Origin of the sequence: Variovorax cryoconiti, from assembly GCF_051216395.1 — a bacterium.
In the GTDB taxonomy this organism is placed as follows: domain Bacteria; phylum Pseudomonadota; class Gammaproteobacteria; order Burkholderiales; family Burkholderiaceae_C; genus Variovorax.
Map to the genome: position 1 here is coordinate 1 of NZ_JBPJZI010000013.1, position 53,387 is coordinate 53,387.

Sequence of the window (53,387 nt, forward strand, 5' to 3'; positions counted from 1 at the left end):
GATGGTGGCGATGGCGGCGGGCTTCTCGCCGGCCTTGTACTGGGCGTAGGCCTTCTCCAGCTGGGCCTGCTGGGCCAGCGGGGTGCCGGCGGCGCGGCCTTCGAGCTTCTCGTACAGTGGGATGGCCTTGTCGTAGGCGCCGGAGCCGGCCTCGTCCTTGGCTTCGCTGTAGATCTTGTTGGGGCTCCAGTTGGCCGTCTCGTCGACCTTGGTGGTCGAGCAGCCGGCGACGAGCCACGCGGCTGCAGCCAGTGCTGCGGCGGCGCGTCTCACGAGCGGGGGGGTGGCCGCCATCATTCGGTCGCCCGGTAGCCGTACACGCCCTTGCGCGTGACCACGACGAGGGTGTTGCCGGCCAGCACCGGGGCGGTATCGATGGCGCTGCCGTCGGGCGTCGTCCGACCGAGCAAGGCGCCGTCGCTGCGGGAGGCCAGGTGCAGCGTGCCGCTGCGCTCTGCGACGACCAGGGCGTCTCCGTAAATCAGTGGCGCCGACAGTTGCCGGTGCCTGAGCGGGTCCGAGCGCCAGGCAAGCGCGCCATCGGCGCGGCGCCAGGCCACCAGCGTGCCATCGCCTTCGCTGCCGTAGACGGCCTCGACGTCGCCGGCCAGGCCCTCCGCGCCCTGGGCGGTCTTGCGCCACACCAGATCGCCGCGCGCGGCCTGCACGCAACCGACCGTCGCCGCGTAGGCGCGTGCACACACGCTGTCGCCCACGCGGCTCACGCCGCCGGTGAGGTCGATCATGCGTTCCACCTCGGTCACGCCGCGGGTCGTCGCGATGGGCGCTTCCCAGAGCGATGCCCCGTTGGCGGGCTCCAGGCCGACCAGGCGCGCGCCCAGGCTGGTGACGATGGTGTTGCGCACGGCGATGAGCACGCCCGGCTGGTTCAACACCAGGCTGTCGCCGACCCGTGAGCGTGACCAGAGCTGCTGACCGGTCTGCGCGTCCCACGCGCTGATGGTGCGACTCGCCGTGTGCACGAACACCCGGCCACCGGCCACCAGCGGGGGCGTGAAGGCGCGCGCGTCCAGGCGGCCTGTCCATGCCGGTTTGCCGTCCCGCAGCACGGCAAGCTGGTTGTCCTTGGTCACGACCGCGGTGACCGAACCGTCGCTCCCTGCACCCACCTCGACGGGCGCCCCAGCCTGGGCGCGCCAGAGTTCCCGACCGGACCGGCCATCGATCGCCATGACCAGCCCGTCGGCGCCCACGAGCGTGACCTGCTCGCCGTTGGCCGTGGCGCGCAGCGGGAACGCCTTGGCGGGCGGTTGGGCGACCCATGACGGCTGCAGGCGCAGCAATGCGCGGTCCGGCGGCAGTTCTGCCGGCCGCGGGCCGCCAGCGCCCGAGCACGCCGCCAGGAGCATGAACAGGGGCGCAGCCCAGGCTGCGCGCCGCAGGGAGGTGGCAAGGAGCGGGGGCTTCATTCGGTGGGATTCGGACAGGGGTGAAGGGAGCCGCGTCACGGCTCGAGCGGGGGATAGCGGGTCAACGCAGCGGATGGCGCCGGGTCGGGCGTCGCACGCGTCGGGGCGGGCACACCGGGGTGGTCGCGCTGCGCGGCGAGCAGCTGTTCTTCCGACGCTTGCAGCGGCAGCTGCCTCGGGCGCAGCCGGGGCTTGCTCAGGCCGGCGACGAAGTCCTGCTCGCTCGGCATCGCGTCGCCTTCCACACGGGTGAACCGGTCGTCGTCGAAGAACACCGTCATACGCCGACGCTGCGGCGCCAGCGGCTGCCGTTCGATCGTGAACACATAGTCCCAGCGCTGCGCATGGAAGACGTCCGTGAGCAGTGGCGTACCGAGGATCTCCCGCACCTGCTGGCGCGACATGCCGGTGCGCAGTTGCTCGACCTGGTCTTTGCCGACGACGTTGCCCTGGGCGACCTCGACCTTGTAGGGCGCCATCGCCTCCAGCGCGCCCCGCCCGGTCAGGTCCACGGACGTGCAGCCCGCTACGGCACACGCCAGCATCCAGGCCGCCGCATGCGCGGGCGTTGGAAGCCGCCGCGGATCACAGCACATCGTCGGCAATCACCTGGACGATGCGCTGTGCGTTCTCCGTGGCGTCGGGCACGCCGGCTTCGTTGAGCACCGAGACCGTGCTGGCCTCGCCCTGGCTCTTGACCAGGATGCGGTACTTCAGCGGGCTCTCGTCCTTGCCGGCCTTGCCGAAGCTGAGCATCTTGGCGAACAGGCCCGGCTCCTTTTTGTCGGGGTTGGGCGTCACGTAGCGCACGAAGTAGGTGCCGGCGCTGCGGTCGCGGTCTTCCACGGTGAAGCCGGTGCGGTCCAGCGCCAGGCCGACCCGGCGCCAGGCGCGGTCGAAGCCTTCGGGGATCTGCACCACCGGGCGGCCGTCGACGCTCGCGACCTTGCTCACGGTGCTCACGTTGGCGGCGCTGGCGGTCAGGGCCTTCGACTGCTCCTGCGAGACGCCCAGCTTGACCATCAGGCGACGCAGGAACTCGGTCTCGAGCTCGGGGTTGCTCGCCCGCGGCTGCCAGACCGTCTGGTCCTTGGTCGCGTTGTTGGTGTAGACCTCTTCCATGCCGCGGTGGCTGACATAGATCTCGGTGCCGGCGGGCGTGCGCTCGATGCGGGTGCGGAAGCGGTCGAGCTCGCTGGTGGAGTAGGCCGAGTCGATGAACTTCCCGATCGTGCCGCGGACGATGTCCTGCGGCAGCTTGGCACGGTTCTCGGCCCAGTCGGTTTCCATGATGCCCAGGTTGCGCTGCTCGGTGGTCAGCAGGAAGCCGTTCTCCTGCCAGAAGTCGCGCACCGGCTCCCACAGCTGCTCGGCCGCGCGGTTGACCACGATCCAGCGGGTGTTGCCGGCACGCTCGATGCGCACGTCGCCCAGCGTCGAGACGGCTGTCGGGATGCTCGGCGCATCGGCCCTGGCGGCCTGGTAGCTGTTGGCCGACACCGCACCGCCGCGTACGGCGGTGCGGTTGTCACGCGACAGCTGGCTCAGGTCCGGCGGGACCTCCAGCATTGCGCCGGTCGGAGCCTTGCCGGCACTCTTGTAGTCGAGCTTGTCACTTTGCAGAAAGGAGCAGGCCGAGAGGCTGGCGATCAACGCCGCCCCTGCGAAGCGCGGGAGATTCTTCAACGTGGTTCCTTGTCGCCCTGCGCATCGATGGGCCGAGAAAGCCATCGGTGCCCGGACCGTCCGGGCACTTGCGCAAGCGCAGAGCGGCGATGGTCGTGTGCGAATTCGTAGGAATTAGGGAGTCGGTGCCGGACTGCAGCGACACCGCATCGGGCTGACTGTTGAGGCAGGTCAAGGCGCGACAGCGCACGCCTCGATAGCCTGGGGTTTTCCGATTCAAGGAGTGCCCCATGGCCGTACTGCAATGGTCCGAGTCGCTGTCGCTCGAACTGCCCGCAATGGACGAGACGCATCAGGAATTCGTCGCGCTGCTGGCCCGCGTCGAGACGGCCGACGACACGCGTCTGGTGGCGGCGTGGCGTGCGCTGGTCGACCACACGGCAGATCATTTCGGCCGCGAGGACGACTGGATGCGCAGCACCGGCTTCTCGTCGGCCAACTGCCACACCGTGCAGCACCGCGTGGTGCTGGAGGTCATGTGCGAAGGGTTGGTGCAGGGCCTCAAAGGCCAGAACGAGGCGATCCGCCAGATGGCGCGCGAGCTGGCCGTGTGGTTCGTGCAGCACGCGCAGACCATGGACGCCGCCTTGGCACTGCACCTGCGCGGCGTGGGCTTCGATGCCGCCAGCGGCGAGGTGCGCATGCCGCAGGCGCTGCCGGCGGCGCCGGTGCACGGCTGCGGTTCGGCCGCCTGCGCGACCTGACCGGGCGGCAGGCCCGGCTTACAGCCAGTTGCCGCCGCTCGGCATCTGGATCGTCGTCGCCGGGTCGCTGCCGCCGACCAGCGCGCCGATGGCGATGCTCAAGAGCGAGATGAAGATGCTGGCGAAGAAGGCGGTCCAGAAGCCTGACACCCTGAAGCCGCGCACCAGTGCCGACACGAGCAGGATCATCAGCGCGTTGATGACCAGCAGGAAGAGCCCGAAGGTCAGCAACGTCAGCGGCAGCGTGAGCACGATGAGCAGCGGTTTGACCACCGCGTTGGCCAGGCCCAGCAGCAGGGCCGACACGACGAGCGCGCCGGTGCTGTCGAACTTCAGGCCGCGGAACAGGTAGCTCGCGATCCACAGCGAGAGCGCGGTGATGGCCCAGTGGATGAGGAAGGGGGTCAGGTTCTGCAGCATGTGGGGGCGCCGAAAGGGGATGCGATCCATCATATCGACGCCTTGCCGGCGACTGACGCGGCGCGCCGGATCGGCTATGGTCCGGGGCATGTCGCCCCTCCCCACCAACCACTTCAAGCGCGCGCTGGCCGAAGGCCGTGCGCAAATCGGGCTCTGGTGCAGCCTGCCCGACCCCTATGTCTCGGAGATCGTCGCCGGCGCCGGCTACGACTGGCTCATGTTCGACACCGAACACACGCCGACCGACGTGCCGCGCATGCTGCAGCAGCTGCAGGCCGCCGCCTCGGCCGTGCCGGCGGGCGCGACGCCTTCGTCGGCCGTCGTGCGGCCGGCGTGGAACGACACGGTGCTGATCAAGCGCTACCTCGACATCGGCGTGCAGACGCTGCTGCTGCCCTTCGTGCAGAACGCCGACGAGGCCCGCGCCGCGGTGCGCGCGATGCGCTATGCGCCCGAGGGCATCCGCGGCATGGGCGGCTCCACGCGTGCCACCAACTACGGCCGCGTGCAGGGTTACGTGCAGCATGCGCACGAAGAGCTCTGCCTGCTGGTGCAGGTCGAGACGCGCGAGGCGCTCGAGCACCTCGAGGAGATCGCGAATGTCGAGGGCATCGACGGCGTCTTCATCGGCCCGTCCGACCTGTCGGCCAGCATGGGGCACCCGGGCAACCCGAACCACCCCGAGGTGCGCGCGGCCATCGACGGGGCCATCGCCCGCATCCGCGCCTGCGGCAAGGCGCCGGGCATCCTGCTGCTCGACGAGGCGCGTGCGCGCGAATGCCTGGCCCTGGGCGCGCTCTTCGTCGCCGTCGCGATGGACCTGCAGATCCTCGCGCGTGGCGCCGAGGCCGTGGCGGCACGCTTCGGTGCGGGTGGTGGTGCGGCGAAGGCCAGCTACTGACGCTTCGCGACCTCGCTCAGCCCCGCTGACGGCGATGCGGGCGGTGCCGCAGCACGCAGTGCCCGCACCGGCAGCGTGATCAGCACGACGCTGCGCTCGCCGTTCGATCCCTCTGCCTCGACGCGCAGGCCGATGCTGCCGCCATCGCCGTCCAGGTGCGTCAGCGCGACATCGGTGGGAATGCGGCAGCGGTGGTAGCCGGCGATCTGCGGGCCGCACGTGGTGCCCACCGCCGCGACCTCGCGGGCGCCGGGGCGATCGGACCGCGCAGCGACCGCGACGCTCACCTGCCGCAGCGGGTCAGTCGCCATGAAGGTCAGCGCGGCGTGGCCCTGGCCGCTCGGCGTCGGCTCGCCACCGAGGCTGCGCGGCGCGATGTCGAACACGACGAAGGGCGCGTCGTTGGCGAGGTAGTCGATGCGGGCCGGGTCCATGCCCAGCGGCGAAAGCGGGCCGGCCGCGGCGGCGTGCAGCCACGGACAAAGCGCCAGCGTGAGCGCGGTGCGGATGTGCTTCATGGGGCCTCTCCACCGTTCGTCTGCCCCGCAGTGTGGTCCTCGGCGAGCGCCCTGTCTTTGAGGGTGGACCCGGAGACCGCGCCAGTCGGCCGCCTACAGCCGTACGGCGGCCGGGCCCGTCAGCCGCCCGCGCACCCGCCACAGCAGCGTCGCCGCGATCGACATGTTCAGCAGGTTCCACGCGATGCCGTTGATGAAGGCGGCGTGGTAGCTGCCGGTCAGGTCGAACACCTTGCCCGACATCCAGCCGCCCAGCGCCATGCCGAGCAGCGTGCACATCAGCACCGTGCCGACACGCGCCCCGGCCTCGGCAGGCGGGAAGTGCTCCCGCACGATGATGGCGTACGACGGCACGAGGCCACCCTGGAACAGCCCGAACATCGCCGACACGACGAAGAGCGGCACGAGCCCGTCGAAGGGCAGGAACAGCAGCAGTGCCACGCACTGCAGCGCCGAGCCCAGCAGCAGCGTGCGCAGCCCGCCGATGCGGTCGCAGATGGCGCCCGACACCAGCCGGCTGACGATGCCGCAGGCCAGCATGAGCGACAGCATCTGCGCGCCGCGGGCCGCGCCGAAACCGAGGTCGGTGCAATAGGCCACGATGTGCACCTGCGGCATCGCCATCGCCACGCAGCAGGCGACACCGGCCACGCACAGCAGGCCCTGCGCGGTGCCCAGGCTCAGGCCGAAGGGACGCAGGGTGTCGGCCGCGGTCGGCCACCCGGCGACGGGGGCGGCGTTGATCACCACGGCCGGCGGACGCGGGCGCATGAGCAGCGCCAGCCCGAACATCGCGACGCCGCAGAACACGCCCATGCCCAGGTAGGTCTGGCGCCAGCCCACCGTCTCGACGAAGTGCTGCACGATGGGCGGCCACACGGCCCCGGCGATGTAGTTGCCGCTGGCGCAGATCGCCACCGCGATGCCGCGCCGCTTCGCGAACCAGAGCGAGGTGTCGGCCACCAGAGGTGCGAACGCGGCCGAGCTGCCGAGCAGCCCCACCAGCACGGCCTGCGCCGCGATGAAGACGGCGATGTTCGGCGCCAGGCTGCAGGCGACATAGCCCAGCCCGAGGGCGACCGCGCCGCCCAGCAACGGCCACATGACGCCGAAGCGGTCGGCCAGCCGGCCCATCACCACGCCGCCGACACCGAAGCCGATCATCAGCAGCGTGTAGGGCAGCGACGCCTGGGCACGGTCGATGCCGAACTCGGCCTGCACCGCGGGGATGACGACCGACACCACGTACATGCCGCTGCTGCCCACCGTCATGATGAGCAGCGTGACGAGCAGGCGCCAGAGGGCGTAGCGTGAATCGGGCAGATGTGCGTCGTGCGGACGCGGGTCGGATGCAGTGAGGGGCATGCGGTGGTGTCTCGTCATTCGCCATCTCGAGGTGGCATTCATCGGCGTCGGCCTGGCGCCGCGCCTGCGCGCATTGTGGCCGGTGCGACGGCGGTCAGCCGGCCAGCGGCAGCGCGACGGTGCCCGCCAGCGGGACGTCGTCGATGCGCTCGCCGCTCGCGACGATCACCGCGCGGTCGCCTGCCTGCGCCACCTCCGCGAGCGTGCGCCACAGGCAGCGCATCGAGCCGGCGTCCAGGCCCGCGGTCGGTTCGTCGAGCAGCGTCAGCGGCCGGCGCGATGCGAGCGCGGCGGCCAGCCACACCTTGCGCTTGGAGCCGGTCGACAGCATGAACATCTTCTTCGCCAGATGCGGCGCGAGCGAGAAGCCGTCGACCAGCGCCTGCCAGCGCGCCGCGTCGAACGGCACATCGGCCGAGCGCAGCGATGCGGCGCATTCCTCGACGCCCATCGCGTCGAAGGCGTCGGTCGACGGGTCGACGAAGAACACCTGGCGCCGGTAGGCCTCGGCCGCGCCCGGCAACGATGCGCCCGCCAGCGTCAGCCGGCCGCCGGTGGCGGGCAGGGCGCCGGCCAGCACGCGCAGCAGCGTCGACTTGCCGCTGCCGGTGTCACCGTGCAGCAGCGTCACGCCGGCGCCGATGCGGGCCGACCAGTCGGTGGCGATCGGCGGATCACCAGGGTAGGCGAAGCGCAGCTGGTCGATGTGGAGGATCGGGGATGTCGATGCGGGGCTCATGTCCTCGACCCTAACGCAGGCGCGCCTGCGCCCCCAGCCAGTCGGCGAAGGCGGCCACCAGCGGGCGCGGCTCGCCACGGTCCGGCGTGACGAGGTAGTAGTTGCGCTGCCCGGACAGGGGCCGCGCGCAGGCCACCACCAGCTCGCCCCGCGCGATCTCGTCGTCGACCAGCATGGTGGGCATCAGCGCGACGCCCAGGCCGTGGGCTGCGGCGGTGGCCAGCATCGAGAACAGCTCGTAGCGCGGCCCGGTGCGGGCGCGCGGTGCATCGACCTGCTGCGCATCGAACCACTGGCGCCAGCCGTCGGGCCGGGTGCTCTGCTGCAGCAGCGGCATCTGCGCGATGGCGGCCGGCGCCACCGGCTTGCCGCGTGGCAGCAGGCGCGGGCTGCAGACCGGCACCACGTCCTCGGGCATCAGCAGCAGCGCGCGCGTGCCGGCCCAGTTGGCCACCTGCGCCGGCGTGCCGGCGTAGAGCGCGGCGTCGAACTCGCCGTCGGCGAAGAGGAAGGGGCGGGTGCGCGTCTCGATGTGCACCACCGCGTCGGGCTGCAGCTGCGCGAAGCCGGGCAGACGCGGCAGCAGCCAGCGGGTGGCGAAGGTGGGCACCGCCGCCAGCGCGAGCGAGCCGCCGCTGCCCTGGTCGGCCATGGCGTCGAGCGTGTCGCGCTCCATCGATTCGAGCCGCAGCGCGGTCTGGCGCGCATAACGCGTGCCGCTGGGCGTCAGTGCCACGCCGTGCCGCGTGCGGCGGAACAGCGCCACGCCGAGGAAGGCCTCGAGCGCGCCGATCTGCCGCGATACCGCGCTCTGCGTGAGCGACAGCTCCTGCGCGGCGCGCGTGTAGCTTTCGTGACGGGCGGCGGCGTCGAAGCAAACCAGCGCTTGCAAAGGGGGGATTTTTCGCCGCATACGAGGCCTCAGACATTCTCGAAAGTCATATCTGGCTGAGTATTGCTCGTTTGCGCCGACCCCGCGCGGCCGCTAGGATCGTCCGATCCTTTTTCCCCCGATTCCTCTCTTTTTCGGAGACAGCACATGGCCGCCAAAGCGCAATTCCACTGGGACGATCCCCTCCTTCTCGACCAGCAACTGACCGAAGAAGAACGCATGATCCGCGACGCGGCCAATGCCTACTGCCAGGAGCGCCTGCTGCCGCGCGTGGTCGAGGGCTTCCGTTCCGGCGAAACCGACCCGGCCATCTTCCGTGAGATGGGCGAACTCGGCCTGCTGGGCCCGACCATCCCCGAGCAGTACGGCGGCCCTGGCCTCAACTACGTGGCCTACGGCCTGATCGCGCGCGAAGTCGAGCGCGTCGATTCGGGCTACCGCTCGATGGCCAGCGTGCAGAGCTCGCTGGTGATGGTGCCGATCAACGAGTTCGGCACTGAAGCGCAGAAGCAGAAGTACCTGCCCAAGCTCGCCACCGGCGAATGGATCGGCTGCTTCGGCCTGACCGAACCCGACCACGGCTCCGACCCGGGCAGCATGGTCACGCGTGCCAAGAAGGTGCCGGGCGGCTATGCGATCAGCGGCGCCAAGATGTGGATCAGCAACTCGCCGATCGCCGACGTGTTCGTGGTGTGGGCCAAGGAAGTCAGCGAATCCGGCACGGTCGGCCCGATCCGCGGCTTCGTGCTCGAGAAAGGCATGAAGGGTCTCAGCGCCCCGGCCATCCACAGCAAGGTCGGCCTGCGCGCCAGCATCACCGGCGAGATCGTGATGGACAGCGTGTTCTGCCCCGAAGAGAACGCGTTTCCCGACGTGCAGGGCCTGAAGGGCCCCTTCACCTGCCTCAACAGCGCGCGCTACGGCATCTCCTGGGGCGCACTGGGTGCGGCAGAAGACTGCATGCACCGCGCCCGCCAGTACACGCTGGACCGCAAGCAGTTCGGCCGCCCGCTCGCGGCCAACCAGCTGATCCAGAAGAAGCTGGCCGACATGCAGACCGAGATCGCCCTGGGCCTGCAGGGCAGCCTGCGCCTGGGCCGCATGAAGGACGAGGGCACGGCGTCGGTCGAGATCACCTCCATCCTCAAGCGCAACAACTGCGGCAAGGCCCTGGACATCGCCCGTCTGGCGCGCGACATGATGGGCGGCAACGGCATCAGCGATGAATTCGGCGTGGCGCGCCACCTGGTGAACCTGGAAGTGGTGAACACCTACGAGGGCACGCACGACATCCATGCGCTGATCCTCGGCCGCGCGATCACCGGCATCGCTGCCTTCGCGAACTGAGCATGAGCATCCCGTCGAAGGAGGGCGCGCTCGCCGGCCTGAAGGTGCTCGACCTGTCCCGCGTGCTTGCGGGCCCGTGGTGCACGCAGATCCTCGCGGACCTGGGCGCCGACGTCGTGAAGATCGAGCGCCCCGGCGTGGGCGACGACACGCGCGGCTGGGGCCCGCCCTTTTTGAAGGACGCGGACGGCCAGAACACGAACCAGTCGACCTACTTCACCGCCTGCAACCGCAACAAGCGCTCGGTCACGGTCGACATGGCCACGCCCGAAGGCCAGGCGCTGCTGCAGCGCATGGCCGCGCAGAGCGACATCGTGGTGGAGAACTTCAAGACCGGCGGCCTCGCGCAGTACGGGCTCGACCATGAGAGCCTGCGCGCCGCCAACCCGCGCCTCATCTATTGCAGCGTGACCGGTTTCGGCCACGACGGCCCGCATGCGCAACGCGCCGGCTACGACCTGATGATCCAGGCCACCAGCGGGATGATGAGCATCACCGGCCGCCCCGACGAGGTGCCCGGCGGCGGCCCGCTGCGCGTGGGCGTGGCGCTCACCGACCTGTTCACCGGTGTGTACGCCAGCACGGCCATCCTGGCCGCGCTCGAGGTGCGGCACCGCACGGGCGAAGGCCAGCACATCGACATGGCGCTGCTCGACGTCGGCATGGCGATCCTCGCGAACCAGGCCAGCGCCTTCCTGAACACCGGCGACGTGCCGCAGCGCCAGGGCAACAGCCACCCGAGCCTGGCGCCCTACCAGGACTTTCAGACGCAGGACGGCGCCATGCTGCTGGCCATCGGCAACAACGGCCAGTTCGCGCGCTTCTGCGAAGCGGCTGGCCACGCCGAATGGGCGGTCGACGAGCGCTTCGCGACCAACACGCTGCGCGTGAAGCACCGCGAGGTGCTGATCCCGGCGATGCAGGACGTCACGCGCACCCGCAGCACGGCCGACTGGATCGCGCTGCTCGAAGACAAGGCCGTGCCCTGCGGCCCGATCAACAACATCGCGCAGGCCTTCGACGACGAACAGGTCAAGGCGCGCGGCCTGGCCGTGACGCTGCCGCGCGACGCGGGCGACGGCATCGAAAGCATCACCGGCGTGGCCAGCCCGCTGCGCCTGTCGGCCACGCCGCCGGTGCTGCGGTACGCGCCGCCTGCGCTGGGGCAGCACACCGACGAGGTGCTGGCCGAATGGGGTGTGGACGCTGCGCAGATCGCGGTCTTGCGCGCCGCCGGGGTGGTCTGACGGCGCGTTCCGACGCGCGCCGCCGGGCGCCGCCGGGCGCTCAGAATGCGCGACCGACCACCGCGAGCGCGAACACCACGACGCCCAGCGTCAGGTTGATGCCGACCAACGTGCGGATGCTGCCGAGTTGCGCCGCCGCCGCCGGCCATTCGCGCGCAGCGACGGCGCGCTGCAGCCGGGCGTAAGGCGCAAAGCGGATGTGCAGGAACAGCGCCATCATCACCAGTCCCAGGGTGAACATGCCGTGCACGCTCCAGTGCACACGCGCGAAGCCGCCGGCCGCCATCACCAGGGCCAACCCGCTGACGAGCGCCGTGGCGACCGCGATCGACACGCCGACGAAGAAGCGCGACAGCGTCGCCGCCATGAAGGGCAGGCGTTGCGGCGGCTCGAGCGTGGCCACCGCGGCGGGTCGTACGGCAACGTGCATCACCGCCATGCCGCCGACCCAGAAGGTCACGGCGATCAGGTGGAGAAAGAGAAGGAGCGAAGTCGTGAGGTGCATGGCGCAGCGTAGACCACAACGCCCGACATTCTTCCTTCCAAGGGCTTCAGCCTTGGCGCTCGCGTGCCGATAGCTGTCTCAGACAAGAGACGGCGTCGATGGTCGCGCATGGTGCGCGGCGCGCGCGGCCCTCGTCGCCCGGGAGGTGTGCGCCGCACGTCGCCACGGCGCACCAGACCACCGGAGAGATTTCGATGAGCACCTACACGGCCGTTCGACTGTCGTTCGCGAAGCGCAAGCAAGGCGGTGCCACTGCGCACGTGCGGGTCGCCGGGCGCGGCTCCATCTTCGAACCGCTGCGCACGCGTGGCCCGCGCCCTTCAGACGTTCACCTGAGCTCGGCGTTCCATGCCGAGAACGACGTGGTCGACCGGGCCCGGCTGTCGGCCGCGCAGACCAGCGCCCTGGCCGCCCGCGACGAGGCGGAAGCCCAGACGCTCGAGGCCGTCGTGCTGTCGTTGCTCGGCGCCCGCCCGCGCTGAATCGAGACGCCTGTCGGCGTGCCCGTGCAGCGGCGCGCGCTCACGGGTTCCATGGCGATCTGTCGGTTCGCTCCGTCGCGACCACTCCTGGATTTCGCTGCGGCCGATGCCCAGGTCGCTGAGTTCATGGTCGCTCATGCCGCGCAGTTCGAGCGCGTCGGCCGATGCGCCGCCGATGCCGCACACGCGGCCCAGCCAGCGGCGCAGCGTGGCGAGCAAGGTGGCGGATGCGGTGGGGTGCGTGCGGGTCATCGAAAGCTCCTGGGCTGAAGGGAGCCGCCATCTTCTGCGTCGGCATGCTATTGTGGAAGTTGAGATTTCTGAGGCCATCGATCAGCCTTCCTGATAACTCACTTCCCTTCGATTTCCATGCGCCAACTCAACCTCGACCAGCTGCGCACGCTGGTGGCGATCGCCGACCTCGGCACCTTCTCCGCCGCCGCGCAGGCACTGCATCTCGCGCAGCCGACCGTCAGCCTGCACATCAGCGAGCTTGAATCGCGCCTGGGCGCGCAACTGGTGGCGCGCGGCAGCCGCAGCGTCACCCTCACGCCGGCCGGCGCGGCGCTGGTCGAGCGCGGCAGGCGCCTGCTGCGCGATGCCGACGACGCCGTCGACGCCGTGCGCCGGCAGGCCGAAGGCCGCATCGGCCGCGTGCGTCTGGGCACGTCGACCGGCGTGGTGATCGACCTGCTGCCGCAGGTGCTCGAAACGCTGCAGGCGAACCACCCCGGCATCGATGTCGAAGTGAGCATCCTCGGCTCCGCGGATGCAATGTCGCGCCTGGCGCAGGGCACGCTCGACATCGGGCTGGTCGCGATGCCGCAGCCGCCGTTGCGTGACCTGGTCGTCACGGCCTGGCGCAGCCAGCCGATGATGGCTTTCGTGCCGCCGAAGTGGAAGGCGCCCAAGCGGGTCACGCCGGCCTGGCTCGCCGCCCAGCCGCTGATCTTCAACGACGCCACCACCCACATGTACCGGCTCGCCGTCGAATGGTTCGCCAACGCCGGCCAGGCGCCGCGCGCACGCATCGAGCTGAACTACGACGTGGCCATCCGCAGCCTGGTCGCCGCAGGCTACGGCGCCGCCATGCTGCCGCTGACGCCGAGCACCGACGACGCCTGGCGCGACCGCGTGCAGATCCTGCCGCTGAGCCCGAAGCTGACGCGTCACCTGGGCATCGCCCACCGCAGCAAGGCCTCGCTCGACGGCGCGACCGAGTGGGTCATCGAGACGCTGATGGGGTTTCGACAGGTGTGAGCGCGCGTGCCGCGCTTTAGACTGCGCCGATCAGCCAGGGGTGCGAACCGCCCGTAGCCAGCGTCAGCACGAGGAGCCGCCATGAAGACAGACTGGGACCTGATCCGTTCGATGATGGCGACCGCCATTGATGCGTGCGAGGCGATCGAGACCATGGGGTACGAGGAGACGCACCGCGACATCGCCATCGATGTCGGGCTGGGCCGGGTGACCGTGTTCGACTACATGGTCAGTGCCTGGACCTTCCCGGAATCGCTTCGCTACCAGATCATCCGCGAGCGCCACGACACCGGCGCCGATCTTCCCTACGTCCCGGAATTCGCGCGCATCATCGTGGCGATGGCCCAGGCCTCCGCTGAACTGATCGGTGCCAAGGAGTCGGCGCCGGCCCAGGCGGCCCTGCAGCAGATGATGGCGTGGTACCGGGACCATGCGCTGCCAGGCCTGCAGCGGGCCATCACGATGCCCGCGCCGCCACCTCGCGCCACGCCATGACTTCTTCCACCAGCCATGCCGGATCGTCCAGCGCGAGGTCATGGCCTGCGCTGGGGTGCGTTCGGATTGGCAGCTGCCATGCAAGCGCGAAGCGGTGCGAACACGCCGGGTCGACGAGGCCGTCGCACGCACCGACGACGATCAGCAACGGCACGCCCGGCGCCTGCACCGGCGCCCGGTAGCGCGCCGCCGCGAGCAGCTGGCGCAGCGCGTTCGCTGTCGACACGGGGTGCCGTTCGCGCAGCGCGACCCAGGCGTCGACGACAGCCCTCTTCTGCGCCGCGGTGAAGCGGCGTCGGCTGGTCAGGCGCAGCACGACGGCTTCGCGCGCCTGCGCATCGCGCCCCGGCCACAGCACGCCGAGCAGTGCGGGGTAGTGGCGCGGCCGCAGGCGCTGGTGCCACGCGCTGAAGGGGCGCAGGCTGGTGTTGACCAGCACGGCGCTGGCGACCTCCTGCGGATGCCGATGCGCCCACTCGACCGCGACCATCGCGCCGAGCGACATGGCGAGCAGGTGGCAGCGCGTCACGCCGAGCGCGTGCAGCTGCGCGCGGCAGTGTTCCATCGTGGCGTGGATCGAGATGGGGCTGCGCATCGCGTGCTGTTCGCCGGCGCCGGGCAGGTCGATGGTGAGGATCCGCGCACCCGGTAGGCGTTCGCACAGCATCGCCAGCAACGGCCCCCAGTGGCCGGCCTCGCGCGTGAGGCCACGCAACAGCACCCAGGGCAGCGCATCCGACGTCACGGTCATGCCGCCTCGTACCAACGTGCCAGCGCCTGCGCATGGTGGCGTCGCCGCGCCTCGTCGACCGGCACCCATTGCGCATGGCTGCTCGCCGCACGCGTGATGAAGTCCATCCACCACAGGTGCCGCCGCAGCACGCGTTGCTGCCGGTGCGCGATCACCGGGTTGAAGATGCCGTGCCGCGAGAAGAGCTGGCGCGGGTTTTTCTTCACCCACAGCCACGAGCCCATCTCGAGCGTGAGTGGCAGGAAGAGCGTGTCGGGCCGCGTGCACGCCGTGAGGTAGAGGTGGTCCCACAGGTCGCCGTGGGCGGTGTACTGCCGGCTCTGCGGTTCGAGCACGTACGGGTGGTGCATCAGGTTCAGGTCGATCAGCTCGCCCAGCGCGTGCATCTCGGGCAGGTGCGCCATCGGCTTGGGCGTGTGCGCGTACGGGAACCACAGGCGGTCGGCCAGGCCGAAACCCGAATGGCAGTCGAGCGCGATGCTGAAGGGGCGGCTGAGCAGTTCGCTCTCGACCAGTGTGCACAGGGCCTGGCTCTCGGCTTCCATCGCGGCGCCTTCTTCCCCGCGGTACCAGGGCAGCGTCGCGCTCAGGCGCTGCCCGCCGAGCAGCCAGGGCACGCGGCCGAGCGCATCGACCGGCGCGTTGCGCATCAGGTCGACGCCGCGCGGGTTGGCGCGCGTGCCCAGCCACAGGCCACCCGGATTGACGATGGGCAGGAAGACGAGCCGCAGCGTCTCGAGTTGCCGCTGCAGCGTCGTGTCCCACTGCAGCCGCGTGACGATGTTGCGCAGGTAAGCGATGGTCACCTGCGCACCGATGCGTTCGAGCCCGTGCACGCCGCCGAAGAAGCCCACGGCCGGCACGTCGCTGCGCTCGCTGCCGAGCAGGAAGGCCTGCACCTCGAAGGGCTCGCCGCCGGCGTCAACGCTGCACAGCACGCGCCGTTCCATCGCCGGCCCGGCGAGGTCGACGAGGGCTTGAAGCTCCAGGAATTCAGGCAGTTCGGAGGGGCTGGCGGGGCGCATGGTGCGGGGTGGATTTCGCCGTGAGCATAGCCACCGGCCTGCCATCAAACCGTCATGTTCGGCGCGTAGGGTGGCGATGTTCTTCCACCACTTCCGAGGCCTGCCATGCGCGCTGCCCTGCACCTGCCGACGACCGCGTTCCACGTGTGCCGCGTGCTCACCGGCGCGCTCGTGTGGGGCGTGACGGAATCAATCGCATTGGCGCGCTCGCGCCGTCGCAGCGCACGCTGATCAGCCGCCGCGCGTGGCGGCGCCCGCCAGCGTACCCAGGCGCCGCAGCGCCGCGTCGAGCTCATCATCGTAGGGCCAGCCGCAGTTGATCCGCAGGAAGCGGTCGCTGCGTGCGCTGTTCGAGAACAGCCAGCCCGGCGCGATCGCGATGCCTTCCTGCAGCGCGGCATCGAACAGCGTGGCCGACGAGTGGTCCTCGGGCAACTCGACCCACAGCTGCAGGCCGCCTGGCGGCAGGTTCATGCGCGTGCCCTTGGGAAAGTAGGTCGCGATGGCCTCGGCCGTGCGCTCGCGCTGCTCGCGCAGGGCGGTGCGCAGCCGCCGCAGGTGGCGGTCGTAGGCACCGGTGCCCATGAACTGGCCGGCGCCCAGCTGCGAGAGGATCTCGTTGTTGCGCGTCTGCGTGTACTTGAGCATCTCCACGCGCGCCTGCCAGCGGCCGGCGGTGATCCAGCCCAGCCGCAGGCCCGGCGCCAGGATCTTGTGCATCGACGCGCAGTGCAGCACGTTGCCCGTGCGGTCCCACGACTTGAGCGCGCGCGGCGTGCCCTCGGCGTCGAGCAGCTCGGTGTAGGTGTCGTCCTCGATCAGCGCGATCCCGTGTGCGTCGCACAGCGTCACCAGCCGTTCCTTGTGCGCATCGGGCATCACGCTGCCCAGCGGGTTCTGCAGGTGCGGCACCACCACCAGCGCCTGGATGTCGCCGTAGGTCTGCACGGCGAGCTCGAGCGCCTCGATCGACAGGCCGGTCTGCGGGCTGGTCGGGATCTCCAGCGCGCGCAGCCCGAGGCTCTCGAGCACCTGCAGCAGGCCGTAGAAGGTGGGCGATTCCACCGCGATGGTGTCGCCGGGTTGGGCCACCGCGCGCAGCGCGAGGTTGAGTGCCTCGATGCAGCCGTTGGTGACCAGCACGTCGTCGGGCGCGATCGCCATGCCGGCGGCCACTGCGCGCTGGGCGATCACGCTGCGGAAGTGCGGGTCGCCCTGCAGCGGCGGCACGCCGGAGAGCACCTCGGGCCGCAGGCGCAGGGCGCGCGTCATCGCGGCGCGCAGTTCCTCGGCCGGGTAGAACTGCGGTGCCGCGCGAGCGATCGAGAGGTTCAGCTTCACCTTGGCGGCGCGCCGCCGCGCCACGAAGTCCGACACCTGGCCGTGGATGCCCACGTACTGCGCCGGGTCGGGGCGCAGGCCGGCGAGCGGCTCGTCCATGCGCGCCATGCGCAGGCGTTGCGGCTGCCGCACGAAGTAGCCGGAGCGTTCGCGCGCCTCGGCCCAGCCGTCGGATTCGAGCGTGCGGCACAGCTGCAGCGCGGTCGACAGGCTGATGTCGTGCAGCCGCATCAGGCTGCGCAGCGACGGCATGCGGGCGCCCGGCTGCAGCGCGCCGGCTTCGATCGCGCCCCGGTAGTGGGTCGCCAGCTGGCGGTAGAGCGGCGGGGGCGTCGTCGTGGACATGGGCCAATGCTGGCCCGTGCCCGGGCCGTGGAACAGATGCAGATTCTCGGAAAGCGACCATAACAGAGGGGGCTGCACCGCCGCTGTTCCGGTCGCATCGCTTCTGCCTGTGCCTGTTGCAAGACGACCCCGCGGCGGAGCATCAAGGCCTCGCTTCAAGGAGTTTCTGATGACGTCGACGATGACCATGACCCGTACCCTGCGGCTGCAACGCGGCCAGGCCGTGCACGCGGCCTTCGAGGCCGGCACCGTGCTGCAAGTCGCGGCCGGTGCGCTGGTGCTGCGCGAGCCGATGCGCTGGCTGGCCGACACCATGGTGGCGCCGGTGCGCCGGTTGGACGAAGGCCAATGCCATGCCCTGGCGCAAGGCGGTGGCTGCGTGCTGGAGGCAGCCGATGGCGACGTCGAACTGCTGCAGCATGTGCCGGCCTCACGCTGGCAAGGGCTGTGGCGTCGTTGGGGGCGGCCCGCAGCGCTCGCCTGACCGGGTTCGCGGATGGCCTATGCTGGGGGACATCCGAACCGACAGGAACCCATGAGAAGCACGACCCTCCTGCTCGCCGCCGTGTTGGCCGCAGCCGCCTTCCCTGCCACCGCGCAGGTCTCCGTGAACATCAACGTCGGTGGTGACGTGGTGCGCAGGGCGCCACCGCCGCCGCGCCATGAGCGCATGCCCGGCCTGCGTGCCGGCCACGTGTGGGTGCCCGGCCACTGGCAATGGAACGGCCGGGACTACCGCTGGATGCGCGGCCACTACCAGGCCGCGCGCCCCGACTACGCCTATGCGCCGGGTGCCTGGGTGCGGGTCGACGACGGGTGGCGCTGGCGCGAGGGCGACTGGCGCCGCGCGGAGCGGCGTGCCGAGCGCCGCCATGACCGGCATGACCGGCATGACGACCGCCACCACTGCCCGCCCGGACAGGCCAAGAAGGGCAACTGCTGAGCCCCGCGCGCGCACGACGCGCGCAGAAAACTCACTGCATCCGGCCGCTGAGGTAGGGCTCCGGGTCGACCGCCACGCCGGCCTTGCGGATCTCGAAGCGCAGCTTCACGCGGTCGGTGCCGCTCTGGCCCATCTCGGCGATCGGCTGGCCGCGCGCCACCTGGTCGCCTTCGGCCACCAGCGCACGGCTGATGTGCGCATAGGCGGTGATGAAGTCGTTGTCGTGCTTGAGGATGACCATCGTGCCGTAGGCCGGCAGTGCGCTGCTCACCAGCACCACCTGCCCGGCACGGGATGCGCGGATCGGGTCGCCCATCCGCCCGCCGACGTCGATGCCCTTGTTCATGTTGCCGTCGAAGCGACCGATCACCGGGCCGGCCGCGGGCGCGCCGAAGGCGGCGCCAGGGGCGTCGCGCAGGCCGGGCGGCGTCGGGGCGGGGAGGGGCGCCGGCGGCGGCGCGGCCGGCACGGGGTAGGTGGGCAGCGGTGCCATGGGCGGCAGCGGCGTGGTGGTACCGCAGGCTGCGAGGCCGGCGGCCGCGACGGCCACCAGCGTCGAGCGGCGCATCACGGACGGAAGGGAAAAGAGGTGCATGTTCGAGCCCATGGTGTGTGCAGTGCCTTCTGGCGAGGTTCGTCGGCGTTCGATGGTTCCCTGTTCGACGCGATCATCGCGCCGATGTTCCGGTGTGGCGGCGGGGAAGTCCCTGAGTGCTTGCTGGCTATCGCGGCTTCGAAGGGTAGCCGTTCTCGACCCAGGCCTCGGCGCTGGTGGCCGTGAGCTTGAAGGTCGGCGCCACGCGCGCTTCGCCGAGCGTCGTGCCCGATTCGTCCTGCGCGCTGAGCAGGCCGTGCGGGTTGTCCTCGTCCGGCACGATGCGCAGCGCCACGCGGATGCGCTCGGTGCCATGGCCGACGAACAGGTGCTTGTTGAGCTGCGCATGCAGCTGCTGCTCGTGCCGGCGCAGCACCTCGTTGGCGGTCTTCACCAGCGTGTGGAAGGCCGGCGTGTCCAGCGGCTTGGGGTTCTTCTTGTCGCGGCCCATGGTCCAGGGGCCGACCAGCGCGGGTTCGGGGTCGCCGTGGCGCGTCATCGCGACGGCCCAGCCGTCGTCGTCTTCGTTCTTGATGATGCGGGCGGTCCACTGCTCGTCGCCCCACAGCGTGGGCGTCTGGATCGGTTCGGTGCCGGACGCGTCGGCGGTGCTTGAAATGTCGGTCATGAGGGGTCGAGTCTTGCACAGCTGCACGACGCGGCGCCGAGCGGCTCAGAACACCGACAACCCGGTCTTCGCGACGAACAGTTCCAGTGCCTTCAGGCCAAGCAGCGAATTGCCGGTGACATCAAGCGCCGGCGACCACACGGCCAGCGTGAGGTGGTCGGGCACCACCGCCACGATGCCGCCGCCCACGCCGCTCTTGCAGGGCAGGCCGATCGAGAAGGCCACGTCGCCGGCCGCGTCGTAGGTGCCGCAGGTGAGCATCAGCGCATTGAGCCGGCGCGTCTGGCGCTCGGTGCAGACAGCCGGCTGCCCGCCCAGCGGATGGGCACCGTCACGGCTCAGGAAGGCCGCGGCGCGTGCCAGCTGCAGGCAGGTCATGCGCAGCGCGCACTGGTGGAAGTACACGTCGAGCACCGGTGTCACGTCGTTGTCGATCTTGCCGAAGCTCTTCATGAAGTTGGCCAGCGCGTAGTTGCGGTAGCCGGTGGCGGCTTCCGACGCGGCCACCTCCTCGTCGAAGGCGATCGGCTCGCCCGCCAGGTTCGACAGCAGCGCGAGGATGTCGCGCCGGGCATCGCCCTGGCTCAGCAGCCGGTCGGCCACCGCGATGGCACCGGCATTGATGAAGGGGTTGCGCGGCTTGCCCTGCTCGTTCTCGAGCTGCACCAACGAGTTGAAGGGGTTGCCCGAGGGCTCGCGGCCGATGCGTTCCCACAGCGCGTCGCCCATGCGCCGCATGGCGAGCGTCAGGGTGAAGAGCTTCGAGATGCTCTGGATCGAGAAGGGCACGGCCGCGTCGCCCGCGCAGGCCTCCTCGCCGTGGCAGGTGCGCAGCGCGATGCCGAACTGCTGCGCCGGCACGCGCGCCAGCGCGGGGATGTAGCTGGCCACCGTGCCGGCCTGCCCGAGCAGCGGGCGCAGTTCAGCGTCAATCTCGTCGAGGACGGGCTGGAAGTTCATCGAGGCGCTTCGGCGCCGTCGGCCTTCATGATGGTTTCGCCGTGCAGCATCCCCATGTCGCGCACGTTGAAGCGATGGCGCTTCCATCCGGCGTAGGTACGGCGCCAGTTCAGGAGCGACACGAAGTAATAGACCGCCTTGAACATGCGCAACGAACGCCGGTAGCCGGGCCCCTGGTGATGGATGTCGGCGGCCAGCAGCGACATGAGTCCCTGCTTCACGTTGAACATGTTCTGCGGGTGCATGAACATGTCGCGAATGGTGGGGTTCGTCACGCGGTAGATGAACCACGAGTAGTCGCGCGGGCCGACCCGCATGCGTTCTTCCAGCGCCCTGCGTGCCACGGCCAGTTCGGCGGGCCGGTCGAGGGCCGTCTGCACCAGCTTCGCGCCGTCGAACGCGCTCTGCATCGCCAGGAACACGCCCGACGAGAACATCGGGTCGATGAAGGTGAAGGCGTCGCCGACCATCAGGTAGCGCTCGCCCGTGGCGTGTGTGCTCGAGTAAGCGAAGTTGCCGGTGGCGTGCACGGCGTCGTCCACCAGCGTCGCGTCCTTGAGCCGGTCTTGCAGCTCCGGGCACATCGCGATGGTGTCGAAGAAGTAGTCCTTCAACGGCTTGTCACGCGCCTTCAGGTAGTAGGCCCAGCACACGGCGCCGACGCTGGTGGTGCCGTCGGCCAGGGGGATGAACCAGAACCAGCCGTGCTCGAACCAGCAGATGCTGATGTTGCCTTCACGCTTGCCTTCCAGCCGACGCGCATGGCGGAAGTGCCCGAAGAGCGCCGTGCTGTTGTGGTCGGGGTTCTTCTTCTTGCTCTTGAACTTGGTGGCCAGCACCGTGTCGCGGCCGCTGGCGTCGACGACGAAGCGCGCACGCCAGGTGCGGCTCGCGCCATCGTCCAGCACCGCCTGCACCGTGGCGCCGGTGTCGTCGAAATCGACCGCGCGCACCTTCGCGCCTTCGAGGGTCAGCGCGCCCACCTTGGCCGCGTTGCGAAACAGCAGCTCGTCGAGTTCGGAGCGGCGCACCTGCCAGGCCGAGTCCTTGCTCGGATCCCAGCCTTCGGAGAAGTCGACGTAGCTGCAGTAGTCGAGGTCCGGCGGCACGAACTCGATGCCGTACTTCGGCATGCCGATCTTCTCGACCTGCTCGCGCACGCCGAGCTTTTCGAACAGCTCGACGTTGCCCGGCAGCAGCGATTCGCCGATGTGGAAGCGCGGGTGGTGCGCCTTCTCGAGCAGCACCACGTGGCGGCCCTCGCGCGCCAGAAGCGTGGCGATGGTTGACCCCGCGGGCCCGCCACCGACGACGAGCACGTCGCATTCCTGAACTGTTGGCATGGGTCGCGTTCTCCTTTTCTCTGGGTTTGTTGGGGGGTCAGGCCTGCCGTGCACCATCGGCGCTCGCGTGGCTGCGCCGGGTGATGAGGCTGAGCAGCGGGCCGGTCGAAGCCGTCGTCACGAGCGCCATCACGAGCAGCATCGTGAACAGCTCGGGGCCGATCAGGCCGGCGTCCAGGCCGACCTTGATGACGATGAGTTCCATGAGGCCGCGCGAGTTCATCAGCGCACCGGTGGCCAGGCTGTCGCGCCAGCCATAGCCGCAGACCCGCGCACCGGCGGCGCCACCGGCGATCTTGCCGACGCTGGCCACCAACAGAATCAGCGCCATGGCGCCGAGCCCCGCATCGGCGAAGGCCCCCGAGGTGGTGCCCAGCCCCGCCAGCGCGAAGAAGATCGGCATCAGCACGATGATCGACAGCGGCTCCAGCCGCTCGACCAGGTGCTGGAGCAGGCGGTCGTCGCGCGGCAGGCTCAGGCCGAACAGGAAGGCGCCGAAGACGGCATGCAGGTGCAGCCACTCGGTGACCATGGCGCAGGCGAACAGGCCGATCATGAGCGTCGCCAGCACCATCGGCGACGGCATGCCGCCCGGCGCATGCACGCGCAGCATGCGGGCAAGGAGCGGCTTGACGACGAGGAAAATGACAGCGATCAGCACCACCAGTCCCAGGCTGATGCGCACGAAGCCCCCCAGGCCCGCGCCCGAACTCGCGAAGGCGACCACCAGCGCGAGCAGCACCCAGGCCAGCGAGTCGACCACGCCGGCGGCACCGAGCGCCAGCTGGCCCACCGGCGTGCGCGTCATGTGGCGGTCCTTCAGGATGCGTGCGAGCACCGGGAAGGCCGTGATCGACAGCGCCACCCCGAGGAACAGCGCGAAGGGCCAGAAGGCCAGGCCCGCCGGGGCCAGCGTCGGGTGCAGCACCGGCGCGATCGCCAGGCCCAGCACCATCGGCAGCAGCATGCTGCACACGCCGACCCAGCCGGCCGACTTGACCTGTGCCGCCATGCCGCTCGGCGACCGAAGCTCGGCGCCCACGACGAACATGAAGAGCACGATGCCGAGCGAGGCCAGCGACGACAGGCCCTGCAGCGAGGCCGGCGGAAACAGCTGCGCGTGCCATGCCGGGAAGATCGCCCCGAAGACGATCGGCCCGAGCAGGATGCCGGCCGTCATCTCGCCGATGACCATCGGCTGACCGAACGCGCGCAAGAGCAGGCCGCAGCCGCGGGCGACCACCAGGATCACGGTGAGCTGCAGGAGCAAGAGGGCGAGGGTCATGCGGGCATCCAGAATGGCGGCTTGAAGTATGTCGCATCGCTGGAGCCCGATGCGCGGCTCGGCCGCAGGGCCGGCACTGGCCGAAAGGGTGGTGCGGTGGCGGGCAGGGCACCGCACAATCGCTGGCGCAGGACGTCTGCAGTTCGAGGGATTTCGTTATGCGCCGTATCGCGGCACTCATCGGGCTGATGCTCGTGGCGGCCTGCGCTGCCGTCGTCACCGGGTCGGGCTTCGAGTCGCGCTTCGGCGCGGCCGACCCGGAACGCTTCGACGTGCGGGTCACGCAGCTCGATGCACCGTCCTACGAGGGCGTGATCCAGCCGATCCTCGACCGGCGCTGTGTCGTCTGCCATGCCTGCAACGACGCGCCCTGCCAGCTCAAGGCGACCAGCTGGGAAGGTCTGGCGCGCGGCGCCAGCAAGACGCCCGTGTACGACGCCACCCGCCTGCTGGCGGCCACGCCGAGCCGGCTCGGCGTCGACGCCGACAAGGCCTCCGAATGGCGCGAGCGCGACTTCTTCGCGGTGCTCAACGAGCACGCGCCCACCGTCGAGGCCAACCGGACGGCCGGCCTGATGCACCGCCTGCTGGCGCTCAAGCAGCAGCACCCCTTGCCTTCCGGCGTGGCGGCCGACGCCAGCCTGGACTTCTCGGGCGACCGTGAAGCCAGCTGCCCTGTCGGTACGCAGATCGATGCCTACGAACGCACCACGCCGCTCGGCGGCATGCCCTTCGGCTTGCCGGGCCTGGCCGCCGACGAGTACCGATCGCTCACACACTGGCTCGAACTCGGCGCGCCCGCCAGCGCCGCGCGGGCGCCGACACCGCTCGCGCTGCAGCGCGTGGCGCAGTGGGAGCTGTTCTTCAACGGCGAGGCGTTGAAGCAGCAGCTGTTCAGCCGCTACGCCTACGAGCATCTCTTCCTCGCGCATCTGTACTTCGACGACGACGCCGATCGCCAGTACTTCAAGCTGGTGCGCTCGGCCACGCCGCCGGGGCAGCCCGTGCAGCTGGTGCGCAGTCGCCGGCCGGTCGACGACCCCGGCGTGGCGCGCGTGTACTACCGGCTGGTGCCCGAGCGCGAAACCATCGTCGCGAAGACGCACCTTCCCTACGCGCTCGGCGCCGACCGCATGGCGCGCTGGCGTTCGCTGTTTCTCGATGCGCCCTACCGCGTCGACCAGTTGCCGGGCTACAGCGCAGCCACCGCGGCCAACCCCTTCGCGACCTTCGCGGCGCTGCCGGTCGGCGCGCGCTATCGCTTCATGCTCGACGAGGCGGAGTTCACCATCATGGGCTTCGTCAAGGGCCCGGTCTGCCGCGGTCAGATGGCGGTCGACGTGATCCGCGACCGCTTCTGGGTCAGCTTCCTGGCGCCGACCGAGCGCTACGACGCGGCGATGGCCGATCTGCTGTCGCGCGACGCCAACCTGCTGCGCCTGCCCACCGGCAGCAGCAACACCGACGTGCTGATCCCGTGGCTGCACTACGCGCGCCTGGAGAACGCCTACCTGAAGGCCCGCACCGACTTCTATGCCGGCGAGCTGCGCGGCCCGGAGAATCTCGACCTGCGCCTGCTGTGGGATGGCGAGGGCCGCAACGCCAACGCCGCGCTCACCGTGTTCCGCCACTACGACAGCGCGAGCGTGGTGAAGGGCTTCGTCGGCGACACGCCCGAGACGGCCTGGGTCATCGGCTACCCGCTGCTCGAACGCATCCACTACCTGCTGGTCGCGAACTTCGACGTGTACGGCAACCTGGGGCACCAGCTCAACTCGCGGCTCTACATGGACTTCCTCCGCATGGAAGGCGAGTTCAATTTCATCGCGCTGCTGCCGCAGGCGCAGCGCACGGCAGTGCGCGACCGCTGGTACCGCGGCGACAGCCTCGGCACGCGCGAGCAGGTCTACGGCGGCGCGGCCACCACGCTCGATGTCGAGAGCGGCATCCGCTTCCGGACGGCGGACGTCAAGCAGGAGCTGCTCGACCAGATGAAGGCGCGGCTCGCACCGGTGCTCGGCGGCGGGCTTGCGCTGAACCGGGACGCGCCGCCGGCCTTGCGCGAACTCGCCGCGCTGCGCGGTGCGGCGTTGCAGTGGCTGCCGGAGTCGTCGGTGCTCGTCGTGGACACGCCGGGTGCGGCGCCGGCCACCTTCAACCTGCTGCGCAACACGGCGCACGGCAGCGTGTCGCACCTGCTCGGCGAACGCCGGGAACTGCGGCCCGACGAAGACACGGTGACCGTGACGCCCGGCCTGGTGGGCAGCTACCCGAACGCCTTCTTCCGTGCGACGACCGCGCAGCTGCCGGCAATGACCGAGGCCATCCGCGGGCTGCGTTCAGATGCGGACTACACCGCCTTCGTCGAGCGCTGGGGCGTGCGACGCACCAGCCCGAGCTTCTGGGCCGTGAGCGACGCGGTGCACGAGCGCTACGCGCGCGATCAGCCCTTGAGCGCCGGGGTGCTGGACTTCAATCGGCTGGAGAACCGCTGAACGCCGAGATGGGTTCCTAGAATCTTTGCATGTCGAACCCCGAGCCGCTTGCCCCACCCTCGTCGCCACTGCCGGCGCCACCGCGCCGCCGCGGCACGGGCCAGGTGACGATCCGCGATGTGGCCCGGATGGCCGGCGTTGCGCCCATGACCGTTTCGCGTGCGCTGAACAAGCCCGACCAGGTCTCCGCGCAGGTGCGGCTTCGCATCCGGGACGCCATCAAAGCGAGCGGCTACGTGCCCAACCTGACCGCGGGCGCGCTGTCGTCCGGCCAGAGCCGTCTCATTGCCGCCGTGGTGCCGACGATCTCCACGCTGACCCTGCATCCGATGTTGCAGGCCCTCGGCGATGCCCTGGAGGCCAACGGCTACCAGCTGTTGCTCGGACAGACCGGCTACGACAACGCACGGCGCGATGCGCTGTTGGAGACCATCCTGGGTCGACGGCCAGGCGGCATCGTGCTGACCGGTGTGCTCGAGGATGCGGCGTGGTCCGAGCGGTTGCGCGCCAGCGGTGTCCCCATCGTGGAAACCTGGGACCTGACGCCCACACCGCTCGACATGCTCGTCGGCTTTTCGCATGCGGCCATGGCCCGGGAAGTCGTGCGTTACTTCCACGGACGGGGCTATCGGCGCCTGGCGCTGTTCGGCGGCGACGACACGCGCTCGCGGTTGCGCAGCGAGGCCTTCTGCGACGAAGCGGCCCGCCTGGGGCTGCATCCGCCGGTCACCCATGCGGTGAAGGCGCCGGCGACCTTGATGGATGGGCGTACCGGATTGGCCTCCGTGCTCGCGGGCACGCCCGAGGTTGATGCGGTCTTCTGCAGCTCCGACCTCGTCGCCTTGGGCGTTCTGGCGGAGGCGAGGGTGCGAGGGCTCGCGGTGCCGGCACGCATGGCCGTGATGGGGTGCGGCGATCTTCCGTTCGGGAGCGACCTCGAGCCGTCGCTGAGCACCGTGCATGTCGACGGCGAAGCGATCGGCCGAACGGCGGCCGGCATGTTGATGGCGCTGATCGAAGGGCGCGCGGAGGCTGTGAAATCAGTCGACGTCGGCTTTTCGATCGCGCAGCGCGGCACCAGCTGATCGGGGGCCCTCCCCAGGGATAACCATGAGGATTCGCGGATTGACGCCCCAAATGGTACCGATACCATTCTTGGCTCGTATCCAACAAGAACTCGGAGACAGCCATGCACCTCTCTCTCAACCGGCGTGCTTTTGCGGCAATGCTGGGCACCGCCATGCTTCCGGCCGCCGTCTGGGCACAGGGAGAGCCGTGGCCTTCCAAACCGGTGCGGTTGATCGTTCCGACCCCGCCCGGCGGCGCCACGGACCGGCTGGCGCGCCTGTTGGCCGTCGAGCTTGGAAAGGCTTTCGGCCAGCCCTTCGTGGTCGACAACCGCGGTGGGGCCGGGGGCTCGCTCGGCACCGCGGTGGTCGCCAAGGCACCGGCCGACGGCTACACGCTGCTGTTCACCGGCGTGTTCAACACGATCAACCCCGGCCTGTACCCGAAGCTGCCCTACGACTATGTGAGCGATTTCGTTCACATCGCGCCCATGACCCAGGGGCCGAACATCCTGGTCGCCAAACCCGACTTCGAGGCCAGCACCGTGGCGCAGCTGGTGGCGCTGGCCAAAAAGAAACCATCGGGCATCGACTTCGGCAGCGGCGGCAACGGCACCTCGGGGCACCTCACGATGGAGATCTTCCAGCGCCTGGCCGGCATCCGGATGAATCACGTCGCCTACAAGGGCACCGCACCCGCCTTGCAGGATGTGCTCGCGGGTGTCGTGCCGCTGATGGCGATCAACCAGGACACGGCCATCCCGCACATCCAGGGTGGCAAGCTCAAGGCCATGGCCGTGACGAGTCGCCAGCGCAATCCGGTGTTTCCGGCCGTGCCGACCTTCGTCGAGGCCGGCTTCGCCGAGCTCGTGGTGACGTCGTGGGCCGGCCTGGATGCGCCGAAAGGCACGCCGTCGGCCATCGTCGAACGGCTGCACGACGCCACCCTCAAGGCCGTTCAGTCCAAGGATGTGCAGGACCGGCTGAGTGCCGAGGGATGGATCCCCTTTGCCACCACCTCCCAGGCCGACTTCGACAAGTTCGTGCGGGCGGAAACCACCCGGTGGCTTCGCACGATCAAGGATGCAGGAATCCAGATTGAGTGACACCCAGACCCTTTCGATCGGTGAATTCGGGCTGGCCTCCGGCGTCTGCCTGCCGGCGGTATCCGTGGCTTACGCCAGCTATGGCCAGCTGGCTGCCGACGGCCGCAATGCGATCCTCGTCACCCATGGCTACACCGCGAGCCATCAGATGCTCGCGCACGGCGACGGCGTGGCGGAAGGCTCGTGGGCACCGTTGATCGGCCCTGGCAAGCCGCTGGACACGGACCGCTACTTCATCGTGTGCTCGAACGTGCTCGGTTCGTGCTACGGCACGACCGGCCCGGCCAGCATCGATCCGTGCACCGGCGCGCCCTACGGGCCGGACTTTCCCGATGTGTGCTTTGCAGACATCGTCAACGTCCAGCGCGAACTGCTCGAGCGACTCGGCGTGCGCCACCTGCGCGCGGTCGTCGGTCCGTCCCTCGGTGGCTTCCAGGCCTTGCAGTGGGCACTGGACCATCCCGGATGGGTCGATGCGATCGGTGTCGTCGTGTCGGCGCCCTACCTGCCCCCGAACCCGCTCATGAATCTGCCGTCGCTGCAAGCCGAGATGCAGGCCGACCCCATGTGGAACGCCGGGCGATTCCATGCGGGCGGCGGTATGCCGCAGACGATGAAGCGTCTGCGGCGGGCCACGCTGCAGGCATATGGGATGGATGCGGTCCTGGCGGCGCAAGGGATGACTCCGCGCGAACGCGATCAGCGCATGGACCGGATGGCGGCTGCGTGGGCGGCCGAGTTCGATCCGCACTCGCTGATCGTGCTGCTCAAGGCCGCGCTGGGGTTCGATGTCAGGCCGCGGCTCGAAGGCCTGCGTGCCGACGTGCTGTACGTGGTCGCCAACAGCGATCAGCTCTTCCCACCCGATCCGGCGGTGCGTGCGGCCCTGGCTGCAGCAAGCCGACCGCAGGCCTTGCGCTACGTGGAAATGGACACGGCCTTCGGGCACCAGGCGTCCGGGCCGGCGCATGCGCTGTGGGGCCATGCGCTGCGCGATCTGTTGGGTGATCGCTAGCGGATCAGCCCCAGAGCCGATGCTGCAGGACCAGCGCGCCGAGCGCGCCGGCCAGTGCGAGCGGCATCGCCACCGCGCCGACGCGCAGGAACTGCCAGGCCGTCACGTTCTCGCCTTCGCGCCGGATCGCGACCAGCCACAGCAGCGTGGCGAGCGAGCCGGTGAGCGACAGGTTCGGCCCCAGGTCGATGCCGATCGCCACCGCGCTGCGGATCAGCGGCGAGGCATCGGCACTCGCCAGCACCGAACCGGCGATCAGACCGGCTGGCAGGTTGTTCATCAGGTTGCACAGCAGGGCGACGAGCGCGCCGCTGCCGAGGGCGGTGCCAGCCGGCGCGGCGCTGGCAGCATCGCGCAGCGCGTGGCTCAGCAAGGGGATCAGGCCCGAATGCACCAGCCCTTCGACCAGCACGAAGAGGCCGGCGACCAGCGCCAGCACGCTCCACGACACGCCGCGCAGGAGCGGCCACGGCGCGCTGCGTTCGCGCAGCAGCACGCCGATGCAGGCCAGCGCACTGGCGCCGAGCGTCATCGCGCCGAGCGGGCCGTCGAGCGCCGACGTGACGACCAGCACCACCGCGACGATCGCGATGCCCCCGCCCGCCCAACGGCCGCCGGTGGACAGCACGGGCTGTTCGATGTCGCGTGCGATCGGCGCGGCCAGCGCGTCGCGCTGCAGCCAGCGCAGCACCGCGTAGGTGACGACGATCGACGCCACCGAAGCCAGCGCGAACTGTGCGATCCACGTGCCCAGCGGCGGCAGGTGCGCGCCGAAGATCACGAGGTTGGCCGGGTTCGAGATCGGCAGCACGAAGCTCGCGGCGTTGGCGATGAAGGCGCAGGCCAGCAGGTAGGGCAGGGGCCTGGCGCCGGCCTTCTTCGCCGCCGCGTAGACGGCCGGCGTGAGCACCACGGCGGTGGCGTCGTTCGACATGAAGACCGTCACCACCACGCCGATGGCGTACACGCCGAAGAAGAGCCGTGGCGCCGAGCCGCGCGCGTGCTGCACCGCGCGTGCCGCGAGAAAGTCGAACAGCCCCTCGCGCCGCGCGAGCTCCGAGATCAGCATCATCCCGGCGAGGAAGAGGTACACGTCGAGGCCCTTGCCGACCGCGTGCAGCGCCTCGCGCCACGGCAGCAGCTGCGCCGCGACCAGCAGCAGTGCGCCGGCCACCGCCCACACCGCCTCCGGCCAGCGGCCGGGCCGAAGGATGACGGCGGCGGTAGCGAGTGCGGCGATGGCCCAGGTCGCGAGGTGGGCCGGGGGGATGGCGGTGAAGGTCATGCGGGGGGATGCTGAAGGCGTTGCCAGCCGATCACCGGCCAGTCGCTGCGGGCCTGGTCGGTGTCGCCACCGTAGACCACGCTGCCGCCTTCCAGCGCATCGGGGAAGGCCGCCGCGAAGCCGCGGAGGCCACGAAAGTAATCGGCATTGACCGTTGCGCCGGCCTTGATCTCCACGGCACGGAACTTCCGGCCAGAGGGAATCAGCAGGTCGATCTCGTTGCCGGTCGCATCGCGAAAGAAATACATCTCGGCCGATTCGCCCTGGTTGAAGCGGGTCTTCAGGGCTTCCATGATCACCAGGTTCTCGAACAGGCTGCCGAGCAGCGGGTCGCGCGCCACCTGGTCGGCGCTGCGCAAGCCGAGCAGCCAGCAGGCCAGCCCGACGTCGTGGAAGTACAGCTTGGGGCTCTTCACGAGTCGCTTCGAGGTGTTGGTGAACCAGGGCGGCAGCACGTGCACGATGTAGCTGGTCTGGAGCAGGTCGAGCCAGGCGCGCGCGGTGGCGTGCGAGACGCCGGCGTCGTTGCCCAGGCTCGTGAGGTTCACGAGCTGGCCCACGCGCCCGGCGCACAGGCGCACGAAGCGTTCGAAGCGCTGCAGGTCGTGCACCGCGGCGAGCTGGCGCAGGTCGCGCTCCACATAGGTCGTGAAGTAGTCGCCGAGCGCCTGCGACGGGTCGAGGCCGCGGTCATGGATGCGCGGGTAGAAGCCCGTGAGCAGCGTTTGCGCCAACGGCGGCACCGGATGCAGCCGCGCCACCTCGGCCAGGGAGAACGGCAGCAGGCGCAGCACCGCGGTGCGGCCGGCCAGCGACTGGCTCACCTGGGACATGAGTTCGAACTGCTGGCTGCCCGTCAGGATGAAGCGGCCTGGTGTCGGGTCGGCGTCGACCATCGCCTGAAGGTAGGAGGGCAGCTGCGGCGCGCGCTGGATCTCGTCGACGATGGCGCCGCCTTCGATGCCCTTGAGGAAGCCGCGCGGATCTTCTTCGGCGAAGCGCCGCGTGTCGGGGTCTTCCAGCGTGACGTAAGGCTTGTCGGGGAAGAGGCTGCGGCACAGCGTGGTCTTGCCGCTCTGGCGCGGCCCGGTGAGTGTCAGGACCGGGTATCGGCGTGCCAGTTCGGCGGCAAGGGGTGCGATGTCACGAGGGACCATGGCGCCATTTTAGGGAAGCCGTGCAAATTGAAGAAATTTTCTTGCATTTGCAGACATCGGCACTGCGCTGGATGTCAGGTCTTCGACGCCTTCCGGTTCACCAGCAGGATACCCACGCCCACTCCGAGCAGCGCGAGCACGAGCTGCAGCGTGAGCGGCTCCTTGAGCAACACCACGCCGAAGACCAGCGCGAACAGCGGTGTGAGGAAGGTGAACGACGAGATGCGCGTGGCCGGGTAGTGCCGCACCAGCCACATCCACGCCAGGTAGGTGGCGAAGGCGCCGATGACGGTCTGCAGCGCGATGGAGAACCAGGCGTAGCCCGAGTACGACCAGCCGCGCTGCTCGCCGAGCAGCAGCGACATCAGGGGCGAGGCCGCGGCGGTGACGGCGATTTGATAGAAGAGCGCCTTCTCGGCGGTGGCCGTCGCCATTTTCGTGGTGCGCAGCGCCAACGTGGTCAGGCCCCACAGCAGGCCGGCCAGCAGCGCGAGGGCATCACCGCGCAGCTGCGTCGAGCCGGCCGGGTGCGTGAAGCTTTCGCTGAAGGCGAAGACCACGCCCGCGAAGGCCAGCGCGAGGCCGAGCCACTGCACGCCGCGCAGCTTTTCGGAGGGCACGAAGCGCGGCAGCAGCAGTGCCACGGTGAAGGGTGCGCAATAGAGAAAAACGGTGAGCCGCGACGCGCTTGTGTACTGCAGCCCGGTGTAGATGCAGAGGAACTCCGCCGCGAAAAGCACGCCGACCAGCAGCCCGCTCGCGAGCGTGCCGTCGCGCTCGAACAGCTTCACGCCGCGCGCCAGGCACCACAGCATCAGCAGCACCACCGCGCCGGTCATGCGGATGGTGGCCTGCCACATCGGCGGCACCTCGACGACCGTCGTCTTGATCAGGATCTGCTGCAGGCCCCAGAAGGCGCAGCACGTGACGAGGATGGCGGTGGCGCGGGGGTCGAGGTGGGTCTTGCGGTCGGTCATCGGCTCTGGTGGGTTCTCTCGGTCTGTGGATCTATTGGTGATGAAGGAAATGACCGGTTGAATAGCATTGGGCTTGGGCCGTACATGTGCAATCGTCATTTGAACTGGTAGGTCCTGAGCTATTTTGGTAACCAGATTTGATGATGCTAACCGCCTCTTGTTGGACCATTGTGGCGCAGCTGGCTGCTAATGTGGCGGCGGGCAACGAAGGATGAGTATGTCAAATCTTACGATTGCATTTGCAGCGGGCACAGGCGGAGTTGCGCCAAGCTTGATTCATCTTGCGCAGGGATTTATTGCTTTAAATCCGGATGTGCCTGGAGTGTTTTATTTTTTTGGTGTATTGATATTCTTTTTTCTCGGGGCATTGGTGGCTTTTTTCTTTGCGGAAACTAGTGCAAAAAAGGCATTCTTTTTAGGTATAGGATTGCCGGCCTTGGTTGCTACTGCCCAAACAAAAGGGCTTCCTAAAGTTGTTGCAGAGCTTGTGCCCTCGGCTCATGCGCAAGCCGTAACGCAGGTTATTAAGGCTCCCCCACAAAAAAAGGGGCAGACGATTAATTTTAAAGCGTCTTCGGATTGCAAAGGGTGTGAATTGTGGTTTGCGAACTCAAGTGGGGAAATAATTGCAAAGGAAATCTCCACTTCTTCATCCGGAAGTTGGCAGCCTGTGGCGGTGCCCGCCGGCGCAGCTGCTATCGGCGTTGCGGATCCGAAGTCTAATTTCAAGCTTGTTCCGGTTCCCCTGTCGGCTGATAATTCATCGGTGACATTGGAGTTTGATCGGAAATACAGTCCGCTAAAGGATCTTCGTCGCGGCTTGGGTGATTACGATATAAAATCATACGATCCATCGATTAATTTCGCTCAGTAGCAATCGCCTCCGTACGTAATTCGATGCATATCTGGCCGCTTCTATTTTTGGCGGCCGCGCAACCTAGAATTAGAGGCGGCTACTGATCCTTTTGTTTTGAGGTCAACATGTGGCCTCTTGCCCTAGGCCGGGGAGCCTCACCCGGTTCCGTAGTTAGATTGTCATTGGCGACACTATTAGATGATTGGTTATTAAAGCGCTTGGCGATGGCCGTGAGCTGTGCCTCCAGGAATTCCAGGAACATGCCCATCGCGACTGTCGTGGTCTGGCCGCTGCGCTGGTACAGGCAGTCGTGCGACCAGGCGCCGATGTCGGCCAGGCCTTGCCATGTCAGCGTGCCCGCGGCCACGTCCTCGACGACGTTCTCGGGGATCAGGAAGCCGATGCCCACGCCGCTGCGCACCAGGCGCCGCACCATCGCCACCGAGCTGGTCTCGACCAGCGGCCGCGCCTTGCGGTGTTCGCGGTGGTCGATCTGGTCGACCATGGCGCGCAACTCGGTGTCGGGCGTCATGAGGATCAGCGGGTGGTCCAGGCAGTCGCGCAGCCTTGGCGCGCGACCCAGCTGCGTGAGCGCGTGGCCGGGCGGCGTGATGAGGCCGAGCTGCTGCGCAAAACCACGCACTTCTTCCACGCCCGGCGGGGGCTTGCGGCGCAGGCAGAAGCCGATGTCGGCCTCGCCGGCAGCCACCCACTTGAGGATGTTCTCGCCGCTGCCCGAGCGCACGCTGTAGGTCACGCCAGGGTAGCGTTGCATCGCGATCTCGATGACGTCGGGCACCAGCTGCTCGGCCGACGAGTGCGACACCGCCAGGCTGATGTGGCCGCGCCGCAGCGCGCGCAGGTCTTCGACGTGCGACAGGGCGCTGTCGAAGTCGCGCTGGCTGCGGCGCACCGCCGCCACCATGATCTCCCCCGCGCTGGTCAGCTGCATGCCGCGCGGCAGCCGGTCGAACAGCGGGGTGCCGACCTGCTCTTCGAGGTTGAGGATCTGCTGGTGCACGGCGGCGGCGGTGAGGTGCAGCGACTCGGCCGCCTTGCGGATGGAACCGCGCCGCGCGACCTCGTCGAAACAGCGAAAGGATTGGGAAATGGCGGCCATCCGCGGACTGTACGGAATTTGCGAACGCGTCGTTCAAAACAATCAGGTTTTCCAGACGCGAACAAGCGCCTAGATTCCGCTCCAGCGACAGGCCGCAATCATGCGGCCCGACCCACCAGGAGCTCGAATTGACCACCACCGTCGACCAAATCACCCAGCGCCGCCGCGGCGTCGGACTCATCGCGCACGACCCGGCGGCTTCGGCCGGGGGCTACACGCTGATCGCGCCGCAGACGGCCGACGGCCACGTCTACCTCGTCGGCATGGACGGCGAGGTGGTGCACCACTGGAAGATGCCGCTGCGCGCCGGCCGCCACGCGGTGATCCTGCCGAACGGCAACCTGGGCTACAACGGCAACCACGCGAATTCGCCCGACCTTTACCCGGCCTGGTCGATGTGGCACGGCGGCGATTTCTCCGAGGTCACGCCCGAGGGCGAGGTCGTCTGGCACCACGAAGACCCGACCCACCACCACGACGCGAAGTGGCTGGCCAACGGCCACCTGCTCTACGCCGCCTGCGCGCCGGTGCCGGCCGGCTTCGCCGACCGCGTGCCGGGCGGCACGGCGCACGGCCCCGATGAACAGATGGTTGGCGACGTGATCCGCGAAGTGAACCGTGCGGGCGAGCTGGTCTGGGAATGGACGTCGTGGGAGCACCTGAAGCCGGAGGACTTTCCGATCCATCCCGGCTTCGGCCGCTACCACTGGCCGCTGGTCAACGGCCTCGACGTCGACGCCGAAGGCCGCGTGCTGATGAGCCTGCGCACGACAGCCGGCATCATCGGCGTCGACAAGGCGACCGGCGACGTGAAACTGCACATCCCGCCGAGCGTGGTGTCGCACCAGCATGCGCCGATGGCGCTGGCCAATGGCCACATCCTGGCCTTCGACAACGGCAACTTCCGCACCGGCGCGCACGTCGCGTTCTCGCGCGTCGTCGAGATCGACCCGAAGACCCAGGCGGTCGTCTGGTCGTACGCCGACGAGATGGTCAACGCCTTCTACACGGCCTTCATGGGCAATGCACAGCGCCTGTGGAACGGCAACACGCACATCACCGAGTCGGCCACCGGCCGTCTGTTCGAAGTGAACCCCGAAGGCGAGGTGGTGTGGGAATACATCCTGCCGTGGTTCGCCGAATACCCCGATGCGGCGGCCCGCAAGACCGGCCCCGGCCGGCTGAACAGCGTGTTCCAGACCTGGCGCTACCAGGCGGCGCAGCTGCCGTGGTTGCGTGCCTGAAGCGCGGCCCTTCGATCCGATTCACGAACAGTCACCGAGCACCCCCATGTCCACACCCGCGCTTTCCATGACCTCCACGCGCCGTCACTTCGCCGCGCTCGCGTTCCTGCTGGCCACGCCCCTCGCCGCCTTCGCGCAGCCGGCCGCCTGGCCCGCCGAGCCCATCACGGCCGTCGTGCCGTTCTCCGCGGGCGGCAGCGTCGACGTGGCTGCGCGCCTCCTCATGCCCAAGCTGGCCGAGCGGCTCAAGCAGACCATCGTGATCGAGAACACCGTCGGCGCGTCCGGCACCATCGCGACGCAGCGGGTGATTCGCGCGAAGGCCGACGGCACCACGATGCTCTTCGGCGTCGCCAGCCCGGTCAGCGTGGCGCCGCTGGTGTCGCCGAACGTCTACAAGTACGACGCGCTGAAGGAGCTCACGCCGGTCGTCCCGGTGGCGGCGTCGCCCTTCGTGCTGGTGGGCCGGCCCGACCTGCCGGCGCGCACCGCGGCCGACCTGGTCAAGCTCATCCGCAGCCAGCCGGGCAAGCTCAACTTCGGCACCGACGGCGTCGGCACCGGCCTGCACGTGACGGCCGAGATGATCAAGCAGCAGGCCGGGCTGGACATGGTGCACGTGCCCTACAAGTCGGGGCCGCAGGTGCTGACCGAACTGGCCGGCGGGCAGATCGACCTGGCAGTGCTCCCGGTCGCGCTGGTGCAGGCCTTCATCCGCGACGGCAAGGTCCGCGGCTACGGCGTGACCTCGCGCCAGCGCTGGGCCACGCTGCCCGACGTGCCGAGCCTGTCGGAGACGGCCGAGTTCAAGACGCTCGACGTCGAATCGTGGCAAGGCCTGCTGGTGCCGGCCAAGACCGACCCGGCGATCGTCGAGCGCATCGCCCGCGAGATGACGGCGGTGCTGGCCGATCCCGACACCGTGCGGCGCCTTGCCGACGCTGGCTTCAAGCCGATGAACATGACGCCCGCGCAGTTCGCGACCTACCTGGCCGACGAGCGGCGCGACCTGGCGCGCATCGTCGCGGCGGCGGGGATCAAGGTCGAGTAAGCCGCTGCCCGGCGTGCAGCACGAACGGTGTCACGCGCCGGAGAATGCAGCCCATGAACGACATTCCGCGCATCGACATCGCCGCCCTTTCGTCCGACGACCCGGCCGCGCGCCGTGCGATCGCCGCGCAGATCGGCCAGGCCTGCCGCGAGGTCGGCTTCTTCGTGATCACCGGCCACGGCGTGCCGGTGTCGCTGATCGACGCCACCTTTGCCGAGAGCGCACGGCTTTTCGCGCAGCCGGCCGAGGTCAAGCGCGCCATGTCGATCGACCGACTCGGCAGCAACCGCGGCTACGTCGGCCTCGGCGTCGAGGCGCTCGACGAGACCACGGCGGCGGACCACAAGGAAGCCTTCAACCTGATCTGGACCGACGGCGCGACCCGGCCCGACAACGTGTGGCCCGACCTGCCCGGCTTTCGCGACACGGTGCAGCGCTACTTCGATGGCGTGCTCGCGGTCGGCGCGCGGCTGCACCAGGCTTTCGCGCTGGACCTCGACCTGCCCGAGGACTTCTTCGCCGACAAGATCGATCGCCCGCTCGCCACGCTGCGCCTGCTGCACTACCCCGTGCCCGCGCAGGCGGTGCCCGAAGGCCAGATCGGCGCCGGCACGCACACCGACTACGGCAACGTCACCCTGCTCGCGACCGACGGCGTGGCCGGCCTGCAGGTGCAACGGCGCGACGGCGTGTGGCTCGATGCGCCGGCGCTGCACGGCGCCTTCATCTGCAACATCGGCGACTGCCTGATGCGCTGGACCAACGACCTCTACGTGTCGACGCCGCACCGCGTGCTCGAGCCCGCGGCGGAGCGCTATTCGATCGCGCTGTTCGTCGACCCGAACCCCGATGCGCTGGTCAGCGCGATTCCGTCGTGCGTGCCCGCCGGCGAATCGCCGCGCTACGCGCCGATCACGACGCACGACTACCTGCAGCAGCGCTTCGCGGCGACCTACGGCAAAAGCTAGAGCGGGTGCTCCGTGTAGAAGCGCCCGCCGTGGAACAGCAACGGCGAGGCGCCCGGCGTGTGCGAGCAGCGCTCCACCTCGCCCACGAAGATCACATGGTCGCCTTCGTCGTAGCGGCTGCGGTTGAAGCACTCGAAGCTGGCCGCGGCGCCGGCGAGCACCGGGGCGCCGCCGATGCCTTCGGTGAAGGCGACGTCCTGCCAGCGGTCGTCGCGCTTCTTCGCGAAGCGCTCGGCCAGCGCCTTCTGGTTGGCCGCGAGGATGTTGATGGCGTAGTGCGAGCCCGCGCTCAACGTCGGCATCGAACCCGCGCTCAGCGCCAGGCTCCACAGCACCAGTGGCGGGCTCAGCGACACCGAGTTGAACGAGTTGGCCGTGAGTCCGACCAGCGAGCCGTCGGCCGCGCGCGCGGTGACGATGGTCACGCCGGTGGCGAACATGCCGAGCGCCTGGCGGAACTCGTCGGCCGAGAAAGAGGGCGGCTGCGCCTGGACGGGAACGGTCACGGGGGAAGGGCGGAAGGAGAGGGAAGACCTATTCTGGCCGATGCGCCGCGCCCGCTCTGTCGCGCGGGCTATCCGAAGAACCAGTAGCAGACCGCGATGGCCGCGACCACGCCCGCGAACTCGGCCGCCAACGCGCAGGCCACCGCATGCCGCGCGCGCTGAATGCCGACCGTGCCGAAGTACACGGCCAGCACATAGAAGGTGGTCTCGGTGCTGCCCTGGATGGTGGCCGCGGCCAGCGCCGGAAAGCTGTCGACGCCCTGGCTCTTCATGGTCTCGATCAGCATCGCGCGCGCGGCGCTGCCGGAGAAGGGCTTGACCAGCGCCGTCGGCAGGGCGTCGACGAAGCGGGTGTCCCAGCCGGTCTGCACCACGGCCCAGCGAATGCCGTCGAGCGCGATGTCCAGCGCGCCCGATGCACGCAGCACGCCGATGGCACAGAGCATCGCGACCAGGTAGGGCAGCAGGTTCTTCGCGACATCGAAACCTTCCTTGGCGCCCTCGATGAAGCGCTCGTACACCGGCACGCGGCGCAGCGCGCCGATCACCAGGAAGGCGATCACCAGCCCGAAGAGCACGAGGTTGCCCAGCAGCGACGACAGGGCGGCCAGCGCCGCGGAAGAGAGCGTCGCCAGCAGCGCCATGAAGCCGCCCAGCAGCAGCGCGCCGGGCAACAGGTAGGCGAGCACGACCGGGTCCCACAGCTTCAGACGCTGCACCAGCGCCACCGACAGCAGGCCGACCAGCGTCGACGCGCTGGTCGCCAGCAGGATCGGCAGGAAGACGAGCGTCGGGTCGGCCGCGCCCTGCTGCGCGCGGTACATGAAGATGGTCACCGGCAGCAGCGTGAGCGACGACGCATTGAGCACCAGGAACAGGATCTGCGCGTTGCTCGCGGCGCTCGGGTGCGGATTGAGCGTCTGCAGCTCGCGCATCGCCTTCAGGCCGATGGGGGTGGCGGCGTTGTCCAGCCCCAGCGCGTTGGCGGCGAAGTTCATGGTGATGAGGCCGAGCGCCGGGTGGCCCGCCGGCACCTCGGGCATCAGCCGGCGGAACAGCGGGCCGAGCAACCGCGCCAGCCACGCGACCAGACCGGCCGCTTCGGCGATGCGCAGAAGGCCGAGCCACAGGGTCAGCGTGCCAAAGAGCAGCACCATCACCTCGACCGCCAGCCTGGCCATGGCGAACAGGCTTTCGACCATGGCCGCGAAGACCGTGGGGTCGCCGCCGATCAGCCAGCGGGCCAGCCCCGCGACCGCTGCGACGAGGAAGAAGCCGAGCCACAGGCCGTTGAGCATCAGGCGACCTCGATCAGCAGGTCGGGGCGGAAGCCGTCCTGCTCGCCCTTGGCCGCGTAGCCCAGCGGATTGGCGATCACGCGGCAGCCGTCCTTCACGTAGTCGAAGGCGCAGTGCAGGTGGCCGTGCAGCCACAGGTCGGCCTGCGGCAGCAGGTGGTCGAGGCTGTTGCAGAACCCGGCGGTGCCGGGTCGCAGGCCGTAGCGCGGGTCGGCACTGGCCAGCGTCGGCGCGAAGTGGGTGACGACGACGGTCGTGCCGTCGAAGGGCTGGGCCAGCGCTTCGGTCAGCCAGGCCTCACAAGTGAGTGCATGCTCTCGCATCTGCGCTGCCATGAAAGGGTGTCCACCGCGCGTGGTGGCTGCTTTCTGCAGGTAGAAGTCGGCGGCGCGCATGGCCTTGCCGCGCTTCTTGAGCCGCTCGCCCAGGTCGTCGGTCGGCGCGACCAGCGCGTCGAAATCGGCCCACAGCGTGGTGCCGATGAAGCGCACGCCGCCGTGCACCACGGTTTCGCGCTCCAGCCAGACGATGCCGAGTTCGTCGCAGAGCGTGCGCAACCGCGCGTGGGTGACGTCGAAATCGGTCGCGTCGTACTCGTGGTTGCCGGGCACGTAGAACACCGGCGCCGGCCAGCCGTGGCGCGGGGAGAAGCGGCCGAGGCCGAAATCCGTGTCTTCCAGTCGGGAGCCGGTCTGGTAGGAGCCGAGGTCGCCGGCCAGCACCAGCAGATCGGCGCCCGGCGCGGGCGCGATGCGCAGGCGGGGGTGCGACTCCAGGTGCAGGTCGGAGAGCAGCTGAAGCTTCATTGGGGCTCAGTCTAGGCGAATGCGGTTATGTGCAAGGCGCATGAAGTCGGGCTGGAAAGACTAGGGATAACCCTTAATCTACGGTCTAGTCCAAACACCAGCGCGGGATCAGGCCGCGCAAACATCATGTTCAGTCTGTTCGCCAACATCGCCCGATTCTTCCGCACCACCGCCGACGAAACCCCCGCCAGCCCCGCATCGCTCCTGATGGAGAGCGCCGACCTCCGCGCCGGCCACGACGCCCATGACGCGCAAGACCTGCGCGTGGCAGCGAGCGCCTGGCTGCGCGTGGTGCGCTGAAGCCCGCCGACCCGATCGATCACGGCGGCATCGCCGTCCCCGGGGCGGGTTGCCCCAGCAGCGAGCGCGCGAAAGCGGCCGCTGCCGAACGAACCAGCGCCGCGCGCAGCCATTCGTGCGCATGTCCGTGCTGCGCCCGCCGATGCCAGACCGCGTCCACGTGGACCAGCGGCTGGTCGAACGGCAGATCGCGCAGCACCAGTTGCTCGTCGATGCCGGTCACCCGCACGAAGTGCCGCGGCAGGACCGTGAGCAGGTCCGAGTTCGCCACCACGCGGCCGGCCGTGAAGAACTGATTCACCGTGACCGCGATGCGGCGCTCCCGCCCGAGGGCGGCCAGCGTCTGGTCGATGAAGCCGTAGGGCCGCCCCGAGAAGCTCACCAGCAGGTGGCGTGCCGCGCAGTAGTCGTCGAGCGTCAGCGGCCGGTCCGCCAGCGGATGGCCGCGCCGCATCACGCACACGTACTGCCCCACATAGAGCCGCTGCGCCTCGAAGGGCACCGCCACGCCCGACTGGCCACGCGCGGTCAGGCCGGCGATCACGGCGGGGAAGTAGCCGATGGCCATGTCCGCTTCCTCGTTCTCGAGCAGCTGGCGCGGGTCGCGCGTGGTCAGCGGCACGACCCGCACCGAGATCGCCGGCGCTTCGGCCTGCATGATCTGGACGAGCCCGGGGATCAGCTCGGCCGCGGTGGCGTCGGCCATCGCCAGCACGAAGGTGGTGTCGGCCACGGCGGCGTCGAATTCGCTGGGCGCCAGGGTGTGCTGGAGCTGCTGAAGGGCGTCGCGCACGGTCGGCCACAGGGCCAGCGCACGGGGCGTCGGCTCCACGCCGGCGCCGGAACGGCGCACCAGCTCGTCGCCCAGCACCTCGCGCAGCCGCCGCAGCGCATTGCTCACGGCAGGCTGGGTCAACGACAGGTTGCGGGCGGCGCGGGTCAGGTTGCGCTCGGCCATGACCTCGTCGAAAACGCGCAGCAGGTTGAGGTCCAGCGTGCGAAAGTTGACGTTCATCATCCTGGTGAATGATAAACATCAGAAAGATAAAGTGGCGCAACACTAGGGTAACCCCTAATATTCGTTCCATCGGCTTCGGCCATTCACCCCTTGGAGGGAATTCTCATGACCAGCTTTGTCCACGTCGAACAACCCGCGGCTCATCCGGGCGTCGCCCGCGCCGAAGCCGTTTTTGACCATCTCCGCACCTCGGGCAACTTTAACGGTTCGCGCGGCCTCGCGGCCCTGCTCCTCGCCGCCGTCGTCTCGGCCATGCTCGTCGTTGCCGACAAGCTGGTGTCGAACCTGAACGAAGGCGGCCTGCTCGCCGCCTGGCTGGTGATGTGGGGCGTGGCGTTCGTCGCCCTGGCCTTCTTCGCCGACACGGCCCGCACCCTGGCCGTCCGCGCCACCGCCGGCTGGACCGCCTACGCCGCCCGCCGCCACGCTGCGCAAGCCGATGCACGCTTCCTGGCCTACGCCAAGTACGACCAGCGCATCATGAACGACATCCAGGCTGCCGTGACCCGTCACGAAGCCGCAGCCGGCGCCCCGGCCGCCGTGCCGGCCCAGCTGGCCCGCGCCATGATGGCCCAGCGTTCGGCCGACGTGAAGGTGCCGACGCTGTACGAAGCCATGCGTCGCGTGAACCTCGGCAAGTACTACTGAGCCCTGCGCCGAGCGCAAAGAAAAAGCCGCCCTCGGGCGGCTTTTTTCATGGGCGCGCGAAGCGCCCTTTGCGTGTTCAGGCAGCGAGCCGTTGCTCGATCGCGGCCTTGGTTTCCGGCAGCTCCTTGGGCAGGTGGTGCGCCAGCTGCTCGAACAGCTCGGTGTGCAGTTTCAGTTCGGCCTGCCAGGCCGCCTTGTCGATGCTGGTCACCGTGTCGAACTGGGCGGCGCTGAAGTCCAGCCCGGTCCAGTTGAGGTCCTCGTAGCGCGGGCTCACGCCGGTGACGTGCGCGACGCCGTCGCCGCCCTGGCCCTCGATGCGGTCGATCATCCACTTGAGCACGCGCATGTTCTCGCCGTAGCCCGGCCAGACGAACTTGCCGTCCGCGCCCTTGCGGAACCAGTTGGTCGTGTAGATCTTCGGCAACGCGGCGCCCGAGGCCTCCAGCTTCTTGCCCAGGTCGAGCCAGTGCTGGAAGTAGTCGCTCATGTTGTAGCCCATGAAGGGCAGCATGGCGAAGGGGTCGCGGCGCACCACGCCGGCTTGGCCGGTGGCGGCGGCGGTGGTTTCCGAACCCATCGTGGCCGCCATGTAGACGCCTTCGGTCCAGTTGCGCGCTTCGGTCACCAGCGGCACGGTGGTCGAGCGGCGGCCGCCGAAGATGAAGGCATCGATCTTCACGCCCTTCGGGTCGTCCCAGGCGTCGTCGAGCGCCGGGTTGTTGGTCGCGGCCACGGTGAAGCGGGCGTTGGGGTGCGCGGCGGGCTTGAGCTTGCCGCCCACGCCGTCAGCCTTGGCGCTGTCCGGCGTCCAGTCCTTGCCCTGCCAGTCGATGAGGTGCGCGGGCAGTGCCTTGCCTTCTGCGTCCTGCTCCATGCCTTCCCACCACACGTCGCCGTCATCGGTCAGCGCGACGTTGGTGAAAATCACGTCCTTGTCCAGGCTGCGCATGCAGTTCGGGTTGGTCGTGTAGTTGGTGCCGGGCGCGACGCCGAAGTAGCCCGCTTCCGGGTTGATGGCGCGCAGCGAGCCGTCGGCCTGCGGCTTGATCCAGGCGATGTCGTCGCCGATGGTCGTGACCTTCCAGCCCTCGAAGCCGGCCGGCGGGACCAGCATCGAGAAATTGGTCTTGCCGCAGGCGCTCGGGAAGGCGGCCGCCACGTGATACTTCTTGCCTTCGGGGTTGGTCACGCCCAGGATCAGCATGTGCTCGGCCAGCCAGCCTTCGTCGCGGCCCATGGTCGAGGCGATGCGCAGCGCGAAGCACTTCTTGCCCAAGAGCGCGTTGCCGCCGTAGCCCGAACCGTAGCTCCAGATTTCGCGGGTTTCCGGGTAGTGGACGATGTACTTGGTGGTGTTGCAGGGCCAGGACACATCCTTCTGGCCGGCTTCCAGCGGCGCGCCCACGGTGTGCACGCAGGGCACGAACTCGCCGTCGGTGCCCAGCACGTCGTACACGGCTTGGCCCATGCGCGTCATGATCTTCATGTTCACCGCGACGTACGCGCTGTCGGACAGTTCGATGCCGATGTGCGCGATCGGCGAGCCCAGCGGACCCATCGAGAAGGGCACGACGTACATCGTGCGGCCCTTCATGCAACCGTCGAAAAGAGGCTGCAAGGTCGCACGCATCTCGGCCGGTGCCATCCAGTTGTTGGTCGGGCCGGCGTCTTCCTTTCGGGCCGAGCAGATGTAGGTGCGGTCTTCGACCCGCGCCACGTCGACCGGGTCGGAATTGGCGAGGAAGGAGTCGGGCCGCTTGGCCGGATTCAGCTTCTTGAAGGTGCCGGCGTCGACCAGTTGCTGGCAGAGGCGGTCGTACTCTTCGGTGCTGCCGTCGCACCAGTAGACGCTGTCGGGCTTGCACAGGGCGGCCATCTCGGCCACCCAGGCGATCAGCTTGGCGTTCTTGACGTAGCTCGGTGCCTGAATCGGCAGGCCCTTCATCACGGGTGCGTTCATCGAAAGTCTCCAGGAGTTGAAAAATCGTCTTTTCGAGCGGGGCTCGGTGCCGGCGTGAGGGCCGCTTGAAAAAACGTTTTCGCTCTGTGCGGCTCGTGGGCCGCGTCGATGGAAGCGAGGCGCGACCGGGCTTCGGGCGCAGGTGAGGGCGTGAAATGACCGTCGCGAGCGGCCCGAGCTTGCGTCGATGACCGCAGCCGTACTCAGGTACGGCGAGGACCGCAGATGCGAGATCGGGCTGCGCAGCAGGTCAGTTCATGCCCTCAAGCCATGTAGATGGCGATGGAGGCTAGGAGCAGCATCAGCACAGCACCCACCAGCGGCAGCACGATCGGCATCAGGTGAACGACCGACTCGACGGCGTCTTTCTCGATCAGGGCGTCGTGGCCGGGCTCAACAGGCGTGGGGGTGGACATGAGTAGTTCCTTTGTATTCAAACCGGGGATTGCCTTCATTTTAGCCAACCGACCCGGTCGCCGTCCAAGGGCCTTCCCGGGGCAGGGGTCAATGCGACTGCTGCTCTTCCGCCTCGAAGCCCGCCTGCCGCAGGGCAGCCAGCACGGCGGCCAGATGCTCGCGCCCGCGCGTCTGCAGCACCAGTTCAATCTCCACGTTCTGCGCCGCCAGCATGGTGAAGGCCCGCTGGTGGTGCACTTCATCGATGTTGGCGCCCGCTTCGGCGACCGTGGTGGTGATGCGGGCCAGCATGCCCGGCACGTCGCGCGCACTCACGCGCAAGCGCGCGAGCCGGCCGGCCCGCACCATGCCGCGCTCGATGATGGCCGCCAGCAGCAGCGGGTCGATGTTGCCGCCCGACAGCACCAGCCCGACCTTCTTGCCCTGGAAGCGCGCCGGATGCCGGATCAGCGCCGCCAGCCCGGCCGCGCCGGCGCCCTCGACCAGCGTCTTTTCGATTTCCAGCAGCATCAGCACGGCCTGCTCGATGTCGCCTTCGTCGACCAGCAGCAGGTCGTCGACGTGCTTTTCGATGACTTCCCGCGTCAGCACGCCGGGCGTGCCGACCGCGATGCCTTCCGCGATGGTGCTGGTGCCCTGCACGTGGTGCGTGCCGTGCACGGCATTCACCATGGCCGGAAAGCGCGTGGTCTGCACGCCGATGATCTCGATGCCCGGCTTGCGCGCGCGCGCCGCGATCGCCATGCCGGCGATCAACCCGCCGCCGCCGACCGACACGACCAGCATGTCGAGATCAGGCACCGCATCGAGCATCTCCAGCGCGACCGTGCCCTGGCCGGCCATGATGGCTTCGTCGTCGTAGGGGTGCACGAAGGCCAGGCCGTCGCGCTCGGCCAGCTCGAAGGCGTGGGCGCGGGCGGCGTCCAGGGTGTCGCCGTGCAGCACCACCTCGGCGCCGAAGCTGCGGGTGCGCTCGATCTTCACGCCCGGCGTGAAGCGCGGCATCACGATGGTCGCCTTCATGCCCAGCCGTTGCGCGTGGTACGCCACGCCCTGGGCGTGGTTGCCGGCGGACATGGCCACCACCCCCCGGACGCCGCTTTCGCTGAGGTCGACCAGCTTGTTGCACGCGCCGCGCTCCTTGAACGAGGCGGTGAACTGCAGGTTCTCGAACTTGAGGAAAACCTGAGCGCCGACGATGTCCGAGAGCGTGCGCGACTCCACGCAGGGCGTCGCCAGCAGCTGGCCCTGCAGGCGCACCGCGGCGCGCTCGATGTCCTGGATTCCGATCATGCCTTGCATTGTGGAGGGATTTGCAACATCGGGAGATTTACCGATGCGCTGTCTTCCCCAACACAAAACTCTGCGTTATGGTCGCGCTGAGATTTCCCTTAGCCAGAGGTTGTCGAATGGTCAAGCGTGTCGGCGTCGATGCGGTGGTTGCTCCCTTGCGCGGGCAGGCACTGCCGTCGCCCGGACTCAAGGAAGCGCCCGTGCTCGAGCTCATGTGCTCGCACTTCGTGCTCACGCTCGCCGCCAAGCAAGGCCCGCGCTTCAATGTGCGGCGCGACCTGAACGGCCTGCTGTCGTTGACCGGCCGCCATCTCGTCTGGCCCATGCCGGTGCTGCAGCGCCTGCGCGAGTTCCTCGGCCGCCGCTGCGTCGGGAACGAAGTCTGGAAAGGCGTCGAGCATTTCGACGGCCGCACGCTGCTCGAGCGCCACGGCGTCTGGCGTGGCCCGTATGAAGAAGGCACGCTCTTCTTCTACCTCGACGAGTACGTGAAGGACCAGCCGAAGGACCTGCTGTCGGTGCTCTCGGTCACGCGCGACTGGCTGACGCATGCGCTGCGCAAGCAGTCGACGCTGGTCGAGAAGAACATCGACGCGCTCGCCGGCCTGCTGCAGCTCAACAAGGCCGAGCGCGCGCTGCTGCTCTACGGCACGCTGGCGCGCTACCAGCGCGACCTGCGCTCGCTGCTGGTCGAGTTCAAGGTCAACAACGCGCCCGAGGCCTATGCCGCCATCGCCGAGGTGGCCGGCGTCAGCGCCAGCGACGTGGGCGAGGCGCTGCGCGCCGGCTCGCGGCTCGAGCGCATCGGCCTGGTCGAGAACCTCATCTCCGAACACAACATCACCGACCTGGCCGACCTGATGAAGGTCAGCGAGAAGCTGCCGCCGGTGCTGATGCGCGAGTACCGCGACCACAACGAGCTGATGGCGGTGTTCACCCGGCCGTCGGCGAAGAGTGCGCTGAACGTCGACGACTTCTCCTTCGCCGCGGACGACACGCAGATGCTGATCACGCTGCTGCGCGCCGCCGTGCAGCGCAAGGAGCCCGGCGTCAACGTGCTGCTCTACGGCCCGCCCGGCACCGGCAAGACCGAGCTGGCCAAGGTGGTGGCGCAGGCTGCCGGCCTCGAATTGTTCGAGGTCGAGTACGCCGACCGCGACGGCAACTCGCTCTCGGGCCGCGACCGCTACCGCTCGCTGCAGATCGCGCAGGTCTTCCTCAAGGGCAGCGCGCAGGCCGCGCTGCTGTTCGACGAGGTCGAGGACGTGTTCCCGCCCATCAGCACCGAGGCGGCCCAGTTCATGTCGCGCGCCGAGCAGATGCCGTCGCCCGCCAGCGGCAGCGTGAGCGGCAAGGCCTGGGTCAACCAGATCCTGGAGTCGAACGCGGTGCCCACGCTGTGGGTCACGAACCGCATCGAGCAGATCGACCCGGCCTTCCGTCGCCGCTTCGCCTACCACCTCGAGCTCAAGTCGCCGCCGCCGGGCGCGCGCGAGCAACTGGTGCGCAAGACGCTCGAAGGCGTGACCGTGTCCGACGCCTTCACCGCCAAGCTGGCCGGTCGCAAGGGGCTGACGCCGGCGCAGATTCGCACCGCGGTGCGCTTCGCGCAACTGGCGAAGACCGACGACGCCTCGGTCGAAGGGCTCATCGAGCGGCAGCTGAAGAACGCCGACCTGGCGCTCGGCACCATCGATCGCCAGCATGGCGCGCGCCGTGCCGTCACCACTTACGACCTCGACATGCTCAACGTCGAAACGCGCTTCGAGGTGCCCCGCATCGTCGAGGCCCTGCGCGTGCGCGGCCACGGCACGCTGTGCTTCTACGGCGCGCCGGGCACCGGCAAGACCGCGCTGGCCGAGCACATCGCCAAGGCCATCGGCCGGCCGCTGATCGTCAAGCAGGCCAGCGACCTGATGAGCAAGTACGTCGGCGAGACCGAGCAGAACATGGCCGCCATGTTCAAGGAAGCCGAGGCCGAGAAGGCGGTGCTGCTGCTCGACGAGGCCGACTCCTTCCTGCAGGACCGGCGCGGCGCGCAGCGCACCTACGAGGTCACCGAGGTCAACGAGATGCTGCAGGGCATGGAGCGTTTCGGTGGCATCTTCGTGTGCACCACCAACCTGCTCGACCGGCTCGACCAGGCGGCGTTGCGGCGCTTCACCTTCAAGATCAAATTCATGCCGTTGACGGATGCGCAGCGCGAGCGCATGTTCGTGACCGAAGCGCTGGCGGGTGACGTGGTGCTCATGACGTCCGACCTGCGCCAGCGGCTGCAGCGCCTGCCGCAGCTGTGCCCGGGCGACTTCGCGGCGGTGAAGCGGCAGACCGACATCCTCGCGACCGAGTTCTCGGCGGCGGAGTTCCTCGACCAGCTCGAGGCCGAGCACCGCATCAAGCCCGAGGTCCGCGAATCGCGCGGCATGGGTTTTGTTCAATAGCTCGACGGCTGCGTAACTTGGTGCTGCAAGGACTCCATCGCGCGCTGTGGCGCTTGGCCGCCGCTGCATCGCTGGTGCTCGCAGGTTGCGGCGGCGGTGGTGGTGGCGGTGCCACTGAGGCATCGCCCGCGCCGGCGGATGGCAGCACTGCTGCGGCGATCGTGCCATCGGCCACCGTGGCCGACCGCTGTGCCGCGTCGAGCACCGGCACGCTCGACGACGAAAAGACCTGGGTGCGCAGCTGGATCGACGAGACCTACCTCTGGTACAGCGAGGTGCCCACCACGCTGCAGCCGGCCACCTACGCCACGCCGGTCGCCTACTTCGCCGACCTGAAGACGTCAGCGCTCACGCCATCGGGCCGTGCCAAGGACCGCTTCCACTTCAGCTACGACACCGGGCAGTACCGCAGCATCCTGCAGAGCACCGAATCGGGTTACGGCGTCGAGTTCGCCTACCTCGCCCGTACGCCGCCGCGGCAGATCCGCGTGGCCTACACCGAGCCCGGGTCGCCGGCGGCGCAGGCCGGCCTGGTGCGCGGCATGACCTTGCTCGCCATCGACGGCATCGACGCGGTCAACGCCGGCAGCCAGGTCGACGTGGACCGCCTCAACGCGGCGCTGGCGCCGTCGGCGAACGGGCAGGCCCACGCCTTCCAGCTGCGCGCGGCCGACGGCAGCGTGGCGACGGCGAATCTCACGTCGGCCAGCGTGCTGCGTTCGCCGGTGCAGGCGGTGCGCACCCTCCCCACGCCCACCGGCAACGTCGGCTACCTGCAGTTCAACGACCATGTGGAGAAGGCCGAGGTTCAGCTGGTCGACGCGGTGAACCAGTTGCAGGCAGCGGGCATCGCCGACCTGGTGCTCGACATGCGCTACAACGGCGGTGGCCTGCTGGCCGTCGCGAGCGAGCTGGCCACCATGGTGGCGCCGGCGGCGTCCACCCAGAGCGCGGCCTTCGAGCGCCTGGTCTTCAATGCGAAGAACCCGTTCCATCTGAGCGCGTCGCAGGCCACGCTGCCGTTCTACGCCACGGGGCGTGGGTTGACCGTTCCTGCCGGGCAGGCCCTGCCACGCTTGAGCCTGCCGCGCGTCACGGTGCTGACCGGCCCCGACACCTGTTCGGCCAGCGAATCGGTGGTCAACGGCCTGCGCGGCGTCGGCGTCACGGTCAATCTGATCGGTGGCGCCACCTGCGGCAAGCCCTACGGCTTCTATCCCGAGGACAACTGCGGCACCACCTACTTCGCGATCCAGTTCCAGGGCGTGAACGCGCAGGGCTTCGGCGACTACGGCGACGGGCTCACGCCCACCTGCACCGTGGCCGACGACTTCGACCACGCGCTCGGCGATGCGGCCGAGGCGCGGCTCGCGGCCGCGCTCACCTACCGTGCGACGGGCGTGTGCCCCGCAGCAACATCCTCCAAAGGATCGGGCGGCGGTCTGGAGAAGGCCGAACCGAGCGGCCTGCCGTACCTGAACCTCGACGCCCTGCGGACGAGCCGCATCGTGCGACCGGCCGATCTTCTGCGCTGAGGGCACCTTTGCTTCGCACGTCCGTGCGCACGCCGGTACCGGATCGTGCGCGACGCCCCGTAAAGGCGCAGGCTGATATGCAGAAATAGCGAAGCTGAATACTGAAGTCGGCTGTTGCCTCTCGGGCAGGCGTCAGAAGCGGTCGAAAAATGCCAAACTGGGCAGGCGTGGCATGCGTGTTGCTTTCAAGAGCCGCATGAATGTTCTCTTTGCATGCGCAAATCGCGTTTCCTCATACACAGAGGCAGCACCATGGGCGGCCTGATCGCATCCCCGCCGGCCATCGAGGCGACGGCACCGCTGCTCGAGATGCGCAACATCCACAAGACCTTCGGCAGCGTGGCCGCGCTGCGCGGGCTCGATGTCTCGATCGCCCCGGGCGAACTGGTCACGGTCGTGGGCCCCAGCGGCTGCGGCAAGAGCACGCTGTTCAACATGGTGGCTGGGCTGGACGAGCCCGATGCCGGCGGCGCGCTGCGCTTCGAGGGCCGTTCCGTCCATGCGAAGGAGCTGCTCGGCCGGGTGTCCTTCATGCCGCAGCGCGACCTGCTGCTGCCGTGGCGCACCGTGATCGACAACGCCATTCTCGCCATCGAGATCGAAGGCACGCCGCGTTCCGAGGCGCGTGCCCAGGCGCTGCGCATGCTGCCGGAGTTCGGCCTGGCCGGTTTCGAGAACCAGTATCCGCACCAGCTCTCGGGCGGCATGCGGCAGCGCGTGGCGCTGATGCGCACCTTCCTGTTCAAGCGCGACCTGATGCTGCTCGACGAGCCCTTCGGCGCGCTCGATGCACTGACCCGCACGCTGATGCAGCGCTGGCTGCTCGACGTCTGGCAGAAGCACCGCCGCACCATCCTTTTCATCACGCACGACGTGGACGAAGCCATCTTCCTGGGCGACCGCGTGCTGGTGATGACCGCACGCCCCGGCGCCGTGAAGCTGGTGCAGCCCATCGACCTGCCGCGTCCGCGCCGGCCCGAGCTGCTGACCGACCCGGAGTTCATCCGACTCAAGCGCGTGCTGCTCGAGGCCATCGAGGAAGAGAGCATGAAGTCCTTCCAGCTGGCCGACGCGCAGCCGGCCGCTGCCTGAGGCCCGCACGATGGCTTCCGTTCCCGCCGGCGTGGCCGTGGCGAGCCCGCCTGGCGCGCCCTCCGTGCGTCCCCGTCCCGCCAGCGCATGGGCGAGTGGCGCGGCCGCCTTCGCACGCGTGCTGCTGGTGCTGGTCATCCTCGGCGTGGCCTGGGAGGCGATCGTTGTCGTGCTGTCGATCAAGCCCCACTACCTGCCACGCCTGAGCCTCGTGCTGCAGGCCATCGCGGCCACGCCGCAGGCCTATGTCGACGGTTTCCTGCGCACGGCGGCCGAGGCCTTGCTGGGCTTCGTCGCCGGCGGGCTCTTCGGCGTCTTCGTGGGCTTGCTGTTCTTCCGCGTGCCCACGCTGCGCGACATGGTGTTCCCGATGTTCATCGTGTCGCAGACGATCCCCGTCATCGCCTTCGGTGCGCTGGTGGTGCTGTGGTTCGGCAACACGCTCATCGCCAAGGCGATCATCGCCTTCTACGTCACTTTCTTCCCGGTGACGGTGAACACGCTGCTGGGCCTGAAGTCGGTCGACCCGAAGCAGGAGTCGCTGATGCGCAGCTTCGGCGCGACGCGCGGCCAGCTGATGTGGCGCCTGCAGTTCCCCACGGCCCTGCCGCAGATCTTCGTCGCGCTGCGCCTTGCCGCATCGCTGAGCCTGGTCGGCGCCATCGTCGGCGAATGGTTCGGCGACACCACCGGCCTGGGCGTGCTGCTGCTGCAGGCCATGTTCAACGAGAACGCCGTGGGCCTCTGGGCGGCCTTGCTCATGTGCGCGCTGCTGGGCACGCTCTTCTACGGCATGGTGGCGCTGGTCGAACGGCGGCTGGTGTTCTGGGGGGCCGAGCAATGAGCGCCGTCGTCGCTACCAGCGCGCGTCGCCTCCCGCGCATTCCCGTGAGTGCGCAGCGCGGCGTGCTGGGTGCGTTGATCGTCGTCGCCGCCTGGGAAGGCATTGCGCGCGGCTTCCAGTTGCCCGCGTACACGCTGCCCGCGATCAGCCAGATCCTCGCGAGCATCTGGGCGCAGCGCCAGGTGCTTGGCGGTGCCGCCGCCACCACCATCGCCGAAGCGCTCATGGGCTATGCGCTCGGCGCGCTCATCGGCATCGGCGGGGCCCTGTGGGTCACGATGATGCCGCGCGTGCGCCGCGTCGTCGTGCCTGCCGCCACCGCCTTCAACTCGGTGCCGGTGATCGCCTGGTCGCCGCTGGTGTTGCTGTGGTTCGGCATGGGCATGACATCGAAGGTCGTGATGGTGGCACTGGCCATCGCGTTCACGCTGTTCCTGAGTGCGCTGTCCGGGCTCGACCGGGTCGACCGCCGCAGCGTCGACCTGATGCGCAGCTTCGGTGCCGGGCGCCTCGCCATCCTGTGGCGGCTGCGCCTGCCGACCGCGCTTCCATTGATCTTCGCGGGTCTGCGCGTGGCCACCGCGCGCAGCGTGCTGGTCGCGGTCATCACCGAGATGCTGGGCGCCAACAAGGGGCTCGGCCTGCTGATCTACCAGGCGGTGGTGCAGGTCGACTTCGTCCAGGTGTGGGGCGCGGTGTTCGTGGCATCGGCCGCAAGCCTGGTGTTCTTCGGCCTTGTCAGCCTGGCCGAGCGCCGGCTGGTCTTCTGGAAATAGACATGACACGACAGATGCACCTGGGCCTCTTCCTGCTGGGAACGGGCAGCCACACGGCCGGTTGGCGCTATCCCGGCGCCATCGACAGCTTCCAGGACTTCGCCGCCATCCAGAAGATCGGCGCCACGGCGGAGCGAGGGCGCTTCGACCTGATCTTCATGGGTGACAACCTCAACGCCGACCTCACGGCGCACCCGTCGTACACGCTGCGGCTGGAGCCACTGACGATGCTGGCTGCGCTGTCGACATCGACGAAGCACATCGGTCTGGGCGCGACGGTTTCCACCACCTACAGCGACCCCTTCAGCGTGGCGCGCATGTTCGCGTCGCTCGACCACATCAGCGGCGGGCGTGCCGCGTGGAACGCGGTCACCACGTCCAACCCGGCGGTCGGCGCCAACTTCGGCACCGTTCACCCCGACCACGCGCGCCGCTACGAGATGGCTGGCGAGTTCCTCGACGTGGTCAAGGGATTGTGGGACTGCTGGGACGACGACGCCATCGTGGCCGACAAAGCCACGGGCCTGTACATCGATCCGGCCAAAGTGCGCGCGCTCGACCACGACGGTCCTTTCTTCAAGGTCAAGGGCCCGGTCAACATCGGCCGCGCGCCGCAGGGCCATCCGGTGGTCTTGCAGGCCGGCGGCTCCGAGCCGGGTGTGAACCTCGCCGCACGCACGGCCGACGTGGTGTTCTCGGTGGTGCAGGATTTGGAAGAAGCCAAAGCCGCCTACGCATCGCTCAAGAACCGCCTGCCGCTGTTCGGCCGCACTGCCGAGCAGGTGACGGTGCTGCCCGGCGTGATGCCAGTGGTCGGCCGCACCGACCGCGAAGCGCGCGACAGGCTCAATGCGCTGCAGGCCTTCATCGGCGGCGGCAACGCGCTGGGCGTGCTGTCGGAG

55 protein-coding genes (1 of these 55 running past the window's edge) are annotated in these 53,387 nt (G+C 69.0%); 25 read left to right on the top strand and 30 right to left on the bottom strand.

The window, feature by feature from the left end; genetic code table 11:
- The 4 genes from bamD to bamC form a co-directional block, all read right to left on the bottom strand.
- A partial coding sequence (gene bamD, locus ACSFA2_RS23210; RefSeq protein ID WP_435457687.1) for an outer membrane protein assembly factor BamD occupies positions 1-297 on the bottom strand: 297 nt, incomplete at its 3' end.
- Positions 294-1,430 (bottom strand): outer membrane protein assembly factor BamB, encoded by a 1,137-nt coding sequence (locus tag ACSFA2_RS23215; protein WP_435457688.1) that lies wholly within the window; start codon positions 1,428-1,430, stop codon positions 294-296. The genes ACSFA2_RS23215 and bamD, both read right to left, overlap by 4 nt.
- Positions 1,431-1,465: 35 nt before the next feature.
- Positions 1,466-2,026 carry an outer membrane protein assembly factor BamE gene (locus ACSFA2_RS23220; protein ID WP_435457689.1) on the bottom strand — a complete coding sequence of 187 codons (561 nt, stop codon included), beginning with the start codon at positions 2,024-2,026 and terminating at the stop codon, positions 1,466-1,468.
- Entirely contained in the window at positions 2,016-3,116 is a 1,101-nt protein-coding gene (bamC, locus tag ACSFA2_RS23225; RefSeq protein ID WP_435457690.1) for an outer membrane protein assembly factor BamC, read from the bottom strand. The genes ACSFA2_RS23220 and bamC overlap by 11 nt, the downstream gene beginning before the upstream one ends.
- A gap of 230 nt (positions 3,117-3,346) precedes the next feature.
- On the opposite strand from bamC, the gene ACSFA2_RS23230 reads away from it, so the two are divergent.
- The gene (locus tag ACSFA2_RS23230) at positions 3,347-3,820 is read left to right on the top strand and encodes a bacteriohemerythrin (RefSeq protein WP_435457691.1); all 474 of its coding nucleotides are present in this window, start codon (positions 3,347-3,349) and stop codon (positions 3,818-3,820) included.
- An 18-nt stretch (positions 3,821-3,838) separates the two neighbouring features.
- Here ACSFA2_RS23230 and ACSFA2_RS23235 read toward each other — a convergent pair whose 3' ends face one another.
- Positions 3,839-4,240: a phage holin family protein gene (locus ACSFA2_RS23235; protein ID WP_435457799.1), complete on the bottom strand. Its 402-nt coding sequence runs from the start codon at positions 4,238-4,240 to the stop codon at positions 3,839-3,841.
- An 88-nt stretch (positions 4,241-4,328) separates the two neighbouring features.
- Between ACSFA2_RS23235 and ACSFA2_RS23240 the strand changes: the two genes are divergently transcribed.
- The gene (locus ACSFA2_RS23240) at positions 4,329-5,141 is read left to right on the top strand and encodes an aldolase/citrate lyase family protein (protein ID WP_435457692.1); all 813 of its coding nucleotides are present in this window, start codon (positions 4,329-4,331) and stop codon (positions 5,139-5,141) included.
- Here the strand turns inward: ACSFA2_RS23240 and ACSFA2_RS23245 are convergent.
- The 4 genes from ACSFA2_RS23245 to ACSFA2_RS23260 all read right to left on the bottom strand — a co-directional run bounded on the left by ACSFA2_RS23245 (position 5,135) and on the right by ACSFA2_RS23260 (position 8,676).
- Positions 5,135-5,659, bottom strand: coding sequence for a hypothetical protein (locus ACSFA2_RS23245; RefSeq protein WP_435457693.1), 525 nt, complete (start codon positions 5,657-5,659; stop codon positions 5,135-5,137). The two genes, ACSFA2_RS23240 and ACSFA2_RS23245, sit on opposite strands and share 7 nt — an antisense overlap.
- A gap of 93 nt (positions 5,660-5,752) precedes the next feature.
- Complete coding sequence (locus tag ACSFA2_RS23250; RefSeq protein WP_435457694.1) at positions 5,753-7,024, bottom strand: MFS transporter; 1,272 nt, start codon at positions 7,022-7,024, stop codon at positions 5,753-5,755.
- A gap of 94 nt (positions 7,025-7,118) precedes the next feature.
- A complete protein-coding gene (locus ACSFA2_RS23255; protein WP_435457695.1) occupies positions 7,119-7,763 on the bottom strand; it encodes an ABC transporter ATP-binding protein in 645 nt (214 codons plus the stop codon).
- A 10-nt stretch (positions 7,764-7,773) separates the two neighbouring features.
- On the bottom strand, positions 7,774-8,676 hold the full coding sequence (locus ACSFA2_RS23260; RefSeq protein ID WP_435457696.1) for a LysR substrate-binding domain-containing protein: 903 nt from the start codon (positions 8,674-8,676) through the stop codon (positions 7,774-7,776).
- A 126-nt stretch (positions 8,677-8,802) separates the two neighbouring features.
- Between ACSFA2_RS23260 and ACSFA2_RS23265 the strand changes: the two genes are divergently transcribed.
- Together ACSFA2_RS23265 and ACSFA2_RS23270 are read left to right on the top strand one after the other, a co-directional pair.
- Positions 8,803-10,002 carry an acyl-CoA dehydrogenase gene (locus ACSFA2_RS23265; RefSeq protein WP_435457697.1) on the top strand — a complete coding sequence of 400 codons (1,200 nt, stop codon included), beginning with the start codon at positions 8,803-8,805 and terminating at the stop codon, positions 10,000-10,002.
- Between the two features lie 2 nt (positions 10,003-10,004).
- Entirely contained in the window at positions 10,005-11,249 is a 1,245-nt protein-coding gene (locus ACSFA2_RS23270; RefSeq protein WP_435457698.1) for a CaiB/BaiF CoA transferase family protein, read from the top strand.
- 40 nt (positions 11,250-11,289) lie between these two features.
- Here ACSFA2_RS23270 and ACSFA2_RS23275 read toward each other — a convergent pair whose 3' ends face one another.
- Positions 11,290-11,754, bottom strand: a complete 465-nt coding sequence (locus ACSFA2_RS23275; RefSeq protein ID WP_435457699.1) for a CopD family protein — start codon at positions 11,752-11,754, stop codon at positions 11,290-11,292.
- A 320-nt stretch (positions 11,755-12,074) separates the two neighbouring features.
- A complete protein-coding gene (locus ACSFA2_RS23280; RefSeq protein WP_435457700.1) occupies positions 12,075-12,488 on the bottom strand; it encodes a DUF1127 domain-containing protein in 414 nt (137 codons plus the stop codon).
- A 117-nt stretch (positions 12,489-12,605) separates the two neighbouring features.
- Between ACSFA2_RS23280 and ACSFA2_RS23285 the strand changes: the two genes are divergently transcribed.
- Together ACSFA2_RS23285 and ACSFA2_RS23290 are read left to right on the top strand one after the other, a co-directional pair.
- Positions 12,606-13,496, top strand: a complete 891-nt coding sequence (locus tag ACSFA2_RS23285) for a LysR family transcriptional regulator (protein ID WP_435457701.1) — start codon at positions 12,606-12,608, stop codon at positions 13,494-13,496.
- An 81-nt stretch (positions 13,497-13,577) separates the two neighbouring features.
- Entirely contained in the window at positions 13,578-13,991 is a 414-nt protein-coding gene (locus ACSFA2_RS23290; protein WP_435457702.1) for a hypothetical protein, read from the top strand.
- On the opposite strand, the gene ACSFA2_RS23295 is transcribed toward ACSFA2_RS23290, so the two are convergent.
- Both ACSFA2_RS23295 and ACSFA2_RS23300 read right to left on the bottom strand, forming a co-directional pair.
- Entirely contained in the window at positions 13,954-14,742 is a 789-nt protein-coding gene (locus tag ACSFA2_RS23295) for an alpha/beta fold hydrolase (RefSeq protein WP_435457703.1), read from the bottom strand. The genes ACSFA2_RS23290 and ACSFA2_RS23295 overlap by 38 nt on opposite strands.
- Positions 14,739-15,767, bottom strand: coding sequence for a M14 family zinc carboxypeptidase (locus tag ACSFA2_RS23300; protein ID WP_435457704.1), 1,029 nt, complete (start codon positions 15,765-15,767; stop codon positions 14,739-14,741). The genes ACSFA2_RS23295 and ACSFA2_RS23300 overlap by 4 nt, the downstream gene beginning before the upstream one ends.
- Positions 15,768-15,872: 105 nt before the next feature.
- Between ACSFA2_RS23300 and ACSFA2_RS23305 the strand changes: the two genes are divergently transcribed.
- On the top strand, positions 15,873-15,998 hold the full coding sequence (locus tag ACSFA2_RS23305; protein ID WP_435457705.1) for a hypothetical protein: 126 nt from the start codon (positions 15,873-15,875) through the stop codon (positions 15,996-15,998).
- On the opposite strand, the gene ACSFA2_RS23310 is transcribed toward ACSFA2_RS23305, so the two are convergent.
- Positions 15,999-17,453, bottom strand: a complete 1,455-nt coding sequence (locus ACSFA2_RS23310; RefSeq protein ID WP_435457706.1) for an aminotransferase-like domain-containing protein — start codon at positions 17,451-17,453, stop codon at positions 15,999-16,001.
- Positions 17,454-17,622: 169 nt separating this feature from the next.
- On the opposite strand from ACSFA2_RS23310, the gene ACSFA2_RS23315 reads away from it, so the two are divergent.
- Positions 17,623-17,937, top strand: a complete 315-nt coding sequence (locus ACSFA2_RS23315; protein ID WP_435457707.1) for a hypothetical protein — start codon at positions 17,623-17,625, stop codon at positions 17,935-17,937.
- Between the two features lie 51 nt (positions 17,938-17,988).
- Positions 17,989-18,396 carry a hypothetical protein gene (locus tag ACSFA2_RS23320; RefSeq protein WP_435457708.1) on the top strand — a complete coding sequence of 136 codons (408 nt, stop codon included), beginning with the start codon at positions 17,989-17,991 and terminating at the stop codon, positions 18,394-18,396.
- Positions 18,397-18,427: 31 nt separating this feature from the next.
- On the opposite strand, the gene ACSFA2_RS23325 is transcribed toward ACSFA2_RS23320, so the two are convergent.
- From ACSFA2_RS23325 to ACSFA2_RS23345, 5 genes are all read right to left on the bottom strand, one after another.
- Entirely contained in the window at positions 18,428-19,003 is a 576-nt protein-coding gene (locus tag ACSFA2_RS23325) for a murein hydrolase activator EnvC family protein (RefSeq protein ID WP_435457709.1), read from the bottom strand.
- 115 nt (positions 19,004-19,118) lie between these two features.
- Entirely contained in the window at positions 19,119-19,619 is a 501-nt protein-coding gene (locus ACSFA2_RS23330) for a hypothetical protein (RefSeq protein WP_435457710.1), read from the bottom strand.
- Positions 19,620-19,664: 45 nt separating this feature from the next.
- Positions 19,665-20,579, bottom strand: a complete 915-nt coding sequence (locus ACSFA2_RS23335) for a glutaminase (RefSeq protein WP_435457711.1) — start codon at positions 20,577-20,579, stop codon at positions 19,665-19,667.
- Positions 20,576-21,922 carry an NAD(P)/FAD-dependent oxidoreductase gene (locus ACSFA2_RS23340; protein ID WP_435457712.1) on the bottom strand — a complete coding sequence of 449 codons (1,347 nt, stop codon included), beginning with the start codon at positions 21,920-21,922 and terminating at the stop codon, positions 20,576-20,578. The genes ACSFA2_RS23335 and ACSFA2_RS23340 overlap by 4 nt, the downstream gene beginning before the upstream one ends.
- A gap of 37 nt (positions 21,923-21,959) precedes the next feature.
- Positions 21,960-23,207: a cation:proton antiporter domain-containing protein gene (locus tag ACSFA2_RS23345; protein ID WP_435457713.1), complete on the bottom strand. Its 1,248-nt coding sequence runs from the start codon at positions 23,205-23,207 to the stop codon at positions 21,960-21,962.
- A gap of 158 nt (positions 23,208-23,365) precedes the next feature.
- On the opposite strand from ACSFA2_RS23345, the gene ACSFA2_RS23350 reads away from it, so the two are divergent.
- From ACSFA2_RS23350 to ACSFA2_RS23365, 4 genes are all read left to right on the top strand, one after another.
- Entirely contained in the window at positions 23,366-25,702 is a 2,337-nt protein-coding gene (locus ACSFA2_RS23350; protein WP_435457714.1) for a fatty acid cis/trans isomerase, read from the top strand.
- 29 nt (positions 25,703-25,731) lie between these two features.
- A complete protein-coding gene (locus ACSFA2_RS23355; RefSeq protein WP_435457715.1) occupies positions 25,732-26,787 on the top strand; it encodes a LacI family DNA-binding transcriptional regulator in 1,056 nt (351 codons plus the stop codon).
- Positions 26,788-26,891: 104 nt separating this feature from the next.
- Complete coding sequence (locus ACSFA2_RS23360) at positions 26,892-27,875, top strand: Bug family tripartite tricarboxylate transporter substrate binding protein (RefSeq protein WP_435457716.1); 984 nt, start codon at positions 26,892-26,894, stop codon at positions 27,873-27,875.
- Complete coding sequence (locus ACSFA2_RS23365; protein ID WP_435457717.1) at positions 27,868-28,890, top strand: alpha/beta fold hydrolase; 1,023 nt, start codon at positions 27,868-27,870, stop codon at positions 28,888-28,890. The genes ACSFA2_RS23360 and ACSFA2_RS23365 overlap by 8 nt, the downstream gene beginning before the upstream one ends.
- A gap of 4 nt (positions 28,891-28,894) precedes the next feature.
- On the opposite strand, the gene ACSFA2_RS23370 is transcribed toward ACSFA2_RS23365, so the two are convergent.
- From ACSFA2_RS23370 to ACSFA2_RS23380, 3 genes are all read right to left on the bottom strand, one after another.
- Positions 28,895-30,175 (bottom strand): arsenic transporter, encoded by a 1,281-nt coding sequence (locus tag ACSFA2_RS23370; RefSeq protein ID WP_435457718.1) that lies wholly within the window; start codon positions 30,173-30,175, stop codon positions 28,895-28,897.
- On the bottom strand, positions 30,172-31,332 hold the full coding sequence (locus tag ACSFA2_RS23375) for an ATP-binding protein (protein WP_435457719.1): 1,161 nt from the start codon (positions 31,330-31,332) through the stop codon (positions 30,172-30,174). Before ACSFA2_RS23375 ends, ACSFA2_RS23370 begins: the two co-directional genes overlap by 4 nt.
- Before the next feature lie 74 nt (positions 31,333-31,406).
- Positions 31,407-32,309, bottom strand: a complete 903-nt coding sequence (locus tag ACSFA2_RS23380; RefSeq protein WP_435457720.1) for a DMT family transporter — start codon at positions 32,307-32,309, stop codon at positions 31,407-31,409.
- A 217-nt stretch (positions 32,310-32,526) separates the two neighbouring features.
- Here ACSFA2_RS23380 and ACSFA2_RS23385 point away from each other — a divergent pair, with 217 nt between their 5' ends.
- Complete coding sequence (locus ACSFA2_RS23385; protein ID WP_435457721.1) at positions 32,527-33,183, top strand: hypothetical protein; 657 nt, start codon at positions 32,527-32,529, stop codon at positions 33,181-33,183.
- A gap of 79 nt (positions 33,184-33,262) precedes the next feature.
- Here the strand turns inward: ACSFA2_RS23385 and ACSFA2_RS23390 are convergent, their stop codons facing one another.
- A complete protein-coding gene (locus ACSFA2_RS23390; protein WP_435457722.1) occupies positions 33,263-34,285 on the bottom strand; it encodes a LysR family transcriptional regulator in 1,023 nt (340 codons plus the stop codon).
- 128 nt (positions 34,286-34,413) lie between these two features.
- On the opposite strand from ACSFA2_RS23390, the gene ACSFA2_RS23395 reads away from it, so the two are divergent.
- Genes ACSFA2_RS23395 through ACSFA2_RS23405 form a run of 3 tightly spaced genes read left to right on the top strand, consistent with a single transcriptional unit; the run spans position 34,414 to position 37,548 of the window.
- Positions 34,414-35,529 (top strand): aryl-sulfate sulfotransferase, encoded by a 1,116-nt coding sequence (locus ACSFA2_RS23395; protein ID WP_435457723.1) that lies wholly within the window; start codon positions 34,414-34,416, stop codon positions 35,527-35,529.
- A 46-nt stretch (positions 35,530-35,575) separates the two neighbouring features.
- Positions 35,576-36,580, top strand: coding sequence for a Bug family tripartite tricarboxylate transporter substrate binding protein (locus tag ACSFA2_RS23400; protein ID WP_435457724.1), 1,005 nt, complete (start codon positions 35,576-35,578; stop codon positions 36,578-36,580).
- A gap of 53 nt (positions 36,581-36,633) precedes the next feature.
- On the top strand, positions 36,634-37,548 hold the full coding sequence (locus ACSFA2_RS23405) for an isopenicillin N synthase family dioxygenase (protein WP_435457725.1): 915 nt from the start codon (positions 36,634-36,636) through the stop codon (positions 37,546-37,548).
- On the opposite strand, the gene ACSFA2_RS23410 is transcribed toward ACSFA2_RS23405, so the two are convergent.
- The 3 genes from ACSFA2_RS23410 to ACSFA2_RS23420 form a co-directional block, all read right to left on the bottom strand.
- Complete coding sequence (locus ACSFA2_RS23410) at positions 37,545-37,988, bottom strand: flavin reductase family protein (RefSeq protein WP_435457800.1); 444 nt, start codon at positions 37,986-37,988, stop codon at positions 37,545-37,547. The genes ACSFA2_RS23405 and ACSFA2_RS23410 overlap by 4 nt on opposite strands.
- A 134-nt stretch (positions 37,989-38,122) precedes the next feature.
- Positions 38,123-39,352, bottom strand: a complete 1,230-nt coding sequence (locus ACSFA2_RS23415) for a nucleoside recognition domain-containing protein (RefSeq protein ID WP_435457726.1) — start codon at positions 39,350-39,352, stop codon at positions 38,123-38,125.
- On the bottom strand, positions 39,352-40,158 hold the full coding sequence (locus ACSFA2_RS23420; RefSeq protein WP_435457727.1) for a metallophosphoesterase: 807 nt from the start codon (positions 40,156-40,158) through the stop codon (positions 39,352-39,354). The genes ACSFA2_RS23415 and ACSFA2_RS23420 overlap by 1 nt, the downstream gene beginning before the upstream one ends.
- Positions 40,159-40,284: 126 nt before the next feature.
- Between ACSFA2_RS23420 and ACSFA2_RS23425 the strand changes: the two genes are divergently transcribed.
- Positions 40,285-40,458, top strand: a complete 174-nt coding sequence (locus ACSFA2_RS23425) for a hypothetical protein (protein WP_435457728.1) — start codon at positions 40,285-40,287, stop codon at positions 40,456-40,458.
- Positions 40,459-40,477: 19 nt separating this feature from the next.
- On the opposite strand, the gene ACSFA2_RS23430 is transcribed toward ACSFA2_RS23425, so the two are convergent.
- Complete coding sequence (locus ACSFA2_RS23430) at positions 40,478-41,473, bottom strand: LysR family transcriptional regulator (RefSeq protein WP_435457729.1); 996 nt, start codon at positions 41,471-41,473, stop codon at positions 40,478-40,480.
- A gap of 108 nt (positions 41,474-41,581) precedes the next feature.
- On the opposite strand from ACSFA2_RS23430, the gene ACSFA2_RS23435 reads away from it, so the two are divergent.
- Positions 41,582-42,124, top strand: coding sequence for a hypothetical protein (locus ACSFA2_RS23435; RefSeq protein WP_435457730.1), 543 nt, complete (start codon positions 41,582-41,584; stop codon positions 42,122-42,124).
- Positions 42,125-42,200: 76 nt separating this feature from the next.
- Here ACSFA2_RS23435 and ACSFA2_RS23440 read toward each other — a convergent pair whose 3' ends face one another.
- The 3 genes from ACSFA2_RS23440 to ACSFA2_RS23450 form a co-directional block, all read right to left on the bottom strand.
- The gene (locus ACSFA2_RS23440; RefSeq protein ID WP_435457731.1) at positions 42,201-44,087 is read right to left on the bottom strand and encodes a phosphoenolpyruvate carboxykinase (GTP); all 1,887 of its coding nucleotides are present in this window, start codon (positions 44,085-44,087) and stop codon (positions 42,201-42,203) included.
- 263 nt (positions 44,088-44,350) lie between these two features.
- Complete coding sequence (locus tag ACSFA2_RS23445) at positions 44,351-44,503, bottom strand: hypothetical protein (RefSeq protein ID WP_435457732.1); 153 nt, start codon at positions 44,501-44,503, stop codon at positions 44,351-44,353.
- Positions 44,504-44,591: 88 nt separating this feature from the next.
- The gene (locus ACSFA2_RS23450) at positions 44,592-45,797 is read right to left on the bottom strand and encodes a threonine ammonia-lyase (protein WP_435457733.1); all 1,206 of its coding nucleotides are present in this window, start codon (positions 45,795-45,797) and stop codon (positions 44,592-44,594) included.
- A gap of 116 nt (positions 45,798-45,913) precedes the next feature.
- Between ACSFA2_RS23450 and ACSFA2_RS23455 the strand changes: the two genes are divergently transcribed.
- From ACSFA2_RS23455 to ACSFA2_RS23480, 6 genes are all read left to right on the top strand, one after another.
- A complete protein-coding gene (locus ACSFA2_RS23455) occupies positions 45,914-48,238 on the top strand; it encodes an ATP-binding protein (RefSeq protein WP_435457734.1) in 2,325 nt (774 codons plus the stop codon).
- A gap of 20 nt (positions 48,239-48,258) precedes the next feature.
- Positions 48,259-49,773 (top strand): S41 family peptidase, encoded by a 1,515-nt coding sequence (locus ACSFA2_RS23460; RefSeq protein WP_435457801.1) that lies wholly within the window; start codon positions 48,259-48,261, stop codon positions 49,771-49,773.
- A gap of 252 nt (positions 49,774-50,025) precedes the next feature.
- Positions 50,026-50,865, top strand: a complete 840-nt coding sequence (locus tag ACSFA2_RS23465; RefSeq protein WP_435457735.1) for an ABC transporter ATP-binding protein — start codon at positions 50,026-50,028, stop codon at positions 50,863-50,865.
- 10 nt (positions 50,866-50,875) lie between these two features.
- Entirely contained in the window at positions 50,876-51,709 is an 834-nt protein-coding gene (locus ACSFA2_RS23470) for an ABC transporter permease (RefSeq protein WP_435457736.1), read from the top strand.
- A complete protein-coding gene (locus tag ACSFA2_RS23475; protein WP_435457737.1) occupies positions 51,706-52,485 on the top strand; it encodes an ABC transporter permease in 780 nt (259 codons plus the stop codon). The genes ACSFA2_RS23470 and ACSFA2_RS23475 overlap by 4 nt, the downstream gene beginning before the upstream one ends.
- 2 nt (positions 52,486-52,487) lie before the next feature.
- Positions 52,488-53,387, top strand: the 5' portion of a protein-coding gene (locus ACSFA2_RS23480) for an LLM class flavin-dependent oxidoreductase (RefSeq protein ID WP_435457738.1). Its footprint extends 399 nt past the window's final position; the window shows 900 of its 1,299 coding nt (coding positions 1-900); it begins with the start codon at positions 52,488-52,490; its stop codon lies beyond the right edge, outside the window.

Bases quoted from the DNA above. Each gene is read 5' to 3' on its own strand.
- ACSFA2_RS23215 (WP_435457688.1), bottom strand. From the start codon at position 1,430: ATGAAGCCCCCGCTCCTTGCCACCTCCCTGCGGCGCGCAGCCTGGGCT.
- ACSFA2_RS23220 (WP_435457689.1), bottom strand. From the start codon at position 2,026: ATGTGCTGTGATCCGCGGCGGCTTCCAACGCCCGCGCATGCGGCGGCC.
- ACSFA2_RS23230 (WP_435457691.1), top strand. From the start codon at position 3,347: ATGGCCGTACTGCAATGGTCCGAGTCGCTGTCGCTCGAACTGCCCGCA.
- ACSFA2_RS23235 (WP_435457799.1), bottom strand. From the start codon at position 4,240: ATGCTGCAGAACCTGACCCCCTTCCTCATCCACTGGGCCATCACCGCG.
- ACSFA2_RS23240 (WP_435457692.1), top strand. From the start codon at position 4,329: ATGTCGCCCCTCCCCACCAACCACTTCAAGCGCGCGCTGGCCGAAGGC.
- ACSFA2_RS23245 (WP_435457693.1), bottom strand. From the start codon at position 5,659: ATGAAGCACATCCGCACCGCGCTCACGCTGGCGCTTTGTCCGTGGCTG.
- ACSFA2_RS23250 (WP_435457694.1), bottom strand. From the start codon at position 7,024: ATGCCCCTCACTGCATCCGACCCGCGTCCGCACGACGCACATCTGCCC.
- ACSFA2_RS23255 (WP_435457695.1), bottom strand. From the start codon at position 7,763: ATGAGCCCCGCATCGACATCCCCGATCCTCCACATCGACCAGCTGCGC.
- ACSFA2_RS23260 (WP_435457696.1), bottom strand. From the start codon at position 8,676: ATGCGGCGAAAAATCCCCCCTTTGCAAGCGCTGGTTTGCTTCGACGCC.
- ACSFA2_RS23265 (WP_435457697.1), top strand. From the start codon at position 8,803: ATGGCCGCCAAAGCGCAATTCCACTGGGACGATCCCCTCCTTCTCGAC.
- ACSFA2_RS23270 (WP_435457698.1), top strand. From the start codon at position 10,005: ATGAGCATCCCGTCGAAGGAGGGCGCGCTCGCCGGCCTGAAGGTGCTC.
- ACSFA2_RS23275 (WP_435457699.1), bottom strand. From the start codon at position 11,754: ATGCACCTCACGACTTCGCTCCTTCTCTTTCTCCACCTGATCGCCGTG.
- ACSFA2_RS23280 (WP_435457700.1), bottom strand. From the start codon at position 12,488: ATGACCCGCACGCACCCCACCGCATCCGCCACCTTGCTCGCCACGCTG.
- ACSFA2_RS23285 (WP_435457701.1), top strand. From the start codon at position 12,606: ATGCGCCAACTCAACCTCGACCAGCTGCGCACGCTGGTGGCGATCGCC.
- ACSFA2_RS23290 (WP_435457702.1), top strand. From the start codon at position 13,578: ATGAAGACAGACTGGGACCTGATCCGTTCGATGATGGCGACCGCCATT.
- ACSFA2_RS23295 (WP_435457703.1), bottom strand. From the start codon at position 14,742: ATGACCGTGACGTCGGATGCGCTGCCCTGGGTGCTGTTGCGTGGCCTC.
- ACSFA2_RS23300 (WP_435457704.1), bottom strand. From the start codon at position 15,767: ATGCGCCCCGCCAGCCCCTCCGAACTGCCTGAATTCCTGGAGCTTCAA.
- ACSFA2_RS23305 (WP_435457705.1), top strand. From the start codon at position 15,873: ATGCGCGCTGCCCTGCACCTGCCGACGACCGCGTTCCACGTGTGCCGC.
- ACSFA2_RS23310 (WP_435457706.1), bottom strand. From the start codon at position 17,453: ATGTCCACGACGACGCCCCCGCCGCTCTACCGCCAGCTGGCGACCCAC.
- ACSFA2_RS23315 (WP_435457707.1), top strand. From the start codon at position 17,623: ATGACGTCGACGATGACCATGACCCGTACCCTGCGGCTGCAACGCGGC.
- ACSFA2_RS23320 (WP_435457708.1), top strand. From the start codon at position 17,989: ATGAGAAGCACGACCCTCCTGCTCGCCGCCGTGTTGGCCGCAGCCGCC.
- ACSFA2_RS23325 (WP_435457709.1), bottom strand. From the start codon at position 19,003: ATGGGCTCGAACATGCACCTCTTTTCCCTTCCGTCCGTGATGCGCCGC.
- ACSFA2_RS23330 (WP_435457710.1), bottom strand. From the start codon at position 19,619: ATGACCGACATTTCAAGCACCGCCGACGCGTCCGGCACCGAACCGATC.
- ACSFA2_RS23335 (WP_435457711.1), bottom strand. From the start codon at position 20,579: ATGAACTTCCAGCCCGTCCTCGACGAGATTGACGCTGAACTGCGCCCG.
- ACSFA2_RS23340 (WP_435457712.1), bottom strand. From the start codon at position 21,922: ATGCCAACAGTTCAGGAATGCGACGTGCTCGTCGTCGGTGGCGGGCCC.
- ACSFA2_RS23345 (WP_435457713.1), bottom strand. From the start codon at position 23,207: ATGACCCTCGCCCTCTTGCTCCTGCAGCTCACCGTGATCCTGGTGGTC.
- ACSFA2_RS23350 (WP_435457714.1), top strand. From the start codon at position 23,366: ATGCGCCGTATCGCGGCACTCATCGGGCTGATGCTCGTGGCGGCCTGC.
- ACSFA2_RS23355 (WP_435457715.1), top strand. From the start codon at position 25,732: ATGTCGAACCCCGAGCCGCTTGCCCCACCCTCGTCGCCACTGCCGGCG.
- ACSFA2_RS23360 (WP_435457716.1), top strand. From the start codon at position 26,892: ATGCACCTCTCTCTCAACCGGCGTGCTTTTGCGGCAATGCTGGGCACC.
- ACSFA2_RS23370 (WP_435457718.1), bottom strand. From the start codon at position 30,175: ATGACCTTCACCGCCATCCCCCCGGCCCACCTCGCGACCTGGGCCATC.
- ACSFA2_RS23375 (WP_435457719.1), bottom strand. From the start codon at position 31,332: ATGGTCCCTCGTGACATCGCACCCCTTGCCGCCGAACTGGCACGCCGA.
- ACSFA2_RS23380 (WP_435457720.1), bottom strand. From the start codon at position 32,309: ATGACCGACCGCAAGACCCACCTCGACCCCCGCGCCACCGCCATCCTC.
- ACSFA2_RS23385 (WP_435457721.1), top strand. From the start codon at position 32,527: ATGTCAAATCTTACGATTGCATTTGCAGCGGGCACAGGCGGAGTTGCG.
- ACSFA2_RS23390 (WP_435457722.1), bottom strand. From the start codon at position 34,285: ATGGCCGCCATTTCCCAATCCTTTCGCTGTTTCGACGAGGTCGCGCGG.
- ACSFA2_RS23400 (WP_435457724.1), top strand. From the start codon at position 35,576: ATGTCCACACCCGCGCTTTCCATGACCTCCACGCGCCGTCACTTCGCC.
- ACSFA2_RS23405 (WP_435457725.1), top strand. From the start codon at position 36,634: ATGAACGACATTCCGCGCATCGACATCGCCGCCCTTTCGTCCGACGAC.
- ACSFA2_RS23410 (WP_435457800.1), bottom strand. From the start codon at position 37,988: ATGTTCGCCACCGGCGTGACCATCGTCACCGCGCGCGCGGCCGACGGC.
- ACSFA2_RS23415 (WP_435457726.1), bottom strand. From the start codon at position 39,352: ATGCTCAACGGCCTGTGGCTCGGCTTCTTCCTCGTCGCAGCGGTCGCG.
- ACSFA2_RS23420 (WP_435457727.1), bottom strand. From the start codon at position 40,158: ATGAAGCTTCAGCTGCTCTCCGACCTGCACCTGGAGTCGCACCCCCGC.
- ACSFA2_RS23425 (WP_435457728.1), top strand. From the start codon at position 40,285: ATGTTCAGTCTGTTCGCCAACATCGCCCGATTCTTCCGCACCACCGCC.
- ACSFA2_RS23430 (WP_435457729.1), bottom strand. From the start codon at position 41,473: ATGAACGTCAACTTTCGCACGCTGGACCTCAACCTGCTGCGCGTTTTC.
- ACSFA2_RS23435 (WP_435457730.1), top strand. From the start codon at position 41,582: ATGACCAGCTTTGTCCACGTCGAACAACCCGCGGCTCATCCGGGCGTC.
- ACSFA2_RS23440 (WP_435457731.1), bottom strand. From the start codon at position 44,087: ATGAACGCACCCGTGATGAAGGGCCTGCCGATTCAGGCACCGAGCTAC.
- ACSFA2_RS23445 (WP_435457732.1), bottom strand. From the start codon at position 44,503: ATGTCCACCCCCACGCCTGTTGAGCCCGGCCACGACGCCCTGATCGAG.
- ACSFA2_RS23450 (WP_435457733.1), bottom strand. From the start codon at position 45,797: ATGATCGGAATCCAGGACATCGAGCGCGCCGCGGTGCGCCTGCAGGGC.
- ACSFA2_RS23455 (WP_435457734.1), top strand. From the start codon at position 45,914: ATGGTCAAGCGTGTCGGCGTCGATGCGGTGGTTGCTCCCTTGCGCGGG.
- ACSFA2_RS23465 (WP_435457735.1), top strand. From the start codon at position 50,026: ATGGGCGGCCTGATCGCATCCCCGCCGGCCATCGAGGCGACGGCACCG.
- ACSFA2_RS23470 (WP_435457736.1), top strand. From the start codon at position 50,876: ATGGCTTCCGTTCCCGCCGGCGTGGCCGTGGCGAGCCCGCCTGGCGCG.
- ACSFA2_RS23475 (WP_435457737.1), top strand. From the start codon at position 51,706: ATGAGCGCCGTCGTCGCTACCAGCGCGCGTCGCCTCCCGCGCATTCCC.